Genomic DNA, 55,455 nt, shown 5'->3' with positions numbered 1-55,455 from the left:
CGCGACTGCGACGCCGTTCTCGCGGGCGAGCGTCTCCAGCCGCTGCAACTCCTTGTCGATCGCGTCGGCGCGGGGCGTGCCGTCGAGGGCGAGATCGGCCTTCAAGGCCGGGATCTGCGCCCGCGTCGCCGCTGGTGCGAGCTGGCTGCGCGGCGAGGAGCCGTCGTCGACCACCATCAGGCCGCGGCCGGCGACCTCGCGCAGCAGCGGCGTCAGAGCGGCATCGTCGGCCGTCAGGCGCCCGCCGAGGAAATTGACGATGCCGACATAGCCGGTGAAGCGCCCGAGCGCCCATTGCAGCCGGTCGAGATTGTCGGCGCCCTTCGGGCCGGTCAGCAGGGTATGCGGGCCAGGGTCGTTGTCGGGATAGTCGAAAGGCTCCATCGGTACCTGCAGGAAGACCTCGTGGCCTTCGGCGCGGGCGCGGGCCGCGGTCTTCTCGAGATCGGCGCCATAGGGCGCGAAGGCGAGGGAGACGGCGCCGGGCAGGCGCGTGATCGCCTCGCTGGTCGAGCTCTGGCTGATGCCAAGCCCGCCGACCATGATCGCGATGCGGCCCGCGGGCTTGGTCGCGGGGGCGGGGCCGAGCGGGCGGGCATAGACCTGCGCCGGCGTCGCGCCGTCCAAGCCGACCTTGGGCAGGAAGCCGTGCCGCGTGCGCTCGACCAGGCGCTTGTCGGGGGAGGGCGCCAGCTTGATCGTGCCCTCGTCCGGGACGGTGATGACGATGGCGCCGGGGATATCCGTCTCGTCGGCACCGGGCCGGACTACGGTGACGCCGGATTCGGTTTCGAGCTGGCGTGCGCTGGCAGGGCCTTGCGGCGCTTCGAGTCGGCTGATGTCAGGGGCGGTAGCCGCCGTTTCCGGGGCTCGCGGCCTTTCGCGGATCGCGGCGGTCGCCATCGGTTCGCCGCCATCCGGATCGCGCCGCAAGGCGGCATAGAGCGTCAGACCGGTGAAAGTGACGACCAGTGCGCCCGCGAGCGCACGCGACAGCCAGCGACCGACCGGCGGGCGCGGACGCGCGCGCCGGTTCCGGCCGAGAGGCTGGTCGAGTTCGCTGAGCGGCATTCCGGCCAAGAAGCCGTCCTCGCTGATCGGGCGCGGACACGAATCAGTCCGCCGCCCTAGAGTCGGATGATTCCATGTGGAATCAACCGGCAATCAGCGGCGGCGGTAACAAACTCTCGTGGGCGTGCCGCGCCAATGGTCATGGCGCGGCAGTCCTTCAGGCACGATCAGTTCGGCTTGGGCGCTTCGGTCGGGGCGGCGTCGGCCTTGGGGGCCTCCGGAGCCGGGGCCGGAGCGTTGGGCGCCGCAGCGGCGGTGTCCTTCTTGACGCCGCGCAGCAGGTTCAGCGCCGCGATCAGCTGCGTGTCCTTGCTGGCATCGGCCGGGACGTAGGAGGCGGAGCCGGACTGCTCCTCCTTGCCGTCGCCGGAGCGCAGATGGCCCTTGAGCGAAGCTTCGCCCTTGTTCTCGACCTTGTCCTTCAGCTCGGCCGGGACGTCCTGGATGATCTCGATGTCCGGGGTGATGCCCTTGGCCTGGATCGAGTTGCCCGACGGGGTGTAGTAGCGCGCCGTGGTCAGGCGCAGGCCGCCCTGATCGCCGAGGCGGATCACGGTCTGCACCGAGCCCTTGCCGAAGGAGCGCGAGCCCATGACGGTGGCGCGCTTGTGGTCCTGCAGCGCGCCGGCGACGATTTCCGCCGCCGAGGCCGAGGAGCCGTTGATCAGCACGACGACCGGCTTGCCCTTGGTCAGGTCGCCCGACTTGGCGTTGAAGACCTGGGTCTCCTCGGCGTTGCGGCCGCGGGTCGAGACGATCTTGCCGCGCTCGAGGAAGGCGTCGGACACCAGGACGGACTGGTCGAGACGGCCGCCGCGATTGTTGCGGAGATCGATGATGTAGCCCTTGAGCTTGTCGGCGCCGATCTCGGCGTTGAGCTTCTCGATGCCCTTGCGCAGGCCTTCATAGGTCTGCTCGCTGAAGGTGCCGATGCGGATATAGCCGACATCGCCCTCGGCGCGCTCCTCCACCGCCGGGACGACGATGTTCGAACGGGTCAGGGTGAACTCCAGCGGCTCGGACTTGGCGCGCTCGATCTTCAGCTTGACCTGGGTGTTGATGATGCCGCGCATCTTCTCGACCGCCTGGTTCAGGCTGAGGCCCTTGACCTCGTCGCCGTCGATCTGGCGGATGATGTCGCCAGCCAGGATGCCGGCCTTGGCGGCGGGCGTGTCGCGGATCGGCTTGGCGACCTTGAGGACGCCGTCCTCCATCGTGACCTCGATGCCGAGGCCACCGAACTGGCCGCGCATGTCGATATCCATGTCGCGGAAGCTCTTGGCGTCGAGGAACGCCGAGTGCGGGTCGAGCGAGGAGACCATGCCGTTGATGGCGGCCTCGATCAGCTTCTGCTCATCCGGCTTCTCGACATAGTCGGTGCGGATCTTCTCGAAGATGTCGCCGAAGAGGTTGAGGCTGCGATAAACCTCCGCCGAGGCCGCGACCGCGCTGGTCGAGGAGAGCAGGCCCGTTTGCGTCGCGAGGCCGGTGAGGCCGGCGCCGGCGATCGCGCCTGCGAGAACGAGAGAGACCTTGCGCATCATCCGCGAACCTTTTCGCTTTGCGGTTTTTTCCACCACGGCGTCGGATCGATCGAGACGCCGTCTTTTCTGAACTCGACATAGAGAACCGGCTCGCCGGCTCCCGCTCCTACATTCGCCGCCGCCGCTTCGGCGGTCTCGCCCATGACCGCAACCGGTTCGCCTGCGAGCACGAATTGATTCACCGAGACATCAATACGCTGCATGCCCGCCAGGAGGATATAGTAACCATTGCCGGCATTCAGTATCAAGAGTTGGCCAAAGGACCGGAACGGCCCCGCATAGACTATCCAGGCATCGGAAGGTGACGAAACAACGGCATTTGGACGGGTGGAAAGCGATATTCCGCGCGTCGCGACGCCGAGGTCGTCGTTAACCCCGAATCCACGCAATTGTGATCCCGCCACGGGCTGCGGCAGCATCCCGCGCGTCTCCTGAAAGGCGATCTTCGGGGCGAGTCGCGCCGGGTCGCGGAAGGCCAGTGCCGCCATGCGCTGGCGCTGCTCGCGGGTCTCGTTCTCCAGCGCCCGCCGGGCCGCTTCGGCGGCGCGGTTGGCGACCGAGATCTCCTTCTCCATGCGCTCGACGAAGTCCCGCAAGGTCTTGGCCTGCGCGGCCAGGGCCCCTGCGTCGCCGCGCTGGGCCTCGATGTCCCGGGCCGCACTGGCCTCGCGCTCCCGCCTGGCCTCGACCAGCGAGGCGAGGCGCTGACGCTCGCCGGCGAGCCCTTCCATCTCGGCACTGATCGCCTTGCGCTCGCCGGCGATGCCTTCTCGCAGGCGAACCAGCTCGCCGAGATCGGTGCCGAGAATCGTGATCTCCTGGCGCAGATCAGGCACGACCGCGCCGAGCAGCATCGAGGCGCGGACGGCCTCCAGAATATCCTCGGGGCGGACCAGCACGGCCGGCGGCGGGCGGCGGCCAATGCGCTGCAGCGCCGCGAGCACTTCGGCGATCAGTCCGCGCCGGCTTTCGAGCGAGCGGCGGATTGCGGCCTCGCTGTTCTGGAGCAGGGCGAGGCGCTGCTCCAGAGCGGCAAGGCGGGCCTCGGCGGCCTGCGTCTTGGCGGTGGCTTCGAGTAGTGCGGCGTTCAGGCCGGCCCGGTCGGCCCGGATGCCGGCAATCTCCGTCTCGAGCTTGGCACGAGCCTCGGCATTGCCGGCGAGCCGCTCCTCGATCGCCTTCAGCTCGGTTTCGCGAGCGCGCTTCTCCTGCTGCTTCTGCTCGGTCTCGCGCGCCAGCTGCTCCTGCTCGGGAGAGCTGTCCGCCTGGCCGAAGGCAGGGCCGGCCGCGAGGCAGGCGCCGAGCAGCAGCGGCCAGAGAGCCTGCCGGCGGAAGCGGTCGCGAATCAGCCGGAGAATGCGGATCATGCGCGATGATAAGGGTGCCCGGCCATGATCGTCATGGCCCGATAGAGCTGCTCGAGCGCCAGTGCCCGGACGATCTGGTGCGGGATGGTCAGTGCGCCGAAGCAGAGCACCAGTCCGGCGCGGGCCCGCAACTCCTCGGCAAGCCCGTCGGCGCCGCCGATCAGCAGGGTCGCCGCCGGCGTTCCAGCGTCGCGCGCCGCGGCGATCTTGCCGGCGAAGGCCTCGCTGCCGAGGTTCTTGCCGCGTTCGTCGAGTGCGATGACGAGGCCTTGCGGCAGGCGCTCGGCGATCAGCCGCGCCTCTTCATTGCGCCGTTCCTCGCTGCGACGGCCGCGACTCTCGGCGAGCTCGACGATGTCCGGGCCGGTGAAGCCCAGACTCCGCGAAAGCGCGGTGGCGCGTTCCTGGTAGCGGGCGCAGAGGTCGCGTTCCGGCCCGTCCTTGAGGCGGCCGATTGCGATGATCGACAGGCGCATGGACGGCCGGCTTCAGCCGACCAGGCGCTCATGCGGACGGTCCGCGCCCCACATCTTCTCGAGATTGTAGAACTGGCGCACTTCCGGACGGAAGACATGAATGATGATGTCGCCGGTGTCGATCAGCACCCAGTCGCAAGCCGGCACGCCCTCGACCTTCGGCGTCGGTTCGCCGGCCTTCTTCAAGGCCTCGACGAGACTGTCCGCGATAGCGCCGACGTGACGGTTGACCGTGCCCGAAGCGATGATCATGGCGTCGGCCAGCGAAGTCTTTCCGACGAGGTCGATGACCGTGATGTCCTCGGCCTTCATGTCCTCGAGGACCTGGAGCGCAAGGGTTACGCCGGCCGCGGCCGGATGATCGGCTGCGGTGGCCGGCGCCAGCGGCTCGGAGCCTGCTTCGCCGAGGTTTTGACGGGTCAGAGCCGTGTCCTCACGTGACGACGCGCTCACGGCGCGACCCGTCCAATCTACGCTTTCAGGGGGCATATTTCAATCGTTTTCGGCGTTTTCGCGCAATTGCGTCGAGGAAAGGTCCGAGCGCTTGCCGTGCAGGAAGATCCAGGCGGGAGGGGTGCGCACGGCGAGCGCGCCACCCTGGTTCTCGGGAAGACGCCAGCGCGCAAGCCAGTTGCCGGCGGGCGAAGAGACCGAGCGATGGGTCGAGCCCGGCCTGTCAATCACGGCGATCGGCATCATCCTGGCGATGGTGCGCCACTCGTTCCAGCGGTGGAAGCTGGCGAGGTTGTCCGAGCCCATGATCCAGACGAAGCGCACGCCCGGGCAGCGCCGCTTCAGCGCGCGCAGCGTGTCGGCGGTGTAGCGGGTGCGCAGGCCGGCCTCGACGCCGGTAATGTGGATACGGCCATGGTCGGCGAGCTTGCGGGCGAAGGCGATGCGCTCGGCCAGGGGCGGCAAGGCGCGGTTGTCCTTCAGCGGGTTGCCGGGGCTGACCAGCCACCAGATGCGGTCGAGCTGGAGCCGGCGCAGCGCGGTCAGGCTCGCCATCCTGTGCCCGTCATGGGCCGGATTGAAGGAGCCGCCGAACAGGCCGATGCGCAGGCCGGGCGCGTAGGGCGGTAGGCGCAGATCCTCGGTGCTCACGGGCGCGTCTGGCCCCGGCCGTGGACCCGGTATTTGAACGAGCAGAGCTGTTCGACGCCGACCGGGCCGCGCGCATGCATGCGGCCGGTGGCGATGCCGATCTCGGCCCCGAAGCCGAATTCACCGCCATCTGCGAACTGGGTCGAGGCGTTGTGCAGGACGATTGCCGAATCGACCTCGGCGAGGAAGCGCTGCGCCGCGGCCTCGTCCCCGGTGACGATGGCGTCGGTATGGTGCGAGCCGTAGCGCTCGACATGGTCGATGGCGGCATCGAGGCCGGGCACGACCTTCGCCGCGATGATGCGGTCGAGATATTCGGTGCCCCAATCCTCCTCGCTCGCCGGGGCGACGCGTGAGTCCGCCGCCTGGCAGGCCGCGTCACCGCGCACCGCGCAGCCGGCGTCGAGCAGGGCGGCGAGCAGCGGCTTCAGATGCGTCGCGGCGCAGGCCTCGTCGACGAGCAGCGTCTCGGCCGCGCCGCAGACGCCGGTGCGGCGCAGCTTGGCGTTGAGCAGGATTTCCCCGGCCATGGCGAGATCGGCGGCCGCATGGACATAGACATGGCAGTTGCCGTCGAGATGGGCGAAGACCGGCACGCGCGCATCGGACTGCACCCGCGCCACCAGGCTCTTGCCGCCGCGCGGCACGACGACGTCGACATTGCCGCCGAGCCCGGCGAGAATCTCGCCGACGGCGGCGCGGTCGCGGCTGGGCACGAGCTGGATGGCGTCGCGCGGCAGACCGGAGGCGGCGAGCCCGTCCTGCATTGCGGCTGCGATCTCGGTCGACGTCCGGAAGCTGTCGGAGCCGGCGCGCAGGATCGCGACATTGCCGCTCTTCAGGCAAAGAGCGCCGGCATCGGCGGTGACGTTCGGGCGGCTCTCGAAGATCACGGCGACGACGCCGAGCGGTGTCGCGACGCGTTCGAAGAACAGGCCGTTGGGCTGGGTCCAGCTCGCCAGCACCCGGCCGACGGGGTCGGGCAGGGCGGCGATGCCCGCGACGGCTTCGGCGATGGCGGCGAGGCGGCTCTCGTCGAGCGCGAGCCGGTCGAGATAGGCGGCGTTCTGGCCGGCGGCGCGGGCCTCGTCGAGATCCTGCCGGTTGGCGGCGAGGATGGCGTCGGAGCGGGCGCGTAGCGCCGCGGCGATGGCGCGCAGGGCCTCGTCGCGCTGGGCGCCAGTGGTCGCTCCGAGGCGCCTTGCGGCGGCGCGGGCGCGGCGGCCGAGCTCGCGCATCAATGCTGCGACCTCGCCGTTCTGGTTGCTCGCCTCGGGCAGGCGCATTGCGCTCTCGCTGGTCATGATCCGGTGATGCTCACTCAGTCAGCGCGATCGTAGCCGAGGCGCAATGCCATGTCGTCCCGGTGAATCATCTCGGCCCGGCCGGGATAGCCCAGCACCGAAGCGATATCGCGAGAGGCCTTGCCGAGAACGCGCCCGGCTTCCTCGGCGTCATAGGCGACGAGCCCGCGCCCGAGCTCGCTGCCGTCGCCGGCGCGGATGACCACGGCGTCGCCGCGGCTGAAGCTGCCGTCGATCCGGGTGACGCCGACCGGTAGCAGGCTGGCGCCGCCGCGCAGCGCCCGGGCGGCTCCCTCGTCGACGTAGAGCACGCCGCGGGGCTCGAGCGTGCCGGCGATCCAGGTCTTGCGGGCCGTCGCAGGCGTAGAGCCGCTGAGGAACCAGGTGCAGCGGCCGCCCTGAGCGACCTGCCGCAGCGGGTTCTTGCCGCGCCCGTCGGCGATCAGCATATGGGCGCCGCCGGCGGTGGCGATCTTGCCGGCCTCGATCTTCGTGCGCATGCCGCCGCGCGAGAGCTCGGAGGCGGCGCCGCCGGCCATCGCCTCGATCGCGGGCGTGATCGTGGGCACGACCGGGATCAGCTTCGCGTCCGGGTCGGATTGCGGCGGGGCGGTGTAGAGTCCGTCGATATCGGAGAACAGTACGAGCAGGTCGGCGCCGGCCATGGTCGCGACGCGCGCCGCCAGCCGGTCATTGTCGCCGTAGCGGATCTCGGAGGTGGCGACCGTGTCGTTCTCGTTGATCACCGGCACGGCTCGCAGGTCGAGGAGGCGACCGAGCGTGGCGCGGGCGTTGAGATAGCGTCGGCGTTCCTCGGTGTCGGCGAGGGTCAGCAGGACCTGTCCGGCGATCAGGCCGTGATGGCCAAGCGATTCAGCCCAGTTGCGGGCAAGGGCGATCTGGCCGATCGCGGCCGCGGCCTGGCTTTCCTCCAGCTTGAGGGCGCCGGCCGGCAGCTTGAGCACGGTGCGGCCGAGCGCGATCGCGCCCGAGGAGACGACGAGCACATCGGCGCCGCTCGCATGCAGCTCGGCGAGGTCCTCGGCGAGCGCCGCGAGCCAGGCATGACGCAGCCGGCCGCCGGCACGGTCGACGAGCAGGGAGGAGCCGACCTTGACGACGACGCGGCGGAACTGGCGAAGGGCAGGGATGCTCACGCGGATGGACCGGGCAGGACAGGGAAAGCGGGTACCGAGCGGTACCGTCTTGGCGAAATCGCGGCTGTTGTAAAGCCGTACGACACGTAGAGCGGGCCTTGCGAGCCGTGTTTGCGGGAGGCGGCGCCGCGCGGGGCGCATGGCGGCCATCGGTCCGCGTGACGGGGCGGCGCGCTCCGTCCCGGCTCATTGGCGGCGGGCGGGAGACAGTGAAGTCGCCGGTCTCTCAGCTGGGGGTTGATTGATAAGCAAATGAAATCAATGCCCTAGTGAGGGGCGTTAGGTGTTCGGCAGGTCGGGCATCCTTCCGCCTGCCATCCGTCCTGATCGCAGGCGGAAGGATGCGGCGTGCACTGCCTCTGAGACAAAATGCAGTGAAAAGGCGACTTATTGCCACTTATGGACGCGGATGCACTGGCGCTTTCGGCCTCAGTCTGCTACCGCACCGCGCAGATCGAGGGACTGCCGACTGCTTGGCCCCTCCCATTCAGTCCCTTGTCAGGAGAAATGCATGCAGGTTCTCGTGCGCGACAACAATGTCGACCAGGCCCTCCGAGTTCTGAAGAAGAAGATGCAGCGCGAGGGCGTGTTTCGCGAGATGAAGCGCCGGGCCGCCTACGAGAAGCCTTCCGAGCAGCGCGTCCGCGAAAAGGCCGATGCCATTCGTCGCGCCCGCAAGCTCGCCCGCAAGCAGGCTCAGCGTGAAGGCCTGATCGCCGCGCCGAAGCCGAAGGTCATGAAGCCCCGCCCTGGGGTCGCAGCAGCCCCGCGTTGATCTCAGTACAAATCTCCAGCGATTTGCCGTAAACGCTCGCGCGGGCGGCATCCTCGCCCGTGCAAGCAAAGAGAAGCGAAGCCTTGAAGAACCCGAACGACCGCCATTTCACTGATCGCCAGGCCAATTCCGCAAATGCGAAGAAGGCTCTGCTGGAGCGCTTCAAGAAGCGTCCCGGCCCGGACGATCCCGTGATGGTGCAGCGTCGGGCCGAGCGCCAGGCGATCGCGGACGCACGCGCGGAGCGTGAGGCCAAGAAGGAGGCCGAGCGCCAGGAAGCCGAGCGTCTGGCGGCCATTGAGCAGGCCGCCCGCGAGGAAGCCGAGCGCATCGCCGAGGCCGAGCGCGAGGCGATCCGCAAGGCTGAGCAGGCCAAGCGCGATGCCGAGCGTCCGCGCCGCGTCCTGCTGGAGGCCGTGCAGTACATGGAAATGCGCGTCGCCGGCAAAGGCCGCCGCTGATACAGCGCGCTCGTCGCGGAGGCGACGAGATCTCGAGAATTTCTTGACGAAAGCCCGCCCGGCCATGCCGGGCGGGCTTTTTGCTTGGCAACGACTTGACCGATTTCTTTGCGTCATCCTGATGATGCAGCGCAGTAAAACATACGGCATGAGTGTTTTGTTTCTGCGGGGGAACAGCACTCATTCCCAAGCGGACCTAGTCCTTCGACTAATTGCCCCTTGCCAGATGCGCTAGTCCACGAAACTCTGGTCTTCGGCCGAGAGAGCCTCAATCAAATGCACGCCGCTCGAACGGCGCAGCTTCTGGGGAGAGAAACGTGACTTCCGAACCGACGAAGACGCGCGCCAGCAGGCGCAACTTCCTCAAGGTCGCCGGGCTCGCCGGCGCTGGCGCCGTCGCCATGCCGCAGGTCAGCCGGGCGCAGACCGTGACCTGGAAATTCCAGTCGACCTGGCCGACCAAGGACATCTTCCACGAATTCGCCGGCGACTTCGCCAAGCGCGTCAACGACATGTCGGGGGGCAGGCTGAAGCTCGACGTGCTCGCCGCCGGCGCGGTGGTGCCGGCCTTCCAGATGCAGGACGCGGTCGCGGCCGGCATTCTCGACGGCGGCCACGGCGTCTCGGCCTATTGGTACGGCAAGAACAAGGCCTTCTCGCTGTTCGGCACGCCGCCGGCGCTGGGCTGGGACGCCACCAACTTCCTCGGCTGGATGAACTATGGCGGCGGCTACGACCTCTACAACGACCTCGTCCAGAACCAGCTCAAGCTCAATCTCGTCGGCTTCTTTTCGGGGCCGATGCCCTGCCAGCCGCTCGGCTGGTTCAAGAAGGAGCTGAAGACCGCCGACGACTTCAAGGGGCTGAAGTACCGCACCGTCGGCCTCGCCGCCGATCTCAAGCGCGAAATGGGCGCTGCGGTGACCATCCTCGCAGGCGGCGAGATCGTGCCGGCGCTGGAGCGCGGCGTGATCGACGGGGCGGAGTTCAACAACCCGTCCTCCGACTCGATCCTCGGCTTCCAGGACGTCGCCAAGGTCTACATGCTGCAGAGCTACCATCAGGCGGCGGAGAGCTTCGAACTGCTCTTCAACAAGACCAAGTTCGATGCGCTGGCGCCGGAGCTCAAGGCGATGGTGAAGTTCGCGTCCGAGTCCGCGTCCTCGGACATGAACTGGAAGGCGCTCGACCGCTACTCCAAGGATATCGAGGCGTTGCGCGCCAAGGGCGTCAATGTCGTGCCGACGCCCGAAGCGATCCTCAAGGCGCAGCTCGCGGCCTGGGACAAGGTGCTGGAGAAGCTCGGCGGCGAGAACGCCTTCTTCAAGAAGGTGGTGGATTCGCAGAAGGACTGGGTGAAGCGCACGGTTTCTTTCCAGCGGCTCAACGAGCCGTCGCGCGACCTCGCCTTCAACCACTTCTTCAAGACCTGACCAGGTCCGCCCGATGAAGCTTCGCCCGCCACCGTTCGCGGTGGTGGGCGTTCTGCGCCCTCGATTCCAAGCAGCAGGCAGCGGATACGCATGGGACTGATCCTGGCGATCGACAAAGTGAATACCGCCATCGGCAAGCTCGCCGGCTGGACCATCCTGATCCTGACATTGGCGATCAGCTACGAGGTCTTCGCCCGCTACGTGCTGCGCGCGCCGACCGAATGGGCCTTCGACGTCAGCTACATCCTCTACGGGACCCTGTTCATGCTGGCCGGGCCCTATGCGCTCGCCCGCAATGCGCATGTCCGCGGCGACTTCCTCTACCGGCAATGGGCACCCCGCACGCAGGCGCGGCTCGATCTGGCGCTCTATTTCCTCTTCTTCTTCCCCGGCATCATCGCGCTGGCCTGGGCCGGCTACAAGTTCGCGGCCTTCTCCTGGATGATCGGCGAGCACTCCTCGAACTCGCCGAGCGGGCCGCCGCTCTACCATTTCAAATCGCTGATCCCGATCGCCGGCGTGCTGATGACGGTGCAGGGGCTGGCCGAGGTCGCGCGCTGCGTCATCTGCCTGCGCACCGGCGAATGGCCGCCGCGGCTGCATGATGTCGAGGAAACCGAAAAGCTCATTCTGGAACAGGCCGCGGCTGCGCAAGGCGCGCCGGAAGCCGGGAAAGCGATCTGATGCTGCTTGGCATGGGTAATCCCGAACTGGGCGTGGTGATGCTCGTCCTGTTCATCGTCTTCATCATGCTCGGCTTCCCGATCGCCTTCACGCTGATGGCTCTCGGCGTCGGCTTTGGCTACTGGGCGATGGGCGATACGGTCTTCAACCTGGTGGTGCAGCGCACCTACTCGGTGATGGCCAACGACGTGCTGGTCTCGATCCCGCTCTTCATCTTCATGGGCTACATCATCGAGCGGGCGAACATCCTCGACAAGCTGTTCCATTCGATCCAGCTCGCCCTCGGCAACGTTCCCGGCTCGCTCGCTATCGCGACGCTCGCGACCTGCGCGATCTTCGCGACCGCGACCGGCATCGTCGGTGCGGTGGTGACCCTTATGGGACTGCTCGCCTTCCCGGCAATGCTGCGGGCCGGCTACGACGTCAAGCTCTCGGCCGGCGTGGTCTGCGCCGGCGGCTGCCTCGGCATCCTGATCCCGCCTTCGGTGATGCTGATCCTCTATGGCGCGACGGCCGGCGTCTCGGTGCCCAAGCTCTATGCAGGCGCGCTGTTCCCGGGGCTGCTGCTCGCCGGCATGTACATGCTCTATGTGCTGATCCGCTGCTGGCTGAACCCGGCGCTCGCGCCGAAGCTGCCTAAGGAGCAGACCGATGTGCCCTGGACCACGGTGGCCTGGGCGCTGGCGACGAGCTTCTTCCCGCTGACCCTGCTGATCATGTCGGTGCTGGGCGCGATCTTCTTCGGCATCGCGACGCCGACCGAGGCGGCGGCCGTCGGCTCGCTCGGCAGCCTGATCCTGGCCGCTGCCTATCGTTCGCTGAGCTACAGCAAGGTCAAGGAGTCCGTTATCCTGACGGCGCGGACCTCGGCGATGGTCTGCTGGCTCTTCGTCGGCTCCTTCATCTTCTCGTCGATCTTCGCGATCCTCGGCGGTCACGAGCCGATCAAGAGCCTGGTCACGGCGCTGAACCTGTCGCCGACCATGTTCCTGATCGTGGCGCAGATCATCATCTTCATCCTCGGCTGGCCGCTGGAATGGACCGAGATCATCGTGATCTTCGTGCCGATCTTCCTGCCGCTGCTGGAGTTCTTCAAGATCGATCCGCTGTTCTTCGGCATCCTGATCGCCCTGAATATCCAGACCTCGTTCCTGTCGCCGCCGGTGGCGATGGCGCCCTTCTACCTCAAGGGGATCGCGCCGCCGCACGTCACCATCAACCAGATCTTCGCGGGCGTGATGCCCTATCTGGCGATCGTGCTGTTCGCGATGGTGGTGGTCTATGTCTTCCCGGGCATCGCGCTCTGGCTGCCGAAATATCTCTACGGCTAGAGTTGCGGCTGTTCGAGAATTCTCAGCCCTCATACTGAGCAGCGCTCCGCAGGAGCGCGTCTCGAAGGATGCTCCGGAAGGCTCGGGAGCATCCTGAAGCATCCTTCGAGACGCCGCTACGCGGCTCCTCAGGATGAGGGCTGAGGCGACTGTTAGAACCTACTCCTCCACGCGGCCGTCCTGGCCGCAGCGGAAGCCCGCCGCCTTCTCATCGGCAAGGCGACGGGCGGCGGCATTGGCGTCGCGGCTGCGCCCGTCGACGCTGCCGATGACGCAGGAGACGCCGTCGGGGCCGAGGCGGTAGACGACGAGGCGGCTGCCGTCGAGCTTGCCGACATTCCGGCCGGTGGCGTAGCGCAGGATCGCGGCCTGCGGCCGCCCGCCTTTCGGACCGCGCCATTCGATGGTCCGACCTGCTTCGAAGAAGCTCGCCTTGTCCGAGATCGTTTCCGCGATCGGCCGCGTGCTGAAATCGACCGAGGACGAATCGTCGCCGGCCGTCCAGATCACAGGGATGCCGGCCTTGCCGGCGCAGCGATGCACCGAGACGCCCTGGTCGTCGGGCTTTGCCTTGCGGCATTTGCCGTAGTCATGGCTGGTGTAGTCGCTGGTCCAGTTCTCCGCGACGGCGTTGCCGCCGGTCAGCGCGAGGCAGAACCCTAGAGCGATCGTCCTCATCGGCATGCGAGGCCTTCCTCCGCGGCGCTGCCCGCATCAAACGCTGCTGGTGGCGGAAAACAAGCCCTGCGAGACCGGGCCGTTGCCTGCCGTCTCGATCGAGCCGAGGGCACCTTCGATTCTTTTTTTGGGGCCTCCGGCGATTCCGGTTCAGCGGCGGACAAGGCTCGATCATGGCGAATGGTTCGCCACCCGGCTACCTGATCGGAGAACGAACATGACCCGCACCAAGAAGAGCTTCGCCGCTGCCGTCGCCGCCCTGGCGCTGGGCGCTTCCGTTTTCGCTACCTCTGATGCCGAAGCCCGCCCGCGCTATCGCGGCGCCGCCATCGGAGCCGGTATCGTCGGTGCGCTCGCGGTCGGCGCTCTCGCTGCCGCTGCCACCGCTCCGGCCTATGGTTACGGTTATGGCTACGGTTACGAGCCGGCCTATGCCTACGGCCCGGTGCGTCGCTGCCATCTGGTCGACCGCGTCAACTATTATGGCGACGTCATCGGCACCCGCCGCGTCTGCCGCACCTATTACTGAGCTTTCCCGAGGCCGTCCTCCCCGGCCAAACTCAAAGGCCCGCCAGAAGGCGGGCCTTTTTTTGTATCGCGGTCTTGTTCAGCCGCCGGTCGACATGGTCAGCGGCGGCTTCACCTCGGCGGGGATCGGCGAGACATAGCCGCCATCGGCCGCGACGCGCTTCTGGAAGTCGGCCTTGGCCGCTGCCATCAGGGCGGGATCGGTCAGCACGGCGGCGCCGGTCGCGGCCATCGCCTTGGCGACCTGGACCATCGCCTTGTGCGCAGCCGGGGTCTTGCCCTGCGCCACCACCTGCCAGGTGTGGAACGGCGTGCCGATCGCGACCGTCGGCGCGTGGGCCTGCACGGTCGGAACGACCCAGCTGACATCGCCGACATCGGTCGAGCCGATCGCCGGGTTGCGCGGGGCGTCGAGCGGCACGGTGAAGTCGGCGAGCGCCGCATCGGTCTTGGGCATGCCGATCGAGCGCCAGAGCGCGTCGATGTCCTTCTGGGTCAGCGTCTCGCGGATCTTGCGCGCGAACTCCTGGTCGGCCTCGTCGAAATGCGGCGGGCCGAGATCTTCCATGATGCCCTGCAGGGCGCTCTCCAGCGGGCCGTTGCCGACGACGTTGGAGACGGCGCTGACGATCTTCACCTCGACCTTGGTCTCGGTCATGAGCGCGGCGCCCTCGGCGATCTTCTTCACGCGGCCGACGAGCTCGAGCATGCCCGGCAGGTCGCGGGCGCGGATCGAATAGCGCACGCGGGCATGGGCCTGGACGACGTTCGGGGCGATGCCGCCGGTGTCGAGCAGGGCATAGTGGACGCGCGCGTCGCTCGGCATGTGCTCGCGCATGTAGTTGACGCCGACATTCATCAGCTCGACGGCGTCGAGCGCGCTGCGGCCTAGCTCGGGCGAGGCGGCGGCGTGCGAAGTGCGGCCGGTGAAGGTGAAGTCGGCGCGGGTATTGGCGAGCGAGAGCGGCGGCGTCACCTCCCAGAAGCTGTTCGGATGCCAGGAGATCGCGATATCGGCGTCCTTGAAGGCGCCGGCGCGAACCATGAAGGCCTTGGCGGCGCCGCCTTCCTCGGCCGGGCAGCCATAGTAGCGCACGCGGCCGGGCAGCTTGTTCTCGGCGAGCCAGTTCTTCATCGCGGTCGCGGCCAGCAGGGCGGCCGAGCCGAGCAGGTTGTGGCCGCAGCCATGGCCGTGGCCGCCGGCCTCGATCTCGCGATGCTCGGCGACGCCGGCCTCCTGGGAAAGGCCCGGCAGCGCGTCATACTCGCCGAGGAAGGCGATGACCGGGCCGCCTTCGCCGGCCTCGCCGATCACCGCGGTCGGGATATCGGCGACGTTCTCGGTGATCCGGAAGCCCTGGTGCTTCAGCTCGGCGACATGCTCGGCGACCGAGCGCTTCTCGGTGTAGCAGACTTCCGGAATCGCCCAGACCCGGTCGCTGAGTTCGATGAAGCGCTCCTTGCTGGCGTCGACATGGCGCCAGAGATCGTTGCGGTTGTCCATTTCTACGTCCCGTGTTGGGTGAGCTTTCGGCCCCTTCTCGCAAGCGTGGGGCCTCGCGTCCAGCAACCGGAGGGCATGGCGGCCCTGCCTGAGCCTATCGTTGGTGCTTGATTTTCGGGGCGGCATCAGCCTGATGCGCGCATGGCTCGCCGCAAGCTTCTCTTCGTCGCCACCGAGGACTGGTTCTTCGCCTCGCACTTCCTGCCGATGGCGCGGGCGGCGCGCGAGCTCGGCTTCGATGTCGCCGTGATCGCCCGCGAGCGCCAGCACCGGCGCGCGATCGAAGCGGCTGGCGCGCGGCTGATCGCGCTCGAGGCCGAGCGCCGCAGCCTGTCGCCCAAGGCGCTCTACCGGCAGGTCGCCGCGCTGAAGCGGCTGATCGCCACCGAGAAGCCCGACATCCTGCACTGTATCGCGCTGAAGCCGATCGCGCTTGCCGGGCTTGCCGGGAAACTCGCGGGGGTCGAGCGGCGCGTCTATGCGCTGACCGGGCTCGGCTTCCTCGGGGCCCGCGAAGGCTTTCCGGCGCAGGCGGCGCGGCTGGCGGCACGGCTCTGGCTGCGCGAGGCGATCGACGGGCCGCAGGTGCGCTTCCTGTTCGAGAACCCCGACGATCCCGTCATGCTCGGACTGGAACCGACCGATGCAACCAAGGTCGCGATCGTCGGCGGCGCCGGCGTCGACCCGCTGATCCTGATGCCGGAGCCGATGCCGCCGCAGCCGCCGCTCAAGGTCGCCGTCGTCGCGCGCATGCTCTGGTCGAAGGGCGTCGACCTCGCCGTCGAGGCGGTGACGCTGGCGCGCAAGCAGGGCGCGCGCATCGAGCTCACGCTATATGGCGCTCCCGATCCGTCCAATCCCAAGGCGGTGCCGGAAGCGACCTTGCGGGAATGGTCGTCGCGGCCCGGCATCAAATGGGCCGGGCCGACGCGCGATATCGAGGGCGTCTGGCGCGCCCATCAGGTCTGCTGCCTGCCGTCGCGCGGCGGCGAAGGCCTGCCGCGCAGTCTGCTGGAGGGGGCAGCCTGCGGCCGGGCGCTCTTGACCACCGACGTACCCGGCTGCCGCTCCTTCGTGCGGGATGGGCAGGACGGCTTCGTCGTCCCGGCCAATGACGTCGCAGCCCTGACCAAGTCGCTGATGGCGCTCGCCGGCTCGCCCGGCATGGTCGAGCGCATGGGAGCGAGCGCGCGCGAGCGGCTGCTCGCCGGCTATACCGAGCGCGACGTGATGGAGGGCGTGAAGGGCCTCTATCGCGGCCTGCTCGGCCAGCCGCAGGCGGATATCGTCGCATGAGCGAGCTGCTGGAAACGGAAGATCGGATCGGCTTCATCCGCGCCCATACGCGCCTCCTGCCGGTGCCGCATGCGCCGGAAATCTCGCTGCATGTCGCCGAGGAGGCGACCGAGCTCTGGCAGAAGACCGAGGAGGAGCTGGCGACGATCGGCCTGCCGCCGCCCTTCTGGGCCTTTGCCTGGGCCGGCGGGCAGGCGTTGGCGCGCTATGTGCTCGACCATCCGGAGGTTGTTCGCGGGCGGCGCGTGCTCGATTTCGCAAGCGGTTCCGGCCTCGTCGCCATCGCTGCGGCGAAGGCCGGCGCGGCCAGCGTGGCAGCGGCGGATATCGACGCGTTTGCCGCCGCCGCGATCGGGCTCAATGCCGCGGCGAACGGCGTCTCGGTCGCGCCACGGCGCGACGACCTGATCGGTCGGGACGAGGGCTGGGAGACGGTGCTCGCCGGCGACATCTGCTATGAGCGCGCGCTTGCCGGACAGGTGATCGACTGGCTGACGGCGCTCGCCGGGCGCGGCGCGCAGGTCTTGATCGGCGATCCCGGTCGCAGCTATCTCCCCAAGGACAAGCTCGTCGAGGTCGCGACCTATCAGGTGCCGGTAACGCGTGCACTGGAGGATGCCGAGATCAAGAAGAGCTCGGTCTGGCGGCTGGCTAGTGCGCCGTGATGGCGCTGCGGTTCGCTTTCAGTCGATCGCGTCCTTGAGATCGACCGTGCCCTGCTTGCCGATCGCGTCGTAATTGCGCTTGAGCCAGCGCTTGGCGGCGTTGCGCCCCATATCGCGCAGGCGCAGCAGGAAATCCCATTCGGCCCTGAGTCGTGAGGAACTGGTGAGCTGCGCCAGAGGCGCGCCGCCATCGATCCGGTGCATCAGCACGCGCTTGTAGTCTGACGTCGAGAGCTTGCCTGCATCGATCAGGCGGTTGACGAAGGCGATGGCGCGTAGCTCGCGCAGGAGCGAGGCGTTGAAGGTGATCTCGTTCAGCCGGTCCTGGATGGCGCGGGCATTGGTCGGCAGTTCGCGGCGCTCGAGCGGATTGATCTGGACCAGCAGGATATCGTCGCCCTGCGCCTCGTAGAACAGAGGATAGAGCGCCGGATTGCCCATATAGCCGCCGTCCCAATAGGCTTGTCCGTCGATCTCGACGGCCTGGAACAGCATAGGCAGGCAGGCCGAGGCCATCAGATGGTCGGCGGTGAGTTCCTGGCGGGTAAAAACCCTGATCTTGCCGGTGCGGACATTGGTCGCGGCGATGAACAGGTTGACGTCGGCGCAGCCGCGCACCTTGTCGAAGTCGATCAGGTCCGAGATCACCCCGCGCAGCGGATTGATGTTGAGCGGGTTGACGTCATAGGGGCTCGCCATCTTCGAGAACATCTCGAACCAGATCAGGCCGGGCGGGTGGCCATTGCTCCAGGCGCCGAGCATGGTGTCGATCAGCGAGCGCTCGGAGCCGCCATATTTGCCGTCGACGCTGATCCGGCGCCAGAAATTCTCCAGCGCCGTGCGGGCGCCGTCGGCGCCGCCATCGAGCCAGCCCTCTGCCAGCACGACGGCATTCATCGCGCCGGCGCTGGCGCCGGTCATCGCCTCGATCGCGATCCGGCCGTCGGCGAGGATCGCGTCGAGCACGCCCCAGGTGAAGGCGCCGTGGGCGCCGCCACCTTGCAGAGCGAGGTTGACCGACTTCTCCGCCTTCGGCCCGGCGAGGCCTTTGACCTGCGGGACGCGGCGCTGGCGGCGGCCGGTCACGCGGCGGTCCAGCCGCCGTCCATCGGCAGGGTCGTGCCGGTGATCGACTTCGCCGCGTCGGTGCACAGGAAGATGGCGAGCGCCGCGACCTGCTCGACGGTGACGAACTGCTTGGTCGGCTGGGCGAGCAACAGCACGTCGTTGATGACCTGCTCCTTGGTGAGATTGCGGGCCTTCATCGTGTCGGGGATCTGCTTCTCGACCAAAGGCGTCCAGACATAGCCGGGGGCGATCGCGTTGACGGTGATGCCATGGGTCGCGACTTCGAGCGCCACCGTCTTGGTGAAGCCCGCAATGCCGTGCTTGGCGGCGACATAGGCGGACTTGAACGGCGAGGCGACGAAGGCGTGGGCGGAAGCGGTGTTGATGATCCGGCCCCAGCCCTTCGCCTTCATCTTCGGCAGGGCGGCGCGGGTGGCGTGGAAGGCCGAGGACAGGTTGATCGCGATGATCTGGTCCCATTTCTCGAGCGGGAACTCGTCGACCGGCGCGACATGCTGGATGCCGGCATTGTTGACGAGGATGTCGATGGCTCCGAATTCCTTTTCGGCCTCGGCGACCATGGCTGCGATCTCGTCAGGCTTCATCATGTTGGCGGCCGAGTAGCGCGCCTTGACCTTGAACTCGGCCTCGATGCCCGCTCGTTCCTTCTCGATCGCGTCGGCATCGCCGAAACCGTTGATCACGACATTGGCACCTTCGGCGGCGAGCGCGCGGGCGTAGGCAAGGCCGATGCCGGAGGTGGAGCCGGTGACGAGCGCGGTGCGGTCTTTGAGGAACATTGCGGGCAGCTCCTGACATTCTGCGGGGAATTGCTTAGCTTACAGGCGGTGAGGGCGGCCGCGCCAGCCGGGGCGGCTGCGGTCGCCCAACGCTGCCCGATGTGATATTGCAACGCAACATGACGAAAATGCAGCCAGACGCGCACCACCATGGCGACGACCATGGCCATCTGCACGCCCATGAACGCGGCCACGAGCACGGCCTGTGCCAGCACGCCCATGACCACGCCGATCAGGCGGAGGCCGGGCTGGCGCGGGCCGAAGCCGTCTGCAGTGAGCGCGGCCTCAGGCTGACGCCGATCCGGCGCAAGACGCTGGAGGCGCTCTATGCCGATCACCGGCCGGTCGGCGCCTATGACCTAGCCGACCGAATCTCCCCGCCTGGCGGACGGCGGCTGGCGCCGATCTCGATCTACCGCGCCCTCGACTTCCTGGTCGAGCAGGGCTTCGTCCATCGGCTGAGCTCGCGCAACGCCTTCATCGCCTGCCCGCACGGGCATGGCGCCGACGAGGCCGTCGCCTTCCTGATCTGCGAGGTCTGCGGGGGGGTCGACGAGGATGCCTCGCCGGCGATGCGCAGCGCGATTCGCGGCATGGCGCAGGCCAGGCAGTTCAAGACCTCGTATCAGGTGGTCGAGATCGTCGGGCGCTGCGAGCACTGCCGAAATGCCGAGGCGGCTTGACGATCTTCCCGCAAGGGCGCAGTTCAGCCGGTGCGAACCGTTACCGGCCCTGAAATCCGGACCTCTTTCATGACCGAGCCGCTACAGATCTGCCTGCCTGAAGGTCCGCAAGCCGCACCCGCACCGCGGGCGGGCACGGTCCCGGTCATGGTCGGGCATGTCAAGGTCGGCGGCGGCGCGCCGATCGTCGTGCAGTCGATGACCAATACCGACACTGCCGACATCGCGGCGACTGTCGGCCAGGTCGCGGCGCTGGCGCGGGCGGGCTCCGAGCTCGTGCGCATCACCGTCGACCGCGACGAGGCGGCGGCGGCTGTGCCGTATATCCGCGAGCGGCTCGACATTCTCGGCATCGACGTGCCGCTGATCGGCGATTTCCACTATATCGGCCACAAGCTGCTCGCCGATCATCCGGCCTGCGCGCAGGCGCTGGCGAAGTACCGGATCAACCCCGGCAATGTCGGCTTCAAGGACAAGAAGGACAGGCAGTTCGGTCAGATCGTCGAACTCGCGATCCGGCACGGCAAGAGCGTGCGCATCGGCGCGAATTGGGGCTCGCTCGACCAGGAATTGCTGACCGGGCTGATGGACATCAATGCGCGCTCGCCGCGGCCGCTCGACGCGCGCGCCGTGATGCGCGAGGCGATGGTGCGCTCGGCCCTGCTCTCGGCGGAGCGCGCCGAGGAGATCGGACTCGGGCGCGACCGGATTATCCTTTCCGCCAAGGTCTCGGGCGTGCAGGACTTGATCGCGGTCTATCGGATGCTGGCCTCGCGAGGGGACTACGCGATCCATCTCGGCCTGACGGAGGCAGGCATGGGCTCCAAGGGGCTCGTTGCCTCCTCGGCGGCGCTCGGCGTGCTGCTGCAGGACGGCATCGGCGACACGATCCGCTTCTCGCTGACGCCGGAGCCGGGCGGCGACCGCACGCTCGAGGTCAAGGCCTCGCAGGAACTGCTGCAGACCATGGGCTTCCGCGCCTTCGTGCCTCAGGTCGCGGCCTGCCCCGGCTGCGGGCGCACGACCTCGACCGTGTTCCAGGAACTGGCGCGCGATATCCAGGACTGGATCGCCGCCTCCATGCCAGACTGGAAGCTGCGCTATCCTGGCGTCGAGGAGCTCAACGTCGCGGTGATGGGTTGCATCGTCAACGGTCCCGGCGAATCCAAGCATGCCGATATCGGTATCTCGCTGCCCGGTACCGGCGAGGCGCCGACGGCGCCGGTCTTCGTCGACGGCAAGAAGGTTATGACGCTGCGCGGTGCCAATATCGCGGCCGAGTTCAAGACGATGGTCGATGAGTATATCGGCCGGCGCTACGGGCAGGCCTATGAGCTGCGCGCCAAGGCGGCGGAGTAGCTGCGGACGGCCTGTGGCTTTGCTGCGCTTGCGCCTATGCGCGCGATACAGGCTGTGCTAGAGGCCCCGGCCTTTCGCTGCGTCGCAGCACCCGCGGAGCACCCTTGATGGGTCATGACCAGCAGAATCCGGCCCCTGCCAAGCCGGATGGGGACCGGTTCGGCCTCGAAGAACCGGCAAATGGCAGCCATTCCTCGCACAGCTATGCCGCGCTCGCCCTCGGTGCGCTCGGCGTCGTCTTCGGCGACATCGGCACCAGCCCGCTCTATGCGCTGCGCGAGACGATCCTGGCCGCGACCGGCGCCGCCTCGGGCGGCCATGGCAGCACCGTCGAGGTGACGCTCGCCGGGCCGCTGCCGCGCGAGGTGATCCTCGGCGTGCTCTCGCTGATCCTGTGGTCGCTGGTCAGCGTGGTGACGTTGAAATACGTCGTGCTGCTGCTGCGGGCCGACAATAACGGCGAGGGCGGCACGCTGACCCTGGTGGCGCTGGCGCAGCGCGCGCTCGGGCGCAGCCGAGGGGGCGTGGTGCTGTTCCTCGGCATGGCGGGCGCGGCGCTGTTCTATGGCGATGCGGTGATCACGCCGGCGATCTCGGTGCTCTCGGCGATCGAAGGCATCAAGCTGGTGACGCCGGTGCTCGACGATTACGTCGTCACCATCGCGTCGGTGATCATGATCGTGCTCTTCCTGGTGCAGAGTCGCGGCACGGCGAAGGTCGCGAATTTCTTCGGCCCCGTGATGACGCTCTGGTTCCTGACCCTGGGCGGGCTCGGAATCTACCATATCTCCGACGATCTCGGGGTCCTGGCCTCGATCAACCCCTATCACGGCCTGCGCTTCTTCATCGATCATCCCGGTCTGTCTCTGGCCGTGCTTGGCACGGTCTGCCTCGCGGTCACCGGAGCGGAGGCGCTCTACGCCGATATGGGCCATTTCGGGCGCGGGCCGATCCGCGGCGCCTGGCTCTATCTGGTCTTCCCGGCGCTGTGGTTGAACTATCTCGGCCAGGGCGCGCTGATCCTCTCGGATTCCTCGGCGATCGAGAATCCGTTCTTTCGCCTCGCGCCGCAGGGTTTCACCCTGCCGCTGGTGATCATGGCGACGATCGCCACGATCATCGCCAGCCAGGCGGTGATCACCGGCGCGTTCTCGCTGACCCGGCAGGCGATCCAGCTCGGCCTGCTGCCGCGTCTCGAAATCCGGCACACCTCTGAGCATACCTCCGGCCAGATCTTCATCCCGCGGATGAACACGCTGCTCCTTCTGACGGTGCTGCTCCTGATCTGGACGTTCAGGACCTCCTCGAACCTCTCGCATGCCTATGGCATCTCGGTGTTCGGCGCGATGGCGGTGGATTCGCTGCTCGCCTTCATCGTGATCTGGCGCGGCTGGCGCTGGAGCCTGCTGGCGACCTCGCTGGTGCTGGTGCCTTTCCTCGTCATCGACATCGCCTTCTTCTCCGCCAACCTGCTGAAGCTGTTCAGCGGCGGCTATGTCCCGGTGCTGTTCGCGATCGCACTGACGGTGCTGATGTGGACCTGGGTGCGCGGCACGCGGATCCTGTTCGACAAGACCCGCAAGACCGACGTGCCGCTGCTCGAACTGGTCGGCATGCTGACCAAGAGCCCGCCCTACCGGGTCAAGGGCATGGCGGTGTTCCTGACCAGCGACCCGGAGACGGCGCCGGCCTCGCTGCTGCACAACCTCAAGCACAACAAGGTGCTGCACGAGCGCAACGTGATCCTGACCGTGCGCTCGGCCGACACGCCGCGCGTCGCCGAAAGCGAGCGCGTCAGGCTCTCGCGGATCACCGACGATTTCTGGCGGGTCGAGATGATCTATGGCTACATGGAGAGCCCGAACGTCCCCAAGGGGCTCGCCATCCTGCGCAAGCAGGGCTTCAAGTTCGACATCATGTCGACCTCGTTCTTCCTGTCGCGGCGCTCGATCAAGGCCTCGCCGAACTCCGGCATGCCGGTCTGGCAGGACAATCTCTTCATCGGCCTGACCAAGAGCGCGACCGACGCCACCAACTTCTTCCAGATCCCGACGGGACGCGTGGTCGAGGTCGGGACGCAGGTCACGGTCTAAGCGCGAAGCGCGACCGCAAGCGGCCCGGCCTCTTTCCGGGCTCGCCGCTGCGGCAGCGCCCCGGAAAGGCCGTGGACGGCCCGGGCGCCGGGCTCAGCTCTTTCGGCTCGCGGCAAAGCGCGCCGCCGCCCGCAGCATGCCGGCCTCCGCGCCGAACGCTGCCAGCGCCGCCACGGCTGCTTCGCTGAAGCGATCGCGCTCGCGCTTCGCCGCCTCCAGCCCGAGGGCCGTGACCAGGGTCGCCTTGCCCCTGGCATCGTCCTTGGCGGTCGCCTTGCCCATCTGCTCGGGGCTGGCCTCGACATCGAGAATGTCGTCGGCGACCTGGAAGGCCGCTCCGAGCGCCCGGCCGTATTCGGTCAGCGCTGCCATGCTTCCGGCATCGGCCTGGCCGAGGCGGGCGCCGAGCGTGACGCTCGCGGCCAGCAAGGCGCCGGTCTTCATCGCCTGCAGGCGCAGGATCGCGGCCTCGCCGAGGCGCGCCGGCGCGCCTTCGGCGGGAAAGCGGCCCTCTGCGGCCAGGTCGAGCATCTGGCCGCCGACCATGCCGCCGGCACCGAGCGCACGCGACAGCATCAGGACAAGCGCAGCGCGGGTTTCGCCGTCGCGATGGGTGGCGGGGTCTGAGAGGACGTCGAAGGCCAGCGTCAGCAGGCTGTCGCCGGCGAGAATCGCGGTCGCCTCGTCGAAGGCCTTGTGCACGGTCGGCCGGCCACGGCGCAGATCGTCGTCGTCCATGGCCGGCAGGTCGTCATGGACCAGCGAGTAGCAATGGGCGAGCTCGATAGCCGCGCCGGCACGCAGGGCCTGCGGACGCTCGGCGCCGAAGATTCGAGCGGCTTCGGCGACCAGGAAGGGGCGCAGGCGCTTGCCGCCGCCGAGGGCGCCATGGCGCATAGCCGCCAGCAGGCGGGCCGGCCGGTGGATCTCGCCCGCCTCGGGTTCGTCGCGCAACAGGCTGGCGAGAAGCGCCTCGATGGCATCAGCGGTCTCGGCAAGGCCGGCGGCGAGAGCCTCTTCGGAGGCAGGTTGCGCGGAACTCATGACGCCCTCTTGCGTTCGCTCGCCGGGCCGGTGCCCAGCGTTTTGGGGCTTGCAGGAGGCGGGCTTCATCGTCAAGCGTGGGGCATGACAGGAATGGCAGGCAATCCGGGTCCGAAGCGCAGCGGCCTCGTGACGCGAATCATCCGCATCCTGACGATGACCATGCTGGCTCTGGCGATCAGCTTCGGCGTGGTGCTCGCGCTCTATCGCTTCGTCCCGGCGCCATCGACATTGATGCTCGGGCGCTGGCTGACCTTTCGCGAGGTGAATCGTGACTGGGTGCCGCTGGAGCAGATCTCGCCGCATCTGGTCCGTGCCGTAATCGCCTCCGAGGACCAGCGCTTCTGCAGCCATGCCGGCGTCGACTGGGGCGAGCTCAACGCCGTGTTGCAGGACGAGGACGGGCCGAGCCGCGGCGCTTCGACGCTGACCATGCAGACCGCCAAGAACCTCTTCCTCTGGCCGGGGCGTTCCTATCTGCGCAAGGCGCTGGAGCTGCCCGTGGCGCTGTCGATCGATCTCGCCTGGCCCAAGCAGCGGATCATCGAGGTCTATCTCAACGTCGCCGAATGGGGCGAGGGGGTGTTCGGCGCGGAGGCGGCAGCGCAGCTCTATTTCGGCAAGCCCGCCGCGAAGCTGACGCCGGCCGAGGCGGCGCGGCTCGCCGGAGCCTTGCCCAATCCGATCCTCCGCAATCCCGCCCGACCGAACCGTGGCCTGCAGGCTGCGGCCGGGCGGGTGCAGCGGCGCATGCAGCAGCTCGGGCCGCTGGGCGACTGTGCGTTGCCGCGCCGGAGCGCGGCGGCCTTGCCAGATTTTCGGCCGGATGCTCTAGCCAGAGCGCGCGCAAGCGTGTAAAGGCCTGCCACCTCACGAATGTGACGTCGTCGCACAGGTCGTGCGGGCGAGAGCCCGGCGCGTCCCGCGACGGCATGATGGAGAGTACCATGGCCGTTCCGAAGAGAAAGACTTCGCCGTCGAAGCGCGGCATGCGCCGCTCGGCCGATGCGCTGAAGCAGCCTGCCTACATCGAAGACAAGAACTCCGGCGAACTGCGCCGTCCGCACCATGTCGACCTGAAGTCGGGCATGTATCGCGGCCGCCAGGTCCTGAAGGCCAAGACCGAGGCCTGATAACGGGTGGGGCTCGAAGCCCCGACCGTCCAGAGAGATTCGGAAAAAGCCGGCCGCCAGGCCGGCTTTTTCGCGTTCGCGGCGATGTTCAGGCGAGACGCGCCGCGATCCGGGGCGTGCGGAGCGAGGAGCCGGCGGCCTCGCGGTAGAGGCTGGTCGCAGCGGCGGGCGTCTCGCGGTCGCGGCGGGCGAAGGGGCCGATGCCGGCATGGCTGGCGGCGAGCTGGACCAGGAAGACAGCCGGGACGAGCGCGGTCGGCGGCTTGCGCCGCTCGGTTCTGCGGCGTTCCCGAACCCCGTCCCAAATCTCTCCCGCCATTGTTCCGCTCCGAAACGCCAGGGCTTTCCGGAGCGCAGAGCTGCAAGCACGAGGCCGGTCTTAACCGCTCGTTAACGCAGTCGGATGCATCGTTTCGGCACAGATTCCGACCTCACGAATCCGGGTCCGACGGCCCCCTCCGTCGCCGAGGCCGCCGTCCGATGCCCGCGCCTTCCATCTTCGGCTCCCGCGACGAGAGAATTGTCGATCCGCGCAGCCTGCTCTCCTCGATCGGGGAGGTGGTCTACACCTGGGACATCGCCACCGACGCCCTGGAATGGGGCCCGAACGTCGCCGAGGTGCTCGGCCCGGTCGCTCCGGCGGTGCTGGCGCGTGGCCTCGCTTTCGCCGGGCTGGTCGAGCCCGGAAGCGGGCGCAGCCGCTATGATGCGATCTATTCGGTGGGCGGGCACGATTTCGGCGATGGGGTGGTCTATCGCACCCGCTATGCGGCGGATCTCGCCGGCCGCAAGATGTGGATCGAGGATGCCGGGCGCTGGTTCGTCGGCATGGACGGTAGGCCAGCCCGGGCGCGCGGCGTACTGCGGCTCGAGCGGGCGGTACGCGCCGAGGAACTCGGCGCCGAGCATCATGACCTCTGCGACCGCGCTTCGCTGGTCGAGCATGTCGAGACGGCGTTGGCCGAACATCTGCCGGCCGAGCGGGGCCTCGTCGTCCTGATCGGTGCGATCGACGAGCTTGCCCGCCTCAACGACGATTTCGGCCATGAGGCGACCGACGAGATCATCCAGGAAGTGCAGGAGCGTCTGCGCTCGGTGATGCGCCGGCGCGATCATCTGATGCGCTATTCCGGCAATCGCTTCGCCATCCTGCTGTCGGGCTGTCCGGCGTCGCAGGTCGAGGTGGCGGCGCAGCGCTTCATCAAGGCCGTCGCGCAGTCCGCGATCGAGACCTCGCGCGGCATCGCGCTGGCGCGGCTGCGGATCGGCGCGGCGGTCGCGCCGGACCTGTCACGGGAGGGCGGCGCACTGGTCGCAGCTGCCGAGAATGCGCTCGCCGGAGCCAAGGCCGGAGCCGTCGATGCGGCAGTGATCGCCCGGCGCAGCGTCGCGCGCGAAACCCGTGGCGGGACTGCGAGCCATGACATCGAGGCCGTGGTCGCGCTCAACGAACGCCGGGTCCGGCTCGCTTTGCAGCCCGTTGTCAGCGCGGCCACCCGCGTACCTGTCTTCAATGAGGCGCTGCTGCGGGTCGAGAGGGCGCAGGGCGAGGGCTTCCTCGCCACGCCGGAGCTGATCCCGGTGCTCGAGCGGCGCGGTCTGATCAGGCTGTTCGACCATCGCGTGCTCGAGCTCGTCATGGCCCTGCTGGCCGAGCAGCCGCAGATGGTGCTTTCGGTCAATGTCTCGCCGCGCTCGCTCGCCGACCCGGAATGGCTCGATGCCTTCCTGGCCTGCACCGGCGGCCGCAGCGCCGAGACTTCGCGGCTGATCGTCGAGGTCACCGAGACGGCGACGATCGACGATTCCGCGCGGATGGTGAAGCTGCTGACGCGGATCAAGGAGCAGGGCGCGCGCATCGCGATCGACGATTTCGGCGCCGGCCACACCTCGCTGCGGCATCTGCGCGCCTTCCCGATCGACATCCTGAAGCTCGACGGCGCCTTTACCCAGAATCTGCGGCGCTCGACCGATGACCGGTTCTTTGTGCGCACCTTGCTGGAACTGGCGCGCCATCTCGAAGTCGAGACGGTGGCGGAATGGGTCGACGACGATCTTCAGGCCGCGATGCTGCGCGACTGGGGCGTGACCTATCTGCAGGGCCACCTGGTCGGAAAGGCGGAACTTTGGCAGCCCGACCAGGCACGGGCCGAGCCGCTGCGCGAAGCCGTCTGAGGCGTCCGGGCGGCGAGGCAGCCGCCCGTTGCAATAGCTGTTCGCGCGACTGGCGCGCCTACCCGTTCACTTGCTCTTGGCGAGCTTGTCGAGCCGCTCCCGCATCTCGTTGAGCTCGCGCTTGAGATCGCCGAGCTCGGCGTTTTCTGGCGCAGCCGACGGGGCTTCCGCCTGCGCCTTGGCTGCCGCCGCGGCAAACGGGTTGAAGAGCTGGAAGGCCTCGGTGAACATCGTCATGTTGGCGCGGGTCTGGGCCTGGATCGCGTCGAGCGCGCCGGTGCCGAAGGTGCCGCCGCCGAAGGCCTTGCTCATCTGCTCACGGAACTGGTTCTGTTCCTTGGTCAGATTCTCCATCGAGAATTCGAGATAGCGCGGCACCAGGGCCTGCATGCTGTCGCCATAGAAGCGGATGAGCTGGCGCAGGAAGGTGATCGGCAACAGGTTCTGGCCGTCCTTGCTCTCTTCGTCGAAGATGATCTGCGCCAGCACCGAGCGAGTGATGTCCTCGCCGCTCTTGGCGTCGTAGACGACGAAATCCTCGCCGTTACGCACCAGCCCGGCGAGATCTTCCAGCGTGACGTAGGAGCTTGTGCCCGTGTGGTACAGCCGACGATTGGCGTATTTCTTGATGACGGTCGCTTCTTTGTCGCTGGCCATAGATACCCACGCGCCTTGCTCCGGCCGTCCGCCCCGGGATCGGGACGGAGCCGGAAAACGGTTCCCCGCCAGACGATAGCTCGTCGGCGCCCTGCTGCAAGTTTTTTGAGCGCCGTTGCGGCAGGGCCGGCCGTTGCCTCGATGATAGGCTTCGCCCCATGGCCGGCTTGACGGCGTCGCCGCGCCCTTCGAAGGTGCGGAGGACAGTTTGCCGGACCGCCGGAGGCGGGAGGCGTGAGAGAACCGGAGGACAAGCCAATGGCTGATACTGACATCGTGATCGTGGGCGCTGCGCGCACCGCAGTCGGCGCCTTCAACGGTGCCTTCGCCAATACGCCGGCTCACGATCTCGGCGCCGCGGCGATCAAGGAGGCGCTGAAGCGCGCCAAGGTCGAGGCCGGTGAGGTCGACGAAGTGATCATGGGCCAGATCCTGACCGCCGGTCAGGGCCAGAACCCGGCCCGCCAGGCGGCGATGATCGCGGGCATCCCGCAGGAGGCGACCGCCTGGGGGCTCAACCAGCTCTGCGGTTCCGGCCTGCGCGCCGTCGCCATCGGCCTGCAGCAGATCGCCAATGGCGACGCCGACATCATCGTCGCCGGCGGCCAGGAATCGATGTCGATGTCGCAGCATGCCCAGCATCTGCGTTCCGGCACCAAGATGGGCGACACCAAGTTCATCGACACGATGATCAAGGACGGGCTCTGGGACGCTTTCCACGGCTACCATATGGGCACCACCGCCGAGAACGTCGCGACCAAATGGCAGATCAGCCGCGAGGAGCAGGACCGTTTCGCCGTCGGCTCGCAGAACAAGGCCGAGGCCGCCCAGAAGGCCGGCCGCTTCAAGGACGAGATCCTTCCCTTCACCGTCTCGACCCGCAAGGGCGACATCATCGTCGATGCCGACGAGTATCCGCGCCATGGCGCGACGCTCGAGGCGATGGCCAAGCTGAAGCCCGCCTTCTCGAAGGACGGCACCGTCACCGCCGGCAACGCCTCGGGCATCAATGACGGCGCCGCGGCGCTCGTGGTGATGACCGCGAAGGAAGCCGCCAAGCGCGGCCTGACGCCGCTCGCCCGCATCGCCTCCTGGGCGACCGCCGGCGTCGATCCGGCGATCATGGGCTCCGGGCCGATCCCGGCGACCCGCAAGGCGCTGGAAAAGGCCGGCTGGAAGATCGGCGATCTCGACCTCGTCGAGGCCAATGAGGCCTTCGCGGCCCAGGCGCTGGCGGTCAACAAGGACCTCGGCTGGAACCCCGACATCGTCAACGTCAATGGTGGCGCGATCGCGATCGGCCATCCGATCGGCGCCTCGGGCGCGCGCGTCCTGGTGACGCTGCTGCACGAGATGGCCAAGCGCGACGCCAAGAAGGGCCTCGCCACGCTGTGCATCGGCGGCGGCATGGGCGTCGCCCTGGCTGTGGAGCGCTGAGCCGCCGACCATGCCCAAGCAGACCACGCTCTACCGCTACCTGACCGGGCCCGATGACGCTTCGTTCTGTCATCGGGTTTCGGAGGCGCTGAGCCGTGGCTGGGTGCTCTACGGGCCCCCGACCCTGACCTATGACGAGAAGGCGGGGCGCGTGATCTGCGGACAGGCGGTCATCAAGGATGTGGACCGGGCCTACGAGCCCGGTCTCGATCTCTCGCAACAATAAAGCGGCCGAGGGGCCGGCCCAGAGGGAGGAGCAGACGATGGCTAGGGTTGCTTTGGTGACTGGGGGCACGCGCGGCATCGGCGCGGCGATCTGCAAGGCGCTGCAGGAGGCCGGTCATACGGTCGTCGCGAGCTATGCCGGCAATGACGAGGCTGCCGCCAAGTTCAAGGCCGAGACCGGGATACCCGTCTACAAATGGGATGTCGGAGACTACGACGCCTGTGCAGCCGGCATCGCCAAGGTCGAGGCCGAGGTCGGGCCGGTCGACATCCTCGTCAACAATGCCGGCATCACCAGGGACGGCTTCTTCCACAAGATGACCAAGGACCAGTGGTCGGCCGTCATCCGCACCAATCTCGACTCGCTGTTCAACATGACGCGGCCGGTTATCGAGGGCATGCGCGGGCGCGGCTTCGGCCGGATCATCGTGATCTCCTCGATCAACGGCCAGAAGGGCCAGATGGGCCAGGTCAACTATTCCGCCGCCAAGGCCGGCGATATCGGCTTCGTCAAGGCGCTGGCGCAGGAGAACGCCAACAAGGGGATCACCGTGAACGCGATCACGCCGGGCTATATCGGCACCGACATGGTCGCCGCCATGCCCGAGGAGGCGCTGAAACGCGTCGTCGCCGGCATCCCGGTCGGCCGCCTCGGCAAGCCCGAGGAGATCGCGCAGACGGTGGTCTTCCTCGCCTCCGACAACGGCGCCTTCGCCACAGGCGCGACCTTCGCCGTCAATGGCGGCCAGTACATGGCCTGACGCCCCACGGCGCGCCGTCTTCGCGGCGGCGCGTCGCCGGTTTCGGTGACGAGGCGGCATAGGCAGGACGGGGCCGCTCTGCTAAGCGGAGCGCCGTCCTCCCGAGCTCGACGCCGATGACCTCCCGCACCGCCACCGCGACCGGCTTCGTCGCCATCCTGCTCTGGTCGACGCTGGCGCTGTTCACGGCGATGAGCGGACGGCTGCCGGCCTTCCAACTCGTCGCCATGACCTTCGTGATCGGCGGCCTTTTCATCCTCGCGATCGCGGCCGCGCGGGGGCGGCTGCATCTGGCCCGGCCGACGCCGGCTTCCTTCCTGCTCGGGCTCTACGGGCCGTTCGGCGACACCGCGCTCTATTACGCCGCGGTCAAGACGGCGCCGCCGGCCGAGGCCAATCTGATCCATTATCTCTGGCCGCTGCTGATCGTGCTGTTCGCGGCGCTACTGCCGGGCGGCGGGCTGATGCTGCGCCATCTCACCGGAGCCCTGATCGGGCTCGTGGCGACGGCGGTGCTGATCTCCGGCAGTCTCGGTGCCGGCGGTGGCGGCATCCAGCTCGGCCATGTGCTGGCGGCGCTCGGTGCCTTCGTCTGGGCGAGTTATTCAGTGGTCTCGCGCCGCTTCGCAGGCGTTCCCTCGGAGAGCCTCGGCGTCACCATGCTCGGCTGCGCCGCCGCGGCCCTGGCCTGCCATCTCGCCTTCGAGCAGACCTTGTGGACGCCGAGCCTCGTCGAATGGGGCGGGGTGCTGGGGCTCGGCCTCGGTTCGACCGGGCTCGCCTTCATCTGCTGGGATATCGGCATGAAGAAGGGCGACGTCTCCCTGCTCGGCGTCGCCTCCTATGCCGCCCCCGTGCTCTCCACGATCATCCTGGTGCTCGCCGGCTATGCTGCGGCGAGCTGGCTGCTCGCCCTGTCCTGCGTGCTGATCGTGGTCGGGGCGCTGGTCGCGAGCTTCGGTCCGGGAGCCGGAAGGCCGCCTCAGCGGTCTAGCACCCGCGTCTCATAGGCATAGATCGTACGGAAGCCGAGCCGGCGATACATCTCGAAGGCGAGGCCGTTGCTCTGGTCGACCTGGAGATAGGCGAGGATGCAGCCCTGCGCCGCGGCCCAGCCCATCAGGCCGAGCATCAGTTTCTTGCCGAGGCCCTTCCCGCGCAGGCTCTCGTCGACGATCACCGCGCCGATCTCGGCCATGCCGCGCTCGGCGACGCTCATCGCATAGGCGGCGGGGCGGCCCTCATGCAGCAGGGTCGCGAAGGCGGCCGGCAGGCGCACGCCAGAGACGATGGCGGACAGATGCTCGCGATTGCGCTTGTTGCCGGTCTGGTGGCTGCAGACGCCGCTGATCCAGGCCTCCGTCGCCAGCGGATCGACGAGCATCTCCGGATCTTCCGGATGCCGGGCAGGATCGAGCTCGGCGACCATGCCGAAGGAGGCGGTCTCGATCCGGTAGCCGCGCGCGGCGAAGCGCCGGCGGGCGCTTTCGGCGACGAGTGGCGTGAAGCGGATGCGCGGCGGCAGGCCGGCTTCGGCATAGAGCTTTTCGATGAAGGCCAGGGTGCCATCGTCCATCTCGGCGTCGGCCTGCAGGGCCGAAGCGGAGTTGGCGCGGCCGGAATAGCCGTTGGCGAAGCGCACCACCCAGTCGTCGATGACCAGCGTGGCCGGGGCAGGCCAGGCATTGACGATGCGGCTTTCGCAGGCGCGGACCAGCGCGAGATCGGTGACGGGCTTGTCCATGCTCAGTGATCCCCGGGCTGCCAGCCCGGCTCCGCCATTTCGAAGGCTGAGAAGGCGAAGCCCGGCGCGACCGTGCAGCCGACCAGTGTCCAGCCGCCCAGCGTGGCGGCACTCTGCCAGCAGCCCGCGGGCACGACGATCTGCGGGCGCTGGCCGGCGGCGAGATCCTTGCCGAGATGCTGGCTCGAGGCGCTGGCGCCGTCCTGCGACAGGCTGAGCGCCAGCGGCGCGCCAGCATAGTGATGCCAGATCTCTGCCGCGTCGACACGGTGCCAGTGCGAGCTCTCGCCGGCGTCGAGCAGGTAATAGATCGCGGTCGAGAAGCCGCGGCCTTCCGGCCCCTGCGGGTCGCGGAAGGTCTCGCGGTAATGCCCGCCCTCGGGATGGGGCTTCAGCTCGAGCAGCGCGATGATGCCGGCCGCATGCAGGCCGTCTAGCGGTGGACTCATGGTTGTGGTCCTGTGTGATGTCCTGGTCCCTCAGCCCTCATCCTGAGGAGCGATCGCAGATCGCGTCTCGAAGGATGCTTCCAGCGTGCTCTGGATCATCCTTCGAGACGCCGCTGCGCGGCTCCTCAGGATGAGGGCTGAAAAGGCCGTCGCTCAGAACTTGTTCTTGGCTTCGCGCAGCGCCGCGAAGACCTCGCCGGCGGGCTTGCCGACCAGGCCGAGCGTGGCTGCGAGAGCGCCTTCGCCGGCGCGGAAGAACGGGTTCGTCGCCTTCTCCTCGGCGATCGTCGTCACCGCCCAGAAGCGGCCCTCGGCCTTGGCGGCCTCGGCTTCGGCGAGGCGGGCGGCGACAGCCGGATTGCTCGGGTCCATCGCCGCGGCGAAGCGGCCGTTCGATAAGGTGTAGTCGTGGCCGGTGATCAGCCTGGTCGCGTCCGGCAGCGCCATGATGCGGGAGAGCGAGATCCACATCGCATCCATGCGACCAGGCATGACGCGGCCGCAGCCCATCACGAAGACGACGTCGCCGACGAGTGCGAGGCGGGCTTCCCGGCTGACCAGGCTGACATGCCCCTCGGCATGGCCCGGCGTCGCCCAGACTTCGAAATCATAGGCGCCGAGCGCGACATGGTCGCCTTCGCCGATCACGACGTCGACCGGCGCGGCGCCGCGGGCGGCCGCGGGCGCAAAGACCTTGGCCCCGGTCGCCTGCTTCAGGGTGAGGATGCCCTGGACATGGTCGGCATGCTCATGCGTGACCAGCACCTGCGAGATCCGCCAGCCCTTGGCCCTGGCCGCGGCAAGGACCTCGGCGGCATCAGGTACGTCGACCGCGGCGCAGACGCCACTGGCCGGGTCGTGAAGCAGGGCGCCGGCATTGTCGCTGAGCGTGCGGAAGACATGGATGTCGAGAGGCATGGCAGGCTCCGGGGCGCGGGCAGCGAGTCGCTGCCGCAATGGCGATCGAGCCGTTCATAGCGGCTTTGCCGGGCCAAGCCCAACACTACGCAGCGTCAGATGCCCTTGCGCTCGCCCGCCGCCTGCGCCATCTCCGTGGTCATGGCTCTCGATGTCGTCGACCTGCGCGCCTTCTATGCCAGTCCGCTCGGGCATGTGGCGCGCCAGGCGGTCGGACGGGTCGTGATAAGGCTCTGGCCGCATTGCCAGCGCCAGCGCCTGCTCGGGCTCGGCTTCGCGACGCCCTATCTGCCCCTGATCGGAGGCGAGGCCGAGCGTGTCATCGCCTTCATGCCGGCTGCCCAGGGCGTGCTGAACTGGCCGTCGCAGGGCCTCTCGGCCTCCGCCCTCGTCGAGCCCACCCTGCTGCCGCTGCCGACCGCCTCGGTCGACCGTGTGCTGATCGTGCACGCGCTCGAGGAGACCGAGAGCCCCGAGGACCTGCTCGAGGAGGCTTCGCGGGTACTCAACCCCGGCGGCAGGCTGATCGTGATCGTGCCGAATCGACGCGGGCTCTGGGCAAGGATGGACACGACGCCCTTCGGTCATGGCCGACCCTTCAGCCGCAGCCAGCTCGAGAACCTGATGCGCCGGGCGATGTTCTCGCCCGAGAACTGGGCCGAGGCGCTCTATGTGCCGCCATTGCGCCGGCGCCTGTTCCTGCGCTCGGCCGGGGCCTGGGAAAAGTTCGGCGCGGGCCTCGCGCTGCCCTTCGCCGGCGTGCATGTCGTAGACGCGACCAAACAGTTCTATCGCCAGGCGCCGCTGCGGGCGACGCGCCGCAGTTTCGCCTTCCGGCCGGTGTTGTTGCCGCAGCCGACGCCGTCCCGCCGCCTGACCCGGGATCGTGGTGCGTCACCGCCGCCGGGTTGACAATCGCGTCGGGGCGCGGCCAAGGTCCGCCGCTTTTTCTTAGGTTCCCCGACCGTAGCCGCAGCGCGGACGCGTCTCCCTTCAGGATGTGGGACCAGAACTGGATGTCGATGCGAAGCTATCTGGATTTCGAGAAGCCGGTCGCCGAACTGGAGGCCAAGGCTGATGAGTTGCGGGCCCTGGACGCCAAGGGCGACGGCTATTCGCTGACCGAGGAGATCGGGAAGCTGGAGGCCAAGGCCGGACAGTCGCTCAAGGAGCTCTATGGCGCCCTGACGCCCTGGCAGAAGACTCTGGTGGCGCGCCACCCGCAGCGGCCGCATTTCCTCGATTACTGCTCCGGGTTGATCGACGAGTTCACACCGCTGGCCGGCGACCGCGCCTTCGGCGAGGACGAGGCCATCGTCGGTGGCTTCGGCCGCTTCCGCGGCGAGCCGGTCTGCGTCATCGGCCAGGAAAAGGGCAACTCGACCGAGACCCGCATCCGGCACAATTTCGGCATGCCGAAGCCCGAGGGCTATCGCAAGGCGGTGCGCCTGATGGAGCTCGCCGACCGTTTCGGCCTGCCGGTGCTGAGCTTCATCGACACGGCCGGCGCCTATCCCGGCATCGAGGCCGAGGAGCGCGGCCAGGCCGAGGCGATCGCGCGCTCGACCGAGACCTGCCTTGCCCTGCGCACGCCGAGCGTCGCGCTGGTGATCGGCGAGGGCGGCTCAGGCGGTGCCATCGCGATCGCGGCCGCGAGCAAGGTGCTGATGATGGAGCACGCGATCTATTCGGTGATCTCGCCGGAAGGCGCGGCCTCGATCCTCTGGCGCGACACGGCCCGCGCCCAGGACGCCGCGACGGGCATGAAGATCACCGCGCAGGACCTGCTGAAGTTCGGGATCATCGACAAGATCGTCTCGGAGCCCACGGGCGGGGCGCATCGCGAGCCGCAGCTCGCGATCGAGCGCGCCGGGGCGGCGATCGCCGCCGCGCTGTCGGATCTTTCCGGGCTCAGCGCCGACGAGATCGTGGAACGGCGGGCGGACAAGTACCTCGCGATCGGCCGCTCGCTCTGAAACGGGCGCGGATCCGGCCCGTCGATTTGCCGGGATTTCAGCATATGGCCATCCCGGCAAGGCCTGTGGTAAGGAACGGTCAAGCCTAACGGTTCTAAATCCGGGCAAGCGGCATAATTTGGCCGCGATGCCTGATGCATGGTCGGGTCAGACGGCCGAGCGATGGGAATGACGACGTGGCATTGAAACATCTCGCGCTGACGGCCCTGATCGCCCTTTCCGTGGCCGCCTGCGAGGAGGATCGCTATCGCGGCTCGCAGCGCCACAACATTCCGATCCCGTCCGCGACCTATGCGCTCATGTCCGAGAAGGGCGTGACCAAGAGCCAGCCGATCGTGATTCGTTCCTACAAGAAGGAATCGGAGCTGGAGGTCTGGAAGAAGCGCTCGGACGGTCAGTACGTGCTGCTCAAGACCTTCCCGATGTGCCGCTGGTCCGGCCAGCTCGGCCCGAAGATCCGCGAAGGCGACCGGATGGCGCCGGAAGGCTTCTACGCCATTACGCCGGCGCAGATGAATCCGAACTCGTCCTTCTACGTCTCGTTCAACATGGGCTATCCCAACGCCTATGACCGCTCGCATGGTCGCACCGGCGCGCATCTGATGGTGCACGGCGCCTGCTCCTCGGCCGGCTGCTATTCGATGACCGACGACCAGATCGGCGAGCTCTACGCCCTGGTGCGCGAGGCCCATAACGGCGGGCAGCGGGCCGTTCAGATGCAGGCCTTCCCGTTCCGGATGACGCCGGAGAACCTCGCCAAGCACCGGCTCGACCCGAACATGGCGTTCTGGAAGAACCTGAAGGAAGGCTCGGACTATTTCGAGATCGCCAAGGATGAGCCCGCAGTCGGTGTGTCCGGCGGCCGCTACGTCTTCAATGGTGGCGGCAATACGTCGGTCTCGCAGGCGGTCGCGCAGAAGCGCCAGCAGGACGACGTCCAGGTCGCGGCGCTGGTTGCCAAGGGCACGCCGGCGGTCAAGCTGATCTATGACGACGGCGATCAGCATTCTTCCTTCAAGCGCCAGCTGGCGCAGTCCGGTGCCGACGCGATGAACAAGTCGGTCGCCTGGGGATCGCGCGATGTCGGCATCAGCCGCGTCGACTCGCTGATCGGCCCGCGCGTCGTCGTCCTCGACGACAAGGGCCGGACGAAGGCGACTGTCCGGGCCGAGTCGGCCGACAATGACGCGGTGCTCGCTGCCGTACGTGGCGCTGCCGAGCAGCCTGCGGCGGAAGCCAAGCCGGCAACTGCGGTCGCTGCCGCAGCCACTCCTGCCAGCCCTGCGAAGCCGGCCGATGCCGCGACGCAGGTCGCCAAGGTCTCGCCCGGTGCGGCCACGCCCGCGCCGATCCAGACGGCCGCCAGCGCCGAGCAGCCCTCCTTCTACCAGCGGGCGCTCAGCTTCGTGCCGCTGCTGGGCGGCTCGTCCGAGCCGAAGGCGGAGACGGCGCCGATCGCCTCGGTCGTTCCCGAGACGCCGCAGCGCACTGTGGCGCCGCTGCCGCCGCGCCGCTCGCCGGCCCTGCGCACTTCGCGTCTGGATCAGCCTGATGCGGCGTATGCGAGCCAGCCGGCGACGCGCTGAAATCTGTATCGGCGCTCTGTCGCGCTGAGATAAAAATATCACGCCCGTCGCCATTGCTGGCGGCGGGCGTTTTGCTAGGCACGGAAACGCTCGCCGAGGCCCTGTCTGCCTAGTCGTTGGGCGTGCTGCAAAAAACCTCATCTTGCCGGTTTTGGAGCATCGCAAGCGTAATCGAGGCGGATGCGCGAAGTGAATCGCGCATGGAACCCTTCGACGGAGCTTTCGATGGTCTTTGGTATTTGCAGGCTTGCGACGGCCGCCGCGGCGCTGTCGATCTCGCTGGCGGCCGCTGGCATGGCGCAGGCCTCCGACCTGCCGAGCCGGAAGGCTCCGCCGCCGGCGCCGGTTGCACCCAGCATCACCTGGTTCGACATCGCCGTCAGCGTCAAAGGCATGACGGACTACAATTTCCGCGGCATCTCGCAGACCGACCGCAAGCCGGCGATCCAGGGCGGTGCCGAGCTGCAATTCTACGACAACCTGTTCTATGCCGGCGTCTACGCCTCGAATGTCGATCTCACCACCAGCCCGACGGCGGAGGTCGACTTCTATGCCGGTATCCGGCCGAAATTCGGCCCCTTCACCGTGGATGTCGGTGTCTGGCAGTACTACTACCCCGGTGAGAAGCAGTATATCGATCTGGCTGGCGGCTACTGGACCCCGAGGAACACCGATTTCACCGAGGTCTACGGTAAGCTGTCCTATAATTACGAGGACAAGCTGATCGTCGGCGCCAATCTCTTCTACGCCTGGGACTGGCTCGGCACGGGCGCGACCGGCACTTATGGCGCGCTCACCGCGAAGTACAACCTGCCCTTCCTCGAGGGGCTCGCGATCTCCGGCGAACTCGGCCGCTACTGGATCGGCACGCCCAATGCCAGCATCTACTTCCCCGCGCCGGTCAACCTGCCCGACTACACCTACTGGAACGCAGGCCTCTCCTACACCTGGAAGAACCTGACGGCGGATGTGCGCTATCACGACACCAGCCTGTCGAAGACCGAGTGCTTCGCGCTGACGGCCGATCCGCGTGGCATCGTCTCGGGCTCGGGCCGATCGAAGTGGTGCAACCCGACCGTGGTCGGCACGCTCTCCTTCGACATCACCGCGAGCAGCGTCGGCATCTTCGCGCCGAAATAGTGCAGCCTGGATTCCGGATGCGACCTCGAAAGCCCGCGGAAGCGGGCTTTCTGCCTTTCTGGCTCCGCGCTGGCCAGTTCGGGCGCGGCCATGGCAGGCTTGGGCCAGAGAATGCCGGGAGCCTGCCTTGCCTGAGACTGAAGCCATCGACGCCCTCGCCGAGACCATCGCCACCGCCCGGCTCGCCCGCACGCCGCTGCCGGCACAGGGAGGCAAGGCGCCGCCCGACGTCGCTCAGGCCTATGCTGTGCAGGGCGCCGTGCATAGGCGGCTGGCAGCCTCGCGCTTCGGCCGGCGGAGCGGCTGGAAGATCGGCTGCACCACGCCGGTGATGCAGGACTATCTCGGCATCGGCCACCCTTGTGCCGCCGGGCTCTTCGCCGGCTCGAGCCATGCAAGCGGCGCCGTGCTGCGCCATGGCGATTTCGTCCGCGTCGGCGTCGAGTGCGAGATCGCGGTCAGGCTGGCGCATGATCTTGCCGGGGAGGGAGCGACCGCGGACAGCGTGCGCGGCGCGGTCGGCGCGGTGATGGCGGCGATCGAGATCGTCGACGACCGCTATGTCGACTGGCAGACCATCGGCACGCCGATGCTGATCGCCGACGACTTCTTCGCCGCCGGTTGCGTGCTCGGTGCGGCGCTGGCACCGGACGCGCTGCCGGATCTCGCCGGACTGCATGGGCGCACGCTGGTCGACGGCGTCGAGGTCGGCACCGGTGTCGGCGCGGACGTGCTCGGCCACCCATACACGGCGCTGGCCTGGCTCGCCGATCACGCGCTGGCGCGAGGCGAACCGCTGCGGGCCGGCGAGACCGTGCTGCTCGGCAGCCTGGTGAAGACGCAATGGGTGCCGCCGGGCGCTACCGTCCGGGTCGAGATCGAGGCGCTCGGCGCGGTCGAGGCGCAGTTCGCTGTCGGCTGAGGTCGCGCCTTCGCGCCGTGTTGGCTGGCGAGCGGCTAGCGCGAGATCGCGGCGCGCATGTAGTTGCGCGGCGCGGTTCCGAGCCTGCGCTTGAACATCGTGGTGAAGGCCGCGACGTTGTCGTAGCCGGCCAGCATGGCGATGTCGGTGACCGATGCGCCTTCGGCCAGCTTTGGCAGGCACGCGAACAGGCTCGCCTGCTGGCGCCAGGCGACGAAGCTGAGGCCGGTCTCCTTCTGGAAGAAGCGGGTGAAGGTGCGCCTGCTCATCGCCAGTCTGCCGGCCCAGTCGTCCAGCCGTTCGGTGACCGAGGGCGCCGCCATATAGGTTCGGCAGAGCGCGGCGAGCCGCTTGTCCGAGGGGAAGGGCAGGCCCAGTGGTCTTGCCTCCAGCGTTGCGATCTCCTCTGCCAGCAATTCCAGCACGAGGGCGACCTTGCGCGTGCCCGGCTCCGCATCGCGCAGGCGGATCGCCTCGTCGATCAGCGCGCGGGCGAGGTCGGTGACGCCGAGCACCAGCAACATGCGCGCTGCAAGATCGCCGAGCCCGGGCAGGAGATAGACCGATTTCATGTCGACATCGCTCAGCATCTCGACGGAATGCTGCAGGCGCGCGGGGATGAGCAGCGCATGGCCGGGCGGGACCATCCAGCAACCCTGCTCCGTCTCGACAAGCACGACGCCGGAGAACGCGCAGAGCAACTGGTCCTGACGATGGCAGTGGAGCGGGACCTTGTAGCCTGCGGGATTGTCCGAGCTGTGGACCAGCACATCGGCTTCCGACCGGGCGATCCAGCCGAGACTGCGGTGGTGGCGATCCTCGAGCGCCTCCAGGCTTTGGCGCGGCAACTGTCTCATCTTTGGCCCAAACGCGAAGGTTTTTGACCGAAACACGAATGAAGGTCATCGGCAAGCTCTGTAGAAGAGCCTCGCGCGATCAGCCCGCGCGCAGGAGATCAAGTCGATGGTCGCAGTCGCCCCGGAAGTCCGCCCGCGTTTTGAAAAGGCGACGACCTCGATCCTGCTCGCCGTCAGCGTCTGCCATCTGCTCAACGACGTCATGCAGTCGCTGCTGGCCTCGCTCTACCCGTTGTTCAAGGCCAATTACGGTCTGGATTTCGTCCAGATCGGCCTGCTGACCATGGCGTTCCAGGTCACGGCCTCGCTGCTGCAACCGGTGGTGGGGCTGGTGACCGATCGCTGGCCGATGCCCTATTCGGCGCCGGCGGGCATGGCCTCGACCTTTGGCGGGCTGATCCTGCTCGGCAATGCCCATAACTTCACCGTGCTGATCGTCGCAGCCTGCCTGATCGGCTTCGGCTCGGCGGTCTTCCATCCGGAGGCGTCGCGGGTGGCGCGGCTCGCCTCTGGGGGGCGGCATGGCCTGGCGCAGTCCTTGTTCCAGGTCGGCGGCAATCTCGGCTCGGCGCTGGGGCCGCTGCTGGCGGCCTTCATCGTCCTGCCCTTCGGCCAGGGCAGCGTTGCCTGGCTCTCGGTGATCGCGATGGCGGGCGTGCTGATCCTGACCCGGGTCGGGCACTGGTATGCGGCCCATCGCCGGGCCCAGGCAGGACGCCCGGCCGTCAGCCGCAGCTTGCCGCTGCCGGGGCGCCGCGTCGCCTTCGCCCTGTTCGTCCTCGTGCTGCTGACCGCGACCAAGAATGTCTACATGGCGAGCATATCGAGCTATTTCACCTTCTACGTCATCGAGCAGTTCCAGCTTGGCTTTCGCGACGCGCAGCTGATGCTGTTCCTGTTCCTTGGCGCCGCGGCGGTCGGCACCTTCGCCGGCGGGCCGATCGGCGACCGGTTCGGTGCGCGTTTCGTGATCTGGTTCTCGATCCTCGGCGTCATCCCGTTCGCGCTGCTGCTGCCCTATGCCAACCTGTTCTGGACGGGTGTGCTGAGCGTCGCGATCGGCCTGATCTTCGCCTCGGCCTTCTCGGCCATCGTCGTCTTCGCGCAGGAGCTGGTGCCGGGGCGGGTCGGCTTGATCGCCGGCATGTTCTTCGGCCTCGCCTTCGGGGCGGGCGGCCTTGGCGCTGCCCTGCTCGGCGGTTTCGCAGATGCCTATGGCATCGCCTTCGTCTACCGCGTCTGCTCCTATCTGCCGCTGCTGGGCCTGCTGACCATCCTGCTGCCGCGACTGCCGCAGCGCAGGTAAACCCGAGCGGCACGGTTCATCGCGGACTGGCCGGGGTCGTAGGCCCAGCCTCCAAGAAAAAAGCTCCGGCCGACGGCCGGAGCTTTTCCATGTGTCAGTGGCTGCTGCCGGGACGGCTCAGACGAACTGGCCGTGGCAGTGCTTGTACTTCTTGCCGGAGCCGCAGGGGCAGGGCTCGTTGCGGCCGACCCTGCCCCAGCTCGCGGGGTCGTTCGGGTCGCGCTCGGCGACGGCGAGGTCGCCCTCGATGGCGGCGAATTGCGACTGGCTACCGAAGAGGCCGGCCGGCGGCGGCGGCAGTTCGCCTCCGGCCTGATCGAAGCCAGGGCCAGCCTGCTCGGGCGCGTCGAAACGCACTTCGATGCGCATCAGATTGCCGGTGACCTGCTCGCGCAGGCGGCCGATCAGGCCGTCGAACAGCTCGAAGGCTTCGGCCTTGTACTCGTTCAGCGGGTCGCGCTGGGCATAGCCGCGCCAGCCGATCACCTGCCGCAGATGGTCGAGGGTGACGAGATGCTCGCGCCAGAGATGGTCGAGCGTCTGCAGCAGCACCTGCTTCTCGACATAGGTCATCACCTCTTCGGTGTTGCGCTCGATCCGGGCGGCGTAGTCCTCGTCGGCGATCTTGCGGATGCGCTCGCGCAGCTCGGCGTCGGCGATGCCCTCTTCCTTGGCCCAGTCCTCGATCGGCAGGTCGAGGTTGAGATAGTTGGCGACGTCCTCGCGCAGGCCGGCGGCATCCCACTGCTCGGGATAGGCCTCCTCGGGGATGCGGCGCGAAACGGTATCCTCGACCACGCCATGGCGCATGTCGTCGATGGTCTCGCGCACGCTCGCCTCGCGCATGAAGTCGCGGCGCTGCTCGAACACGACCTTGCGCTGGTCGTTCATGACGTCGTCGTATTTCAGGATGTTCTTGCGGATGTCGAAGTTGCGCGCCTCGACCTTGCCCTGCGCCTTCTCGACCGCCTTGTTGATCCAGGGGTGGACGATGGCCTCGCCCTCCTGGAGGCCGAGCTTCTGCAGCATGCCGTCCATCCGGTCGGAGCCGAAGATGCGCATCAGATCGTCCTGCAGCGACAGGAAGAACTTCGAGCGGCCGGGGTCGCCCTGGCGGCCGCCGCGGCCGCGCAGCTGGTTGTCGATGCGGCGGCTCTCGTGGCGCTCGGTGCCGATGATGTAGAGGCCGCCTGGGCGGGTCATCGTCTTGGCCGGGCGCGAGCCCTTGGCCGGTTCCAGCTCGATCGTCTCGGAAGCGTTGAGCACGATCTCCTTGAAGCGCGCGACCTCGGCCTCGATCTCCTTGATCTTCGCCTGCTTCTCCGGCCCGTCCTCCATGCCGGCGGTCTCATGGGCGACGCGCATCTCGACATTGCCGCCGAGTTTGATGTCGGTGCCGCGGCCGGCCATGTTGGTGGCGATGGTGATCGCGCCGGGCACGCCGGCCTCGGCGACGATGAAGGCTTCCTGCTCGTGGAAGCGGGCGTTCAGCACGGCGAACTGCTTGGCGCTCTTGCCCGAGCGGGCGGCGGAATAGAGCTTGTCGAGCGCGCCCGGCTGGGTGAAGTCGATCTGCTTGAAGCCGGCGGCGATCAGCATCTCGGCGACCATCTCGGACTTCTCGATCGAGGCGGTGCCGACCACGACGGGCTGCAGGCGCTCGCTGGCGCGTTCCAGCTCCTTGATGATCGACTGCACCTTCTCGGGGAAGGTGCGGTAAACCTCGTCATCATCGTCGATACGGGCGACGGGGACATTGGTCGGGATCTCGACCACTTCGAGCTTGTAGATCTGCTCGAACTCGTCGGCCTCGGTCGCGGCGGTGCCGGTCATGCCGGCGAGCTTCTTGTAGAGGCGGAAATAGTTCTGGAAGGTGATCGAGGCCAGCGTCGCGTTCTCGGGCTGGACGGTGACGCCCTCCTTGGCCTCGAGCGCCTGGTGGAGGCCCTCCGAATAACGCCGTCCCGGCATCATGCGGCCGCTGAACTCGTCGATGATCACGACCTCGTCGCCGCGGACGATGTAGTCCTTGTCGCGGGTGAACAGGGTGTGGGCCCGCAGCGCCTGGTTGACGTGGTGCACCAGCGTGACGTTGGCGGAGTCGTAGAGGTCGCCCTCCTTGAGCAGGTCGGCCGCCCGCAGCAACTCCTCGATATGCTCGTTGCCGGCCTCGGTCAGCGCCACGGTGCGCTGCTTCTCGTCGACTTCGTAGTCACCGGGGACCAGTCCCGGCAGGACCTTGTCGATCGAGACGTAGAGATCGGACTTGTCGTCGAGCGGGCCGGAGATGATCAGCGGCGTGCGGGCTTCGTCGATCAGGATCGAGTCGACCTCGTCGACGATCGCGAAATGGTGGCCGCGCTGGGTCATCTGCGCGACCTCGTACTTCATGTTGTCGCGCAGATAGTCGAAGCCGAACTCGTTGTTGGTGCCGTAGGTGATGTCGCAGGCATAGGCACGCTGGCGCTCCTCGTCGTCGAGGCCGTGCACGATGATGCCGACGCTGAGGCCGAGGAAGTTGTAGATCCGGCTCATCCACTCCGCGTCGCGGCGGGCGAGGTAGTCGTTGACGGTGACGACGTGCACGCCATTGCCGGCGAGCGCGTTGAGGTAGACCGGCAGCGTTGCGACCAGGGTCTTGCCTTCGCCGGTCTTCATCTCGGCGATGGCGCCCTCATGCAGCACCATGCCGCCGATCAGCTGCACGTCGTAGGGGCGCTGGCCGAGGATGCGCTTGGCGGCCTCGCGCACCGTCGCAAAGGCAGGGACCAGCAGCTCGTCGAGCGATTTTCCTTCGGCGATCTGCTTGCGGAAGGTTTCCGTGCGAGCCTTCAGCTCATCGTCCGAGAGCTTCGCGACCTCCGCTTCGAGGGCGTTGATGGCGGCGACACGGGGCTGGTAGCCTTTGACCCGCCGGTCGTTCGACGAGCCGAAGAGTTTCTTTGCGAGCGCGCCAAGCATGTCCGGTCTTTCCATGGGCGCTTCCGGCTGCGGGACCCGGCACGAGGCGGGCGTGGCCGAAAGCGGATAATCCTGAAATCACGCGCGTGTTTAGACGCGTGCGGGCGCGCGGTCCAGCGCGCGCTTGCTGTCGAAGAGGTTGCCGTTCCATCGGAGACGACGCTGCGCATGTGGGGGCGGGCGTCCCGCCTGCCAAGAGGAAGGCAGCGGCGAGAGGCCGCGGAACCTTCGATGCCGGTCGCGTTGATGTGCACGCGCTCTGCCTTGCCAAGGCCCTCATCAACTGGCACTCAGCCTGCCGATCCGTTTTTCGCGCCGTTCATCGAAAGGCCCTGACCCGATGGTTGTTTCCCGTCTCGCCGTGCTGTCGTTCAGCCTCGTGCTGGCCGCGGCTGCGCCGGCCTTTGCGCAGCAGGACAAGGTCGTCGCCAAGGTCGACGGCATCGAGATCACCGAGAGCGAGCTCGCACTCGCGGCCGACGATCTCGGCGAGCGCACCGCCCAGCTGCCCGAAGATCGCAAGCGCGAGGAACTGATCAATTTCCTGGTCGACCTCAAGCTCGGCGCCAAGGCTGCCAAGGCCGCCAAGATCGGCGAGAGCCCGGAATTCGCCAAGCGCCTGGCCTATAGCCGCGACAAGCTGCTGCTCGACGACTATCTGACGAGCGAGTCCAAGAAGGCGGCGACGCAGGAAGCCGCCAAGAAGCTCTTCGACGACACCGTCAAGACGCTGAAGCCGGAGGAAGAGGTCCGCGCCCGCCACATCCTGGTGCCGGAGGAGGCCCAGGCCAAGGCGGCGCTGGAGCGGCTGAAGAAGGGCGAGGACTTCGCCAAGGTCGCCGGCGAGCTCTCCAAGGATCCGGGCTCGGGCAAGGAAGGCGGCGATCTCGGCTGGTTCGCCAAGGAGCGGATGGTGCCTGAATTCGCCGAGGCCGCCTTCAAGCTTGAGAAGGGCCAGCTCTCCGAGCCGGTGAAGAGCCAGTTCGGCTGGCATGTGATCAAGCTCGAGGACAAGCGCACCAAGCCGCTGCCGACCTTCGACGAGGTCAAGCCGCAGATCGAGCAGTACCTGGTCCGCAAGGCGCAGCAGGACATCATCGTCGGCCTGCGCGACAAGGCCAAGGTCGAGCGCCTCGACCAGCCGGCCGCGGCGCCTGCGCCGGCGGCGCCGGCCGAGCCGAAGAAGCCCTGAGGCAGGCTTAGCGGGCGCCTCGGAAGAGGGGCGCCCGAAATGCCCGGGAGCCGGCCCGGGCATGATCTGCACGCCGGTATTGCCTGCTTGTTTTCCGCACGCTGCTGCGGCACATCGAAGCGCCTCAAAAGGAGACGCACCGATGGCCGGCAAGGATGTTCCCGTTTCCCCGCTCGCGCCGAAGCGCCAGCCCAAGGTTCCGGCGGTGCCGGGCGTGCGTTTCGCCACGGCGGAAGCCGGCATCCGCTACAAGGGCCGCACCGACGTGCTGCTGGTCCTGCTCGACGAGGGCTCGCAGGCCGCCGGCGTCTTCACCCGCTCGAAGTGCCCGTCCGCGCCGGTCGACTGGTGCCGGGCCAACCTGCCCCAGGGCACGGCCCGGGCCGTGGTGGTCAATTCCGGCAACGCCAATGCCTTCACCGGCCTGAAGGGCCGCGATGCCGTGGCACTGACCGCGAAGATCGCCGCCAAGGCCGCCGGCTGCAAGCCGGAGCAGGTCTTCATCGCCTCGACCGGCGTGATCGGCGAGCCGCTCGACGCGACCAAGTTCGAGGGCGTGCTGGCGGATTGCGCCGGGCGTGCCGCGGATGGCCCCTGGCTCGACGCCGCCAAGGCGATCATGACCACCGACACCTTCCCCAAGGCGGTCTCACGCAAGGCCAAGATCGATGGGCATGAGGTGATCATCGCCGGCATCGCCAAGGGCGCCGGCATGATCGCGCCCGACATGGCGACGATGCTCTCCTTCGTCTTCACCGACGCGCCGATCGCCGCACCTGCGCTGCAGGCCCTGCTCGGCAAGGGCGTCAAGGGCTCGTTCAACGCGATCACGGTCGACAGCGACACCTCGACCTCCGACACGCTGATGCTGTTCTCGACCGGCAAGGCGCGCGCGCGGGGCGTGCCCGAGATCACGGACCCCGCAGATCCCCGGCTCTCCGGCTTCAAGCGGGCGCTGAACGCGCTCCTGCTCGAGCTCTCTCATCTGGTCTGCAAGGACGGCGAGGGCGCGCGCAAGTTCGTCGAGATCCGGGTGCACGGCGCCGCTTCGTCGCGTTCGGCCAAGAAGGTCGCGCTCTCGATCGCCAATTCGCCGCTGGTCAAGACCGCGATCGCTGGCGAGGACGCCAATTGGGGCCGCATTGTCATGGCCGTCGGCAAGGCGGGCGAACCGGCGGACCGCGACCGGCTCGACATCTCCTTCGGCGGGATCATGGTGGCGCAGCAGGGCGCCCGCGCACCGTCCTATGACGAGACCGCCGTCTCCAACTACATGAAGGGCGAGCATATCGTCATCACCACCGATCTCGGGCTCGGCCGGGGCAAGTCCACCGTGTGGACCTGCGATCTCACCAAGGCCTATGTCGAGATCAATGGTGACTATCGCTCCTGATCGGGCTGCCCAGGCGGGCCCCAGCCGGGCCTTCGTCATCGGCAACCTTCTCGGCTGCTCCTTCTTCTGGGGCTGCAGCTTCCTGTTCATCAAGCTGATGGCGGCCGACGTCGCGCCCTGGGCGATCGCGGCAGGCCGTGGTCTGCTCGGCGCGGCGACACTGTCGCTGTTCGTTTTGGCCCGGCGGCAGAGCCCGCTGCCGCGCCGCCACGAGATCGGTCACTGGCTGGTGCTCGGCACCACCAATGGCTGGCTGCCGAACGTGCTGGTCGCCTATGCGCTGATCCAGCTCGCCAGCGGCCCGGCGGCGATGATCCAGGCGGCGGGACCGCTGGTCACCGCCCTGTTCGCCCATATGCTGTTCGCGGAGGAGCGGCTCAGCCGGCGCCGGTTCGGCGGCATCCTGGTCGGCATGGCCGGCGTCGCGATCCTGATCGGCCCGCGGCTGGTCGAGGGCGGCGGCACGGCGCTCAGCGTGCTCGCCATGGTCGGCGTGATGCTCTGCTATGCCGTCGGCAATCTCTACACCCGCGCGGTTCCGGCCAAGGCCGGCGATCCGATCCGCCTCGCGCTCGGCCAGCAGGTCGTCTCCGGCTCGGGAGCGCTCCTGCTGACGCTCGTGTTCTCGGGCTGGGCGGCCCTGTCGGCGCTGCAGCCGCACTGGCAGGCGATGCTGGCGCTCGGGGTGCTCTCGACCGCGATCCCGATGACGATCTTCATGCGGCTGATCCGAGCCGCCGGGCCGACGCGGGCGGCGATGACCGGCTATCTCGTGCCGGTCGTCGCTACCGTTATGGGTGTGCTGGTGCTCGGTGAAACGCTGGAGTTGCGGCAGCTCGTCGGAGGCGTCATCATCCTTGCAGGCGTCTTCCTCGTGACGACGGCGCCGGCGGGGGCGAAAGCGGGATGAAAGCTGCGGCGTGTGTGCTGGGCCTTGCGGTCCTGCTGGGGGCCTGCGTCGAGCGCCGGCCAATGGCGAGTTCGTCCTTCTCGGCGGAAGAAGCGGCCTATGTCCGCGAGCCGGGGCACGGGGTCATCGTCGGTCACGCCTTCCGAACAAGGGCCAAGGGCCAGGTCGTCAACGCGGCTGGCGAGGTGGTGCGGCTGGTGCCGGCGACCGCCTATGCGAGCCAGCGCTTCGCTAGCCTCTACGGCCGCGCCAAGTTCATCCCGGCGGCCAGCTACCCGCAGGAGGAACCGGATCCGCGCTACGCCGAGTACACGCGTACGACCAAGGCTGAGGCGAATGGCCGTTTTGCCTTCGACAAGGTGGCGCCGGGCCGCTATTTCGTCACCACCCAGGTGATCTGGGGCGAGGAGGACGCGCTCTTTCGCGAGGGCGGTTCGGTCTATGACGAGGTGACGCTGACCGGCAAGGAAACCGAGCCGGTGCAGGTCATCCTTTCGGGAAAATGAGGCTTCGTGAAACTGCTGCTCGTCGTCGCCTGCGCGCTGGTCGATTCCGATAACCGCGTCCTCGTCACCCAGCGCCCCGAGGGCAAGGCCCTGGCAGGGCTCTGGGAGTTCCCGGGCGGCAAGCTCGAAGCTGGAGAGCGGCCGGAGCCGGCGCTGATCCGCGAGCTTTCCGAGGAACTCGGCATCGAGGTCAAGGAAGCCTGCCTCGCGCCGCTGACCTTCGCCAGCTACGCCTATCCCGAGTTCCACCTCCTGATGCCGCTCTATATCTGCCGGCGCTGGGAGGGCTCCGTCTCGTCACGCGAGGGGCAGGCGCTGAAATGGGTGCGTGCGAGCAAGCTGCGCGAGCTCGCCATGCCACCGGCCGACGAGCCTCTGATCCCACATCTGATCGATCTGCTGGGGGCGTGAGCCGCTGCGACTGATGCCATTCGCGTCATGGTCGGGCTTGTCCCGCCCATCCACGTCTTGGCTTCACTTGTCAGGCTCGGTGCCCAAGACGTCGATGCTCGCCACAAGGGCGAGCATGACGTCGAGCCTCTTGTGAGGCTTGATATTCCCGCCGCTCAGCGCGGCAGGATGGTCTCGCCCATCAGGTGCTTGTCGATCGAATGCGCCATCTGGCGGCCCTCGCGGATCGCCCAGACCACGAGCGACTGCCCGCGGCGCATGTCGCCGGCCGCAAACACCTTCTCGACCGAGGTCTTGTAGGCGAGCATGTTGGCCTCGACATTGCCGCGTCCGTCGAGCTTGACGCCGAGCTTGGCGAGGAGCCCGTCATGGACCGGCGAGACGAAGCCCATGGCGAGCAGGACGAGATCGGCCTTGAGGTCGAACTCGGTGCCGGGGATCGGCTTGAAGCCGGCATCGACCTTGGCGCAATGCAGGCGCTTCACCTTGCCGTTCTCGCCGGAGAACTTCAGCGTGCCGATGGCGAAGTCGCGCTCGGCGCCTTCCTCATGGCTCGACGAAGTCCGCAGCTTCAGCGGCCAGTTCGGCCAGGTCAGCTGCTTGTTCTCCTTCTCGGGCGGCTGCGGCATGATTTCGATCTGGGTGACCGAGAGCGCGCCCTGGCGGACCGAGGTGCCGATGCAGTCCGAGCCGGTGTCGCCGCCGCCGATGACGACGACATGCTTGCCGCCGGCGAGGATCGGGCGGGCATTGCCTGATGTTTCCGGCTCGCCGCCATTGCGGCGGTTCTGCTGCGGCAGGAAGTCCATGGCGAACTGGACACCGTCGAGGTCGCGGCCCTCGATCGGCAGGTCGCGCGGCTTCTCGGCGCCGCCGGTCAGGCCGATCGCGTCGTACTGCGCGAGCAGCTCCTGCGGGTCGATGTCGATGCCGACATTGACGCCGTAATGGAAGACGACGCCTTCGGCCTCCATCTGCTGAACGCGGCGCTCGACATGCGACTTCTCCATCTTGAAGTCGGGAATGCCGTAGCGCAGCAGGCCGCCGGCGCGCGCCTGGCGCTCATAGACATGGACCTCGTGGCCGGCGCGGGCGAGCTGCTGCGCGGCGGCGAGGCCGGCCGGGCCGGAGCCGATCAGGGCGACCTTCTTGCCCGTCTTGACCGAGGCCGGCTCGGGCTTGATCCAGCCCTCCTGCCAGCCCTTGTCGACGATGGCGCATTCGATCGACTTGATGGTGACCGGGGTGTCCTCGAGGTTCAGCGTGCAGGACGCCTCGCAGGGCGCGGGGCAGACGCGGCCGGTGAACTCCGGGAAATTGTTGGTCGAGTGCAGGTTCAGCAGCGCCTCGCGCCACTTGTCGTTGTAGACGAGGTCGTTCCAGTCCGGGATCTGGTTGTTCACCGGACAGCCATTGTGACAATACGGGATGCCGCAGTTCATGCAGCGCGCCGCCTGGTCGCGGGTCGCCTCGGCGCCGAGCGGGATCACGAACTCCTTGTAGTTCCTGATCCGGTCGGAGGCCGGGAGATACTTCCGGTCGCGCCGGTCGATTTCGAGAAAGCCGGTTACCTTGCCCATCGTCTCACTCCGCCGCGACCGAGACGCCGGCCTGGGCCCGCTCGATTTCCATTAGTGCCCGCCGGTATTCGACCGGCATGACCTTGACGAATTTGGGCAGGTACTCCGCCCAGTTCTCCAGGATCGCCTGCGCCTGTGCCGACCCGGTGTACTTCAGGTGGTCGGCAATGAGCTGGTGCAGGCGCTCGGCGTCGTAGCCCGACATGTTGGCCATGACGTCGATGCGGCCCTTGAACTCGAGATCGCCGCCATGATGGTAGAGGCGCTGGGTCAGCTCCTCCTCCTCCGGCACCGGCTCGAGATCGACCATCGAGAGGTTGCAGCGCTTGGCGAAGCTCTTGTCCTCGTCGAGCACATAGGCGATGCCGCCCGACATGCCGGCCGCGAAGTTGCGCCCGGTCTGGCCGAGCACGACGACGACGCCGCCGGTCATGTATTCGCAGCCATGGTCGCCGGTGCCCTCGACCACCGCGATGGCGCCGGAATTGCGGACCGCGAAGCGCTCGCCGGCGACGCCGCGGAAATAGCACTCGCCGGAGATTGCGCCGTAGAGCACGGTGTTGCCGACGATGATCGCGTCCTCGGCGACGGCGCGAGACTTCGGATCGGGGCGGATGATCAGCTTGCCGCCGGACAGGCCCTTGCCGACATAGTCGTTGGCCTGGCCGGTGAGGTCGAGCGTCAGGCCGCCGGCGACCCAGGCGCCGAAGCTCTGGCCGGCGGTGCCGGTGAGCTTCACCGTGATCGCATCGTTCGGAAGGCCGGCCGCGCCGTGGCGCTTGGCGATCTCGCCGGAGATCATCGCGCCGGTCGAGCGGTCGACATTGCGGATCGCGCTCTCGATCACCACCGGGGCGCCGGTATCGAGCGAGGCGCCGGCCTTGGCGATCAGCGTGCGGTCGAGCACCGACTCGATCGGATGGTTCTGACGCTCGACATTGCGGATGGCGACGCCTGCGCCGGCTTCCGGCTTGTGGAAGATGCGGGCGAAGTCGAGCCCCTTGGCCTTCCAGTGGTCGATCGCCTGCTTCTTGTCGAGCCAGTCGGAGCGCCCGACGAGCTCGTCGAAGCTGCGCACGCCCATCGCGGCCATGATCTCGCGCACGTCCTCGGCGAGGAAGAAGAAGAAGTTGATGACGTGCTCGGGCTGGCCCTTGAAGCGCTTGCGCAGCACCGGATCCTGCGTCGCGACGCCGACCGGGCAGGTGTTGAGATGGCATTTGCGCATCATGATGCAGCCGGCCGCGATCAGCGGCGCGGTGGCGAAGCCGAACTCGTCGGCGCCGAGCAGCGCGCCGATGACGACGTCGCGCCCGGTGCGCAGGCCACCGTCGACCTGCAGCGCGATGCGGCCGCGCAGCTTGTTCATCACCAGGATCTGGTGGGTCTCGGCGAGGCCGATCTCCCAGGGCGAGCCGGCATGCTTGATCGAGGTCAGCGGCGAGGCGCCGGTGCCGCCCTCATAGCCGGCGATGGTGATGTGGTCGGCGCGGGCCTTGGCGACGCCGGCGGCGACGGTGCCGACGCCGAGCTCCGAGACCAGCTTGACCGAGACGTCGGCGGCCGGGTTGACGTTCTTCAGGTCGAAGATCAGCTGGGCCAGATCCTCGATCGAGTAGATGTCGTGGTGCGGCGGCGGCGAGATCAGGCCGACGCCCGGCGTCGAATGCCGGACCTTGGCGATGCGGGCATCGACCTTGTGGCCGGGCAGCTGGCCGCCCTCGCCGGGCTTGGCGCCCTGCGAGACCTTGATCTGCATCATCGCCGAATTGACGAGATATTCGGTGGTGACGCCGAAGCGGCCGGAGGCGACCTGCTTGATCGCCGAGCGCATCGAGCGCCCGTCCGGCAGCGGCACGAAGCGTTCCGGCTCCTCGCCGCCCTCGCCGGTGTTCGACTTGCCGCCGATCGCGTTCATCGCCAGCGCCAGCGTCGAATGCGCCTCGTGGCTGATCGAGCCGAAGGACATGGCGCCGGTCGAGAAGCGCTTGACGATCGAGACCGCGCTCTCGACCTCGTCGAGCGGCACCGCCTGATGGCCGAGCTCTTCGGCCATCTTGACGTGGAACAGGCCGCGAATGGTCGAGAAGCGCTGGCTCTGGTCGTTGAGCAGGTCGGAATAGGCCTTGAACTTGTCGCGGGCATTGCCGCGCACCGCATGCTGGAGCAGGGAGATGTTCTCCGGGGTCCAGGCATGGTCCTCGCCGCGGATGCGGTAGGCGTATTCGCCGCCGACATCGAGCGCATCGCGATAGACCGGCGAGTCGCCGAAGGCGTCGCGATGGCGGCGCACGGTCTCTTCGGCGATCTCGGCAAGGCCGACGCCCTCGATCGAGGAGATGGTGCCGCGGAAATACGCGTCGATGAACTCGCTGCGCAGGCCGACCGCGTCGAAGATCTGGGCGCCGCAATAGGATTGGTAGGTCGAGATGCCCATCTTCGACATGACCTTGAGCAGGCCCTTGCCGATCGACTTGATAAAGCGCTTGACGACCTCGTAGCGGTCGACCTCCGGCGGGAACTCGCCGGCCTCCAGCAGCGCCTCCATGGTCTCGAAGGCGAGATAGGGGTTGATCGCCTCGGCGCCGAAGCCGGCGAGCAGGGCGAAGTGGTGGATCTCGCGCGGCTCGCCGGATTCGACGACGAGGCCGACCGAGGTGCGCAGGCCCTTGCGGATCAGGTGATGGTGGACAGCCGCCGTCGCCAGCAGCGCCGGGATCGGGATGCGGTCGGCGCCGACCTGCCGGTCGGAGAGGATGATGATGTTGTAGCCGCCGTGCACCGCGGCCTCGGCGCGCTCGCAGAGCCGCGCGATCGCGCCTTCCATGCCGGTCGCGCCTTCGCGCGCCGGATAGGTGATGTCGATCGTCTTGGTGTCGAAGCGGTCCTCGTAATGACCGATGCAGCGGATCTTCTCGAGATCGTCATTGGTCAGGATCGGCTGACGCACTTCCAGGCGCTTGCGCCGCGAGGTGCCTTCCAGATCGAGGATGTTCGGCCGCGGCCCGATGAAGGAGAGGAGGCTCATCACGAGCTCCTCGCGGATCGGGTCGATCGCGGGGTTGGTGACTTGGGCGAAGTTCTGCTTGAAATAGGTGTAGAGCAGCTTCGACTTCGACGAGAGCGCCGAGATCGGCGTGTCGGTGCCCATCGAGCCGACGGCTTCCTGGCCGGTCACCGCCATCGGCGCCATCAGGATCTTGGTATCTTCCTGGGTGTAGCCGAAGGCCTGCTGGCGATCGAGCAAGGCGACGTCGGTGCGCGAGGCGCGCGCCTCCACCGGCGGCAGCTCTTCCAGGACGATCTGGGTGCGCTTCAGCCAGTCCTTGTAGGGATTGGCCTGGCAGAGGCTCTGCTTGATCTCGTCGTCGCCGATGATGCGGCCCTCTTCGAGGTCGATCAGCAGCATCTTGCCGGGCTGGAGCCGCCACTTCTGGACGATCTTCTCCTCCGGGATCGGCAGTACGCCGAATTCCGAGGCGAGCACGACCAGCCCGTCATCGGTGACGAGGTAGCGGGCGGGACGCAGGCCGTTGCGATCGAGCGTCGCGCCGATCTGGCGACCGTCGGTGAAGGCGATCGCGGCGGGGCCGTCCCACGGCTCCATCAGCGCGGCATGGTACTCATAGAAGGCGCGGCGGCTCTCATCCATCAGCGGGTTGCCGGCCCAGGCCTCCGGCACCAGCATCATCATGGCGTGGGCGAGCGAGTAGCCGCCCTGGACCAGGAATTCGAGGGCGTTGTCGAAGCAGGCGGTGTCGGACTGGCCCTCATAGGAGATCGGCCAGAGCTTCGAGATGTCGGCGCCGAAGAGCTCGGAATCGACCGAAGCCTGACGCGCCGCCATCCAGTTGACGTTGCCGCGCAGCGTGTTGATCTCGCCGTTATGGGCGACCATCCGGTAGGGATGGGCGAGGCGCCAGGACGGGAAGGTGTTGGTGGCGAACCGCTGGTGGACGAGGGCGAGCGCGCTCTCGAAACGCGGATCGGTCAGGTCCTTGAAGTAGGAGCCGAGCTGGGTGACCAGCACCATGCCCTTGTAGACGATGGTCCGGCAGGAGAAGGAGACCGGATAATAGGTCGCGGTCGCCCGGTCCTGGCGCTTGTAGACCTTGTTCGAGACGGACTTCCTGAGGACGTAGACCTTGCGTTCGAAATCCTCCTCGTCGGCGATCTCGGCCGGACGGCCGACGAAGATCTGCCGGTGGGTCGGCTCGGTTTCCTTGACGGCTTCGCCGAGGTCGCTGTTGTCGACCGGCACGTCGCGCCAGCCGAGGAAGATCAGGCCTTCCTCCTCGACGGTCTGGGCGACGATCTCCTCGCAGACGGCGCGGTTCTCGGCGTCCTGCGGCATGAAGAACTGGCCGATGGCGTAATGGCCGGGCTCGGGCAGCTCGATGCCGATCTTCGTGCATTCTTCCTTGAAGAAGCGATGCGGGATCTGGGTGAGGATGCCGCAGCCATCGCCGAGCTTGGGATCGGCACCGACGGCGCCGCGATGGTCGATATTGTGCAGGATCTGCAGGCCCTGCGCGACGATCGCATGGCTCTTGCGGTTCTTCATGTCGGCGATGAAGCCGACGCCGCAGGCGTCCTTCTCATAGGAAGGATCGTAGAGGCCCTGGCGCTCCGGCATGGCGGGATCGCGCACGTCCGGGAAGCGCTCATTGGCGCCTTTGGCCAGGGGCTGTGCCACTACCAGGTTCGCTCCGCCGCGTTCGCGCATCGTCAACTCCGCTGCCGAAGGGGGCCGGCTTCCGCCAGCGCCCGTCAAAAATTCACACGGTTCCG

General features: G+C 67.7%; 51 protein-coding genes (1 of these 51 running past the window's edge). 29 read left to right on the top strand and 22 right to left on the bottom strand.

The genetic code is table 11. The features are described 5' to 3' along the window. The 8 genes from RKE40_RS12385 to proB form a co-directional block, all read right to left on the bottom strand. Nucleotides 1–1,071 carry the 5' portion of a divergent polysaccharide deacetylase family protein gene (locus tag RKE40_RS12385; protein ID WP_316018562.1) on the bottom strand. It extends 138 nt beyond the left edge of the window, so 1,071 of the gene's 1,209 nt are visible here — the first part of the coding sequence; it begins with the start codon at nt 1,069–1,071; the stop codon falls past the left edge of the window. Between the two features lie 167 nt (nt 1,072–1,238). Then, nucleotides 1,239–2,612, bottom strand: coding sequence for a S41 family peptidase (locus RKE40_RS12380; protein ID WP_316018537.1), 1,374 nt, complete (start codon nt 2,610–2,612; stop codon nt 1,239–1,241). After that, nucleotides 2,612–3,982 carry a murein hydrolase activator EnvC family protein gene (locus RKE40_RS12375; RefSeq protein ID WP_316018536.1) on the bottom strand — a complete coding sequence of 457 codons (1,371 nt, stop codon included), beginning with the start codon at nt 3,980–3,982 and terminating at the stop codon, nt 2,612–2,614. The genes RKE40_RS12380 and RKE40_RS12375 overlap by 1 nt, the downstream gene beginning before the upstream one ends. Next, on the bottom strand, nt 3,979–4,458 hold the full coding sequence (rlmH, locus tag RKE40_RS12370) for a 23S rRNA (pseudouridine(1915)-N(3))-methyltransferase RlmH (protein WP_316018535.1): 480 nt from the start codon (nt 4,456–4,458) through the stop codon (nt 3,979–3,981). The genes RKE40_RS12375 and rlmH overlap by 4 nt, the downstream gene beginning before the upstream one ends. Before the next feature lie 12 nt (nt 4,459–4,470). Beyond that, nucleotides 4,471–4,911: a ribosome silencing factor gene (gene rsfS / locus RKE40_RS12365; protein ID WP_390893342.1), complete on the bottom strand. Its 441-nt coding sequence runs from the start codon at nt 4,909–4,911 to the stop codon at nt 4,471–4,473. Between the two features lie 39 nt (nt 4,912–4,950). Then, nucleotides 4,951–5,562, bottom strand: a complete 612-nt coding sequence (locus RKE40_RS12360; protein ID WP_316018534.1) for a nicotinate-nucleotide adenylyltransferase — start codon at nt 5,560–5,562, stop codon at nt 4,951–4,953. Next, nucleotides 5,559–6,848: a glutamate-5-semialdehyde dehydrogenase gene (locus tag RKE40_RS12355; protein WP_316018560.1), complete on the bottom strand. Its 1,290-nt coding sequence runs from the start codon at nt 6,846–6,848 to the stop codon at nt 5,559–5,561. Before RKE40_RS12355 ends, RKE40_RS12360 begins: the two co-directional genes overlap by 4 nt. 35 nt (nt 6,849–6,883) lie before the next feature. Continuing rightward, nucleotides 6,884–8,023: a glutamate 5-kinase gene (gene proB / locus RKE40_RS12350; RefSeq protein ID WP_316018533.1), complete on the bottom strand. Its 1,140-nt coding sequence runs from the start codon at nt 8,021–8,023 to the stop codon at nt 6,884–6,886. A gap of 511 nt (nt 8,024–8,534) precedes the next feature. Here proB and rpsU point away from each other — a divergent pair. The 5 genes from rpsU to RKE40_RS12325 all read left to right on the top strand — a co-directional run bounded on the left by rpsU (nt 8,535) and on the right by RKE40_RS12325 (nt 12,707). Further along, complete coding sequence (gene rpsU / locus RKE40_RS12345) at nt 8,535–8,798, top strand: 30S ribosomal protein S21 (RefSeq protein WP_316018532.1); 264 nt, start codon at nt 8,535–8,537, stop codon at nt 8,796–8,798. Between the two features lie 83 nt (nt 8,799–8,881). Then, nucleotides 8,882–9,259, top strand: coding sequence for a DUF6481 family protein (locus tag RKE40_RS12340; protein WP_316018531.1), 378 nt, complete (start codon nt 8,882–8,884; stop codon nt 9,257–9,259). Between the two features lie 317 nt (nt 9,260–9,576). Beyond that, nucleotides 9,577–10,692 (top strand): TRAP transporter substrate-binding protein, encoded by a 1,116-nt coding sequence (locus tag RKE40_RS12335; RefSeq protein ID WP_316018530.1) that lies wholly within the window; start codon nt 9,577–9,579, stop codon nt 10,690–10,692. A gap of 90 nt (nt 10,693–10,782) precedes the next feature. Then, nucleotides 10,783–11,376, top strand: coding sequence for a TRAP transporter small permease subunit (locus tag RKE40_RS12330; protein WP_316018529.1), 594 nt, complete (start codon nt 10,783–10,785; stop codon nt 11,374–11,376). Nucleotides 11,377–11,387: 11 nt separating this feature from the next. Continuing rightward, on the top strand, nt 11,388–12,707 hold the full coding sequence (locus RKE40_RS12325; RefSeq protein WP_316018559.1) for a TRAP transporter large permease: 1,320 nt from the start codon (nt 11,388–11,390) through the stop codon (nt 12,705–12,707). Between the two features lie 159 nt (nt 12,708–12,866). On the opposite strand, the gene RKE40_RS12320 is transcribed toward RKE40_RS12325, so the two are convergent. Then, a complete protein-coding gene (locus RKE40_RS12320; RefSeq protein WP_316018528.1) occupies nt 12,867–13,391 on the bottom strand; it encodes a hypothetical protein in 525 nt (174 codons plus the stop codon). 211 nt (nt 13,392–13,602) lie between these two features. Between RKE40_RS12320 and RKE40_RS12315 the strand changes: the two genes are divergently transcribed. Continuing rightward, entirely contained in the window at nt 13,603–13,914 is a 312-nt protein-coding gene (locus RKE40_RS12315) for a hypothetical protein (protein ID WP_316018527.1), read from the top strand. A 78-nt stretch (nt 13,915–13,992) separates the two neighbouring features. Here the strand turns inward: RKE40_RS12315 and RKE40_RS12310 are convergent, their stop codons facing one another. Continuing rightward, complete coding sequence (locus RKE40_RS12310) at nt 13,993–15,417, bottom strand: M20 family metallopeptidase (protein WP_316018526.1); 1,425 nt, start codon at nt 15,415–15,417, stop codon at nt 13,993–13,995. 141 nt (nt 15,418–15,558) lie between these two features. Between RKE40_RS12310 and RKE40_RS12305 the strand changes: the two genes are divergently transcribed. Continuing rightward, nucleotides 15,559–16,713 carry a glycosyltransferase family 4 protein gene (locus RKE40_RS12305; RefSeq protein WP_316018525.1) on the top strand — a complete coding sequence of 385 codons (1,155 nt, stop codon included), beginning with the start codon at nt 15,559–15,561 and terminating at the stop codon, nt 16,711–16,713. Further along, nucleotides 16,710–17,378, top strand: coding sequence for a class I SAM-dependent methyltransferase (locus tag RKE40_RS12300; RefSeq protein ID WP_316018524.1), 669 nt, complete (start codon nt 16,710–16,712; stop codon nt 17,376–17,378). Before RKE40_RS12305 ends, RKE40_RS12300 begins: the two co-directional genes overlap by 4 nt. A gap of 18 nt (nt 17,379–17,396) precedes the next feature. Here RKE40_RS12300 and RKE40_RS12295 read toward each other — a convergent pair whose 3' ends face one another. Together RKE40_RS12295 and RKE40_RS12290 are read right to left on the bottom strand one after the other, a co-directional pair. After that, nucleotides 17,397–18,464 (bottom strand): patatin-like phospholipase family protein, encoded by a 1,068-nt coding sequence (locus RKE40_RS12295; protein ID WP_316018523.1) that lies wholly within the window; start codon nt 18,462–18,464, stop codon nt 17,397–17,399. Further along, on the bottom strand, nt 18,461–19,246 hold the full coding sequence (locus RKE40_RS12290; protein ID WP_316018522.1) for a 3-hydroxybutyrate dehydrogenase: 786 nt from the start codon (nt 19,244–19,246) through the stop codon (nt 18,461–18,463). The genes RKE40_RS12295 and RKE40_RS12290 overlap by 4 nt, the downstream gene beginning before the upstream one ends. A 119-nt stretch (nt 19,247–19,365) precedes the next feature. Here RKE40_RS12290 and RKE40_RS12285 point away from each other — a divergent pair, with 119 nt between their 5' ends. From RKE40_RS12285 to RKE40_RS12275, 3 genes are all read left to right on the top strand, one after another. Next, the gene (locus tag RKE40_RS12285) at nt 19,366–19,929 is read left to right on the top strand and encodes a transcriptional repressor (protein ID WP_316018521.1); all 564 of its coding nucleotides are present in this window, start codon (nt 19,366–19,368) and stop codon (nt 19,927–19,929) included. A 69-nt stretch (nt 19,930–19,998) separates the two neighbouring features. Then, nucleotides 19,999–21,288, top strand: a complete 1,290-nt coding sequence (ispG, locus tag RKE40_RS12280; protein WP_390893340.1) for a flavodoxin-dependent (E)-4-hydroxy-3-methylbut-2-enyl-diphosphate synthase — start codon at nt 19,999–20,001, stop codon at nt 21,286–21,288. 107 nt (nt 21,289–21,395) lie between these two features. Further along, nucleotides 21,396–23,381, top strand: a complete 1,986-nt coding sequence (locus RKE40_RS12275; protein ID WP_316018520.1) for a potassium transporter Kup — start codon at nt 21,396–21,398, stop codon at nt 23,379–23,381. A 93-nt stretch (nt 23,382–23,474) separates the two neighbouring features. Here RKE40_RS12275 and RKE40_RS12270 read toward each other — a convergent pair whose 3' ends face one another. Continuing rightward, nucleotides 23,475–24,425 carry a polyprenyl synthetase family protein gene (locus RKE40_RS12270; RefSeq protein WP_316018519.1) on the bottom strand — a complete coding sequence of 317 codons (951 nt, stop codon included), beginning with the start codon at nt 24,423–24,425 and terminating at the stop codon, nt 23,475–23,477. 84 nt (nt 24,426–24,509) lie between these two features. On the opposite strand from RKE40_RS12270, the gene mtgA reads away from it, so the two are divergent. Continuing rightward, complete coding sequence (mtgA, locus tag RKE40_RS12265) at nt 24,510–25,283, top strand: monofunctional biosynthetic peptidoglycan transglycosylase (RefSeq protein ID WP_390893339.1); 774 nt, start codon at nt 24,510–24,512, stop codon at nt 25,281–25,283. A gap of 89 nt (nt 25,284–25,372) precedes the next feature. Further along, nucleotides 25,373–25,558 (top strand): 50S ribosomal protein L32, encoded by a 186-nt coding sequence (gene rpmF / locus RKE40_RS12260; protein WP_291638998.1) that lies wholly within the window; start codon nt 25,373–25,375, stop codon nt 25,556–25,558. 88 nt (nt 25,559–25,646) lie between these two features. Here the strand turns inward: rpmF and RKE40_RS12255 are convergent, their stop codons facing one another. Next, complete coding sequence (locus RKE40_RS12255) at nt 25,647–25,877, bottom strand: hypothetical protein (protein ID WP_316018518.1); 231 nt, start codon at nt 25,875–25,877, stop codon at nt 25,647–25,649. 161 nt (nt 25,878–26,038) lie between these two features. Between RKE40_RS12255 and RKE40_RS12250 the strand changes: the two genes are divergently transcribed. Further along, complete coding sequence (locus RKE40_RS12250; RefSeq protein ID WP_316018517.1) at nt 26,039–27,733, top strand: EAL domain-containing protein; 1,695 nt, start codon at nt 26,039–26,041, stop codon at nt 27,731–27,733. 66 nt (nt 27,734–27,799) lie between these two features. Here RKE40_RS12250 and phaR read toward each other — a convergent pair whose 3' ends face one another. Further along, nucleotides 27,800–28,390, bottom strand: a complete 591-nt coding sequence (gene phaR, locus RKE40_RS12245) for a polyhydroxyalkanoate synthesis repressor PhaR (RefSeq protein WP_316018516.1) — start codon at nt 28,388–28,390, stop codon at nt 27,800–27,802. A 258-nt stretch (nt 28,391–28,648) separates the two neighbouring features. On the opposite strand from phaR, the gene RKE40_RS12240 reads away from it, so the two are divergent. The 4 genes from RKE40_RS12240 to yddG all read left to right on the top strand — a co-directional run bounded on the left by RKE40_RS12240 (nt 28,649) and on the right by yddG (nt 31,823). Beyond that, nucleotides 28,649–29,827 carry an acetyl-CoA C-acetyltransferase gene (locus RKE40_RS12240; RefSeq protein WP_316018515.1) on the top strand — a complete coding sequence of 393 codons (1,179 nt, stop codon included), beginning with the start codon at nt 28,649–28,651 and terminating at the stop codon, nt 29,825–29,827. Between the two features lie 10 nt (nt 29,828–29,837). Next, on the top strand, nt 29,838–30,053 hold the full coding sequence (locus tag RKE40_RS12235; RefSeq protein ID WP_316018514.1) for a DUF1737 domain-containing protein: 216 nt from the start codon (nt 29,838–29,840) through the stop codon (nt 30,051–30,053). 37 nt (nt 30,054–30,090) lie between these two features. Next, on the top strand, nt 30,091–30,813 hold the full coding sequence (phbB, locus tag RKE40_RS12230; RefSeq protein WP_316018513.1) for an acetoacetyl-CoA reductase: 723 nt from the start codon (nt 30,091–30,093) through the stop codon (nt 30,811–30,813). A gap of 116 nt (nt 30,814–30,929) precedes the next feature. Further along, a complete protein-coding gene (yddG, locus tag RKE40_RS12225) occupies nt 30,930–31,823 on the top strand; it encodes an aromatic amino acid exporter YddG (RefSeq protein WP_316018512.1) in 894 nt (297 codons plus the stop codon). On the opposite strand, the gene RKE40_RS12220 is transcribed toward yddG, so the two are convergent. The 3 genes from RKE40_RS12220 to gloB form a co-directional block, all read right to left on the bottom strand. After that, nucleotides 31,796–32,557 (bottom strand): GNAT family N-acetyltransferase, encoded by a 762-nt coding sequence (locus tag RKE40_RS12220; protein ID WP_316018511.1) that lies wholly within the window; start codon nt 32,555–32,557, stop codon nt 31,796–31,798. The genes yddG and RKE40_RS12220 overlap by 28 nt on opposite strands. Before the next feature lie 2 nt (nt 32,558–32,559). Next, nucleotides 32,560–33,006 carry a cupin domain-containing protein gene (locus RKE40_RS12215; protein WP_316018510.1) on the bottom strand — a complete coding sequence of 149 codons (447 nt, stop codon included), beginning with the start codon at nt 33,004–33,006 and terminating at the stop codon, nt 32,560–32,562. A 153-nt stretch (nt 33,007–33,159) separates the two neighbouring features. Continuing rightward, a complete protein-coding gene (gloB, locus tag RKE40_RS12210) occupies nt 33,160–33,924 on the bottom strand; it encodes a hydroxyacylglutathione hydrolase (RefSeq protein WP_316018509.1) in 765 nt (254 codons plus the stop codon). Nucleotides 33,925–34,065: 141 nt separating this feature from the next. Between gloB and RKE40_RS12205 the strand changes: the two genes are divergently transcribed. From RKE40_RS12205 to RKE40_RS12185, 5 genes are all read left to right on the top strand, one after another. Further along, entirely contained in the window at nt 34,066–34,836 is a 771-nt protein-coding gene (locus RKE40_RS12205; protein WP_316018556.1) for a class I SAM-dependent methyltransferase, read from the top strand. A gap of 110 nt (nt 34,837–34,946) precedes the next feature. Further along, nucleotides 34,947–35,900 carry an acetyl-CoA carboxylase carboxyltransferase subunit alpha gene (locus tag RKE40_RS12200; RefSeq protein ID WP_316018508.1) on the top strand — a complete coding sequence of 318 codons (954 nt, stop codon included), beginning with the start codon at nt 34,947–34,949 and terminating at the stop codon, nt 35,898–35,900. Between the two features lie 176 nt (nt 35,901–36,076). Continuing rightward, nucleotides 36,077–37,486 (top strand): hypothetical protein, encoded by a 1,410-nt coding sequence (locus tag RKE40_RS12195; protein WP_316018507.1) that lies wholly within the window; start codon nt 36,077–36,079, stop codon nt 37,484–37,486. A gap of 225 nt (nt 37,487–37,711) precedes the next feature. Further along, a complete protein-coding gene (locus RKE40_RS12190; protein ID WP_316018506.1) occupies nt 37,712–38,626 on the top strand; it encodes a TorF family putative porin in 915 nt (304 codons plus the stop codon). A 127-nt stretch (nt 38,627–38,753) separates the two neighbouring features. Further along, nucleotides 38,754–39,548 (top strand): 2-keto-4-pentenoate hydratase, encoded by a 795-nt coding sequence (locus RKE40_RS12185; RefSeq protein WP_316018505.1) that lies wholly within the window; start codon nt 38,754–38,756, stop codon nt 39,546–39,548. A 35-nt stretch (nt 39,549–39,583) separates the two neighbouring features. Here the strand turns inward: RKE40_RS12185 and RKE40_RS12180 are convergent, their stop codons facing one another. After that, complete coding sequence (locus RKE40_RS12180) at nt 39,584–40,405, bottom strand: AraC family transcriptional regulator (protein ID WP_316018504.1); 822 nt, start codon at nt 40,403–40,405, stop codon at nt 39,584–39,586. A 106-nt stretch (nt 40,406–40,511) separates the two neighbouring features. Here RKE40_RS12180 and RKE40_RS12175 point away from each other — a divergent pair, with 106 nt between their 5' ends. Next, complete coding sequence (locus tag RKE40_RS12175; protein ID WP_316018503.1) at nt 40,512–41,711, top strand: MFS transporter; 1,200 nt, start codon at nt 40,512–40,514, stop codon at nt 41,709–41,711. 117 nt (nt 41,712–41,828) lie between these two features. Here RKE40_RS12175 and secA read toward each other — a convergent pair whose 3' ends face one another. Then, a complete protein-coding gene (gene secA / locus RKE40_RS12170) occupies nt 41,829–44,672 on the bottom strand; it encodes a preprotein translocase subunit SecA (protein WP_316018555.1) in 2,844 nt (947 codons plus the stop codon). 340 nt (nt 44,673–45,012) lie between these two features. Between secA and RKE40_RS12165 the strand changes: the two genes are divergently transcribed. The 5 genes from RKE40_RS12165 (at nt 45,013) to mutT (ending at nt 49,084) form a co-directional block, all read left to right on the top strand. Continuing rightward, on the top strand, nt 45,013–45,864 hold the full coding sequence (locus RKE40_RS12165; protein WP_316018502.1) for a peptidylprolyl isomerase: 852 nt from the start codon (nt 45,013–45,015) through the stop codon (nt 45,862–45,864). A gap of 142 nt (nt 45,865–46,006) precedes the next feature. Further along, nucleotides 46,007–47,257, top strand: coding sequence for a bifunctional glutamate N-acetyltransferase/amino-acid acetyltransferase ArgJ (gene argJ / locus RKE40_RS12160; protein WP_316018501.1), 1,251 nt, complete (start codon nt 46,007–46,009; stop codon nt 47,255–47,257). Then, nucleotides 47,241–48,167 carry a DMT family transporter gene (locus tag RKE40_RS12155; RefSeq protein WP_316018500.1) on the top strand — a complete coding sequence of 309 codons (927 nt, stop codon included), beginning with the start codon at nt 47,241–47,243 and terminating at the stop codon, nt 48,165–48,167. Before argJ ends, RKE40_RS12155 begins: the two co-directional genes overlap by 17 nt. Nucleotides 48,168–48,229: 62 nt before the next feature. Next, complete coding sequence (locus RKE40_RS12150) at nt 48,230–48,673, top strand: carboxypeptidase regulatory-like domain-containing protein (RefSeq protein WP_316018499.1); 444 nt, start codon at nt 48,230–48,232, stop codon at nt 48,671–48,673. 6 nt (nt 48,674–48,679) lie between these two features. Beyond that, nucleotides 48,680–49,084: an 8-oxo-dGTP diphosphatase MutT gene (gene mutT / locus RKE40_RS12145; protein WP_316018498.1), complete on the top strand. Its 405-nt coding sequence runs from the start codon at nt 48,680–48,682 to the stop codon at nt 49,082–49,084. A gap of 155 nt (nt 49,085–49,239) precedes the next feature. Here mutT and RKE40_RS12140 read toward each other — a convergent pair whose 3' ends face one another. After that, nucleotides 49,240–50,664 carry a glutamate synthase subunit beta gene (locus tag RKE40_RS12140; protein ID WP_316018497.1) on the bottom strand — a complete coding sequence of 475 codons (1,425 nt, stop codon included), beginning with the start codon at nt 50,662–50,664 and terminating at the stop codon, nt 49,240–49,242. Nucleotides 50,665–50,668: 4 nt separating this feature from the next. Further along, entirely contained in the window at nt 50,669–55,300 is a 4,632-nt protein-coding gene (gene gltB / locus RKE40_RS12135; protein WP_316018554.1) for a glutamate synthase large subunit, read from the bottom strand. Nucleotides 55,301–55,455 lie beyond the last annotated feature (155 nt).

The sequence above is a fragment of the Allobosea rubneri genome (genome assembly GCF_032464875.1).
GTDB lineage: Bacteria > Pseudomonadota > Alphaproteobacteria > Rhizobiales > Beijerinckiaceae > Allobosea > Allobosea rubneri.
This window is presented reverse-complemented; position numbering and strand designations above follow the sequence as displayed.

What these genes read in the sequence shown, in the direction of transcription:
- RKE40_RS12310 (WP_316018526.1), bottom strand. Translation starts at nt 15,417, where the DNA reads ATGGACAACCGCAACGATCTCTGGCGCCATGTCGACGCCAGCAAGGAG.
- RKE40_RS12380 (WP_316018537.1), bottom strand. Translation starts at nt 2,612, where the DNA reads ATGCGCAAGGTCTCTCTCGTTCTCGCAGGCGCGATCGCCGGCGCCGGC.
- RKE40_RS12375 (WP_316018536.1), bottom strand. Translation starts at nt 3,982, where the DNA reads ATGATCCGCATTCTCCGGCTGATTCGCGACCGCTTCCGCCGGCAGGCT.
- RKE40_RS12235 (WP_316018514.1), top strand. Translation starts at nt 29,838, where the DNA reads ATGCCCAAGCAGACCACGCTCTACCGCTACCTGACCGGGCCCGATGAC.
- RKE40_RS12240 (WP_316018515.1), top strand. Translation starts at nt 28,649, where the DNA reads ATGGCTGATACTGACATCGTGATCGTGGGCGCTGCGCGCACCGCAGTC.
- yddG (WP_316018512.1), top strand. Translation starts at nt 30,930, where the DNA reads ATGACCTCCCGCACCGCCACCGCGACCGGCTTCGTCGCCATCCTGCTC.
- RKE40_RS12300 (WP_316018524.1), top strand. Translation starts at nt 16,710, where the DNA reads ATGAGCGAGCTGCTGGAAACGGAAGATCGGATCGGCTTCATCCGCGCC.
- mtgA (WP_390893339.1), top strand. Translation starts at nt 24,510, where the DNA reads ATGACAGGAATGGCAGGCAATCCGGGTCCGAAGCGCAGCGGCCTCGTG.
- RKE40_RS12220 (WP_316018511.1), bottom strand. Translation starts at nt 32,557, where the DNA reads ATGGACAAGCCCGTCACCGATCTCGCGCTGGTCCGCGCCTGCGAAAGC.
- RKE40_RS12190 (WP_316018506.1), top strand. Translation starts at nt 37,712, where the DNA reads ATGGTCTTTGGTATTTGCAGGCTTGCGACGGCCGCCGCGGCGCTGTCG.
- gltB (WP_316018554.1), bottom strand. Translation starts at nt 55,300, where the DNA reads ATGCCGGAGCGCCAGGGCCTCTACGATCCTTCCTATGAGAAGGACGCC.
- RKE40_RS12315 (WP_316018527.1), top strand. Translation starts at nt 13,603, where the DNA reads ATGACCCGCACCAAGAAGAGCTTCGCCGCTGCCGTCGCCGCCCTGGCG.
- RKE40_RS12255 (WP_316018518.1), bottom strand. Translation starts at nt 25,877, where the DNA reads ATGGCGGGAGAGATTTGGGACGGGGTTCGGGAACGCCGCAGAACCGAG.
- RKE40_RS12270 (WP_316018519.1), bottom strand. Translation starts at nt 24,425, where the DNA reads ATGAGTTCCGCGCAACCTGCCTCCGAAGAGGCTCTCGCCGCCGGCCTT.
- RKE40_RS12320 (WP_316018528.1), bottom strand. Translation starts at nt 13,391, where the DNA reads ATGCCGATGAGGACGATCGCTCTAGGGTTCTGCCTCGCGCTGACCGGC.
- RKE40_RS12140 (WP_316018497.1), bottom strand. Translation starts at nt 50,664, where the DNA reads ATGGGCAAGGTAACCGGCTTTCTCGAAATCGACCGGCGCGACCGGAAG.
- RKE40_RS12200 (WP_316018508.1), top strand. Translation starts at nt 34,947, where the DNA reads ATGCGAAGCTATCTGGATTTCGAGAAGCCGGTCGCCGAACTGGAGGCC.
- RKE40_RS12305 (WP_316018525.1), top strand. Translation starts at nt 15,559, where the DNA reads ATGGCTCGCCGCAAGCTTCTCTTCGTCGCCACCGAGGACTGGTTCTTC.
- RKE40_RS12290 (WP_316018522.1), bottom strand. Translation starts at nt 19,246, where the DNA reads ATGTTCCTCAAAGACCGCACCGCGCTCGTCACCGGCTCCACCTCCGGC.
- RKE40_RS12285 (WP_316018521.1), top strand. Translation starts at nt 19,366, where the DNA reads ATGACGAAAATGCAGCCAGACGCGCACCACCATGGCGACGACCATGGC.
- RKE40_RS12330 (WP_316018529.1), top strand. Translation starts at nt 10,783, where the DNA reads ATGGGACTGATCCTGGCGATCGACAAAGTGAATACCGCCATCGGCAAG.
- secA (WP_316018555.1), bottom strand. Translation starts at nt 44,672, where the DNA reads ATGCTTGGCGCGCTCGCAAAGAAACTCTTCGGCTCGTCGAACGACCGG.
- RKE40_RS12325 (WP_316018559.1), top strand. Translation starts at nt 11,388, where the DNA reads ATGGGTAATCCCGAACTGGGCGTGGTGATGCTCGTCCTGTTCATCGTC.
- rpsU (WP_316018532.1), top strand. Translation starts at nt 8,535, where the DNA reads ATGCAGGTTCTCGTGCGCGACAACAATGTCGACCAGGCCCTCCGAGTT.
- rlmH (WP_316018535.1), bottom strand. Translation starts at nt 4,458, where the DNA reads ATGCGCCTGTCGATCATCGCAATCGGCCGCCTCAAGGACGGGCCGGAA.
- argJ (WP_316018501.1), top strand. Translation starts at nt 46,007, where the DNA reads ATGGCCGGCAAGGATGTTCCCGTTTCCCCGCTCGCGCCGAAGCGCCAG.
- rpmF (WP_291638998.1), top strand. Translation starts at nt 25,373, where the DNA reads ATGGCCGTTCCGAAGAGAAAGACTTCGCCGTCGAAGCGCGGCATGCGC.
- phaR (WP_316018516.1), bottom strand. Translation starts at nt 28,390, where the DNA reads ATGGCCAGCGACAAAGAAGCGACCGTCATCAAGAAATACGCCAATCGT.
- RKE40_RS12250 (WP_316018517.1), top strand. Translation starts at nt 26,039, where the DNA reads ATGCCCGCGCCTTCCATCTTCGGCTCCCGCGACGAGAGAATTGTCGAT.
- RKE40_RS12275 (WP_316018520.1), top strand. Translation starts at nt 21,396, where the DNA reads ATGGGTCATGACCAGCAGAATCCGGCCCCTGCCAAGCCGGATGGGGAC.
- phbB (WP_316018513.1), top strand. Translation starts at nt 30,091, where the DNA reads ATGGCTAGGGTTGCTTTGGTGACTGGGGGCACGCGCGGCATCGGCGCG.
- RKE40_RS12355 (WP_316018560.1), bottom strand. Translation starts at nt 6,848, where the DNA reads ATGCGCCTGCCCGAGGCGAGCAACCAGAACGGCGAGGTCGCAGCATTG.
- RKE40_RS12165 (WP_316018502.1), top strand. Translation starts at nt 45,013, where the DNA reads ATGGTTGTTTCCCGTCTCGCCGTGCTGTCGTTCAGCCTCGTGCTGGCC.
- ispG (WP_390893340.1), top strand. Translation starts at nt 19,999, where the DNA reads ATGACCGAGCCGCTACAGATCTGCCTGCCTGAAGGTCCGCAAGCCGCA.
- RKE40_RS12205 (WP_316018556.1), top strand. Translation starts at nt 34,066, where the DNA reads ATGGCTCTCGATGTCGTCGACCTGCGCGCCTTCTATGCCAGTCCGCTC.
- RKE40_RS12180 (WP_316018504.1), bottom strand. Translation starts at nt 40,405, where the DNA reads ATGAGACAGTTGCCGCGCCAAAGCCTGGAGGCGCTCGAGGATCGCCAC.
- gloB (WP_316018509.1), bottom strand. Translation starts at nt 33,924, where the DNA reads ATGCCTCTCGACATCCATGTCTTCCGCACGCTCAGCGACAATGCCGGC.
- RKE40_RS12150 (WP_316018499.1), top strand. Translation starts at nt 48,230, where the DNA reads ATGGCGAGTTCGTCCTTCTCGGCGGAAGAAGCGGCCTATGTCCGCGAG.
- RKE40_RS12215 (WP_316018510.1), bottom strand. Translation starts at nt 33,006, where the DNA reads ATGAGTCCACCGCTAGACGGCCTGCATGCGGCCGGCATCATCGCGCTG.
- RKE40_RS12175 (WP_316018503.1), top strand. Translation starts at nt 40,512, where the DNA reads ATGGTCGCAGTCGCCCCGGAAGTCCGCCCGCGTTTTGAAAAGGCGACG.